The sequence below is a fragment of the Type-D symbiont of Plautia stali genome (assembly GCF_001485335.1).
GTDB lineage: Bacteria > Pseudomonadota > Gammaproteobacteria > Enterobacterales > Enterobacteriaceae > Pantoea > Pantoea vagans_C.
On record NZ_BBOC01000034.1, the window covers coordinates 1 to 53,261 of the forward strand.

At 53.0% G+C, this 53,261-nt stretch carries 48 protein-coding genes and 2 pseudogenes; 30 read left to right on the forward strand and 20 right to left on the reverse strand.

The window, feature by feature from the left end; all coding sequences use genetic code 11:
- Positions 1–21: 21 nt before the first annotated feature.
- From rpmG to radC, 3 genes are all read right to left on the reverse strand, one after another.
- Complete coding sequence (gene rpmG / locus PSSD_RS12475) at positions 22–189, reverse strand: 50S ribosomal protein L33 (RefSeq protein ID WP_001051798.1); 168 nt, start codon at positions 187–189, stop codon at positions 22–24.
- A gap of 11 nt (positions 190–200) precedes the next feature.
- Positions 201–437, reverse strand: a complete 237-nt coding sequence (gene rpmB / locus PSSD_RS12480) for a 50S ribosomal protein L28 (RefSeq protein ID WP_007885297.1) — start codon at positions 435–437, stop codon at positions 201–203.
- Between the two features lie 242 nt (positions 438–679).
- Positions 680–1,336, reverse strand: coding sequence for a RadC family protein (gene radC / locus PSSD_RS12485; protein ID WP_058972453.1), 657 nt, complete (start codon positions 1,334–1,336; stop codon positions 680–682).
- A 190-nt stretch (positions 1,337–1,526) separates the two neighbouring features.
- Here radC and coaBC point away from each other — a divergent pair, with 190 nt between their 5' ends.
- The 3 genes from coaBC to slmA all read left to right on the forward strand — a co-directional run bounded on the left by coaBC (position 1,527) and on the right by slmA (position 3,895).
- Positions 1,527–2,747: a bifunctional phosphopantothenoylcysteine decarboxylase/phosphopantothenate--cysteine ligase CoaBC gene (gene coaBC, locus PSSD_RS12490; RefSeq protein ID WP_058972454.1), complete on the forward strand. Its 1,221-nt coding sequence runs from the start codon at positions 1,527–1,529 to the stop codon at positions 2,745–2,747.
- Complete coding sequence (dut, locus tag PSSD_RS12495; RefSeq protein WP_039328147.1) at positions 2,725–3,183, forward strand: dUTP diphosphatase; 459 nt, start codon at positions 2,725–2,727, stop codon at positions 3,181–3,183. Before coaBC ends, dut begins: the two co-directional genes overlap by 23 nt.
- A 91-nt stretch (positions 3,184–3,274) precedes the next feature.
- The gene (gene slmA, locus PSSD_RS12500; protein ID WP_235589230.1) at positions 3,275–3,895 is read left to right on the forward strand and encodes a nucleoid occlusion factor SlmA; all 621 of its coding nucleotides are present in this window, start codon (positions 3,275–3,277) and stop codon (positions 3,893–3,895) included.
- A gap of 85 nt (positions 3,896–3,980) precedes the next feature.
- Here the strand turns inward: slmA and pyrE are convergent, their stop codons facing one another.
- Positions 3,981–4,622, reverse strand: coding sequence for an orotate phosphoribosyltransferase (gene pyrE, locus PSSD_RS12505; protein WP_034823839.1), 642 nt, complete (start codon positions 4,620–4,622; stop codon positions 3,981–3,983).
- A gap of 49 nt (positions 4,623–4,671) precedes the next feature.
- Positions 4,672–5,388 (reverse strand): ribonuclease PH, encoded by a 717-nt coding sequence (gene rph, locus PSSD_RS12510; protein WP_058972456.1) that lies wholly within the window; start codon positions 5,386–5,388, stop codon positions 4,672–4,674.
- A gap of 146 nt (positions 5,389–5,534) precedes the next feature.
- On the opposite strand from rph, the gene PSSD_RS12515 reads away from it, so the two are divergent.
- Positions 5,535–6,719, forward strand: a complete 1,185-nt coding sequence (locus tag PSSD_RS12515) for a NupC/NupG family nucleoside CNT transporter (protein WP_039328314.1) — start codon at positions 5,535–5,537, stop codon at positions 6,717–6,719.
- Between the two features lie 42 nt (positions 6,720–6,761).
- Here PSSD_RS12515 and PSSD_RS12520 read toward each other — a convergent pair whose 3' ends face one another.
- Positions 6,762–7,205 carry a DUF3574 domain-containing protein gene (locus tag PSSD_RS12520; RefSeq protein WP_039328138.1) on the reverse strand — a complete coding sequence of 148 codons (444 nt, stop codon included), beginning with the start codon at positions 7,203–7,205 and terminating at the stop codon, positions 6,762–6,764.
- Positions 7,206–7,378: 173 nt separating this feature from the next.
- Here PSSD_RS12520 and PSSD_RS12525 point away from each other — a divergent pair, with 173 nt between their 5' ends.
- The 12 genes from PSSD_RS12525 (at position 7,379) to PSSD_RS12580 (ending at position 21,061) form a co-directional block, all read left to right on the forward strand.
- A complete protein-coding gene (locus PSSD_RS12525; RefSeq protein ID WP_039328135.1) occupies positions 7,379–8,242 on the forward strand; it encodes a YicC/YloC family endoribonuclease in 864 nt (287 codons plus the stop codon).
- A gap of 123 nt (positions 8,243–8,365) precedes the next feature.
- A complete protein-coding gene (treR, locus tag PSSD_RS12530) occupies positions 8,366–9,322 on the forward strand; it encodes a trehalose operon repressor TreR (protein ID WP_058972457.1) in 957 nt (318 codons plus the stop codon).
- Between the two features lie 196 nt (positions 9,323–9,518).
- Complete coding sequence (gene treB / locus PSSD_RS12535; RefSeq protein ID WP_082672310.1) at positions 9,519–10,970, forward strand: PTS trehalose transporter subunit IIBC; 1,452 nt, start codon at positions 9,519–9,521, stop codon at positions 10,968–10,970.
- A complete protein-coding gene (gene treC / locus PSSD_RS12540; protein ID WP_058972469.1) occupies positions 10,954–12,603 on the forward strand; it encodes an alpha,alpha-phosphotrehalase in 1,650 nt (549 codons plus the stop codon). The genes treB and treC overlap by 17 nt, the downstream gene beginning before the upstream one ends.
- Before the next feature lie 25 nt (positions 12,604–12,628).
- Positions 12,629–13,918, forward strand: a complete 1,290-nt coding sequence (locus tag PSSD_RS12545) for a maltoporin (RefSeq protein ID WP_058972458.1) — start codon at positions 12,629–12,631, stop codon at positions 13,916–13,918.
- A 404-nt stretch (positions 13,919–14,322) separates the two neighbouring features.
- The gene (gene lpxP, locus PSSD_RS12550; RefSeq protein WP_039328123.1) at positions 14,323–15,246 is read left to right on the forward strand and encodes a kdo(2)-lipid IV(A) palmitoleoyltransferase; all 924 of its coding nucleotides are present in this window, start codon (positions 14,323–14,325) and stop codon (positions 15,244–15,246) included.
- 138 nt (positions 15,247–15,384) lie between these two features.
- A complete protein-coding gene (locus PSSD_RS12555; protein WP_039328120.1) occupies positions 15,385–16,830 on the forward strand; it encodes an efflux transporter outer membrane subunit in 1,446 nt (481 codons plus the stop codon).
- 67 nt (positions 16,831–16,897) lie between these two features.
- Positions 16,898–18,043 carry an alanine racemase gene (locus PSSD_RS12560; RefSeq protein ID WP_058972459.1) on the forward strand — a complete coding sequence of 382 codons (1,146 nt, stop codon included), beginning with the start codon at positions 16,898–16,900 and terminating at the stop codon, positions 18,041–18,043.
- Positions 18,044–18,211: 168 nt separating this feature from the next.
- Positions 18,212–18,607: a hypothetical protein gene (locus PSSD_RS12565; protein ID WP_039328114.1), complete on the forward strand. Its 396-nt coding sequence runs from the start codon at positions 18,212–18,214 to the stop codon at positions 18,605–18,607.
- A gap of 438 nt (positions 18,608–19,045) precedes the next feature.
- Positions 19,046–19,312, forward strand: coding sequence for a hypothetical protein (locus tag PSSD_RS12570; protein ID WP_039328111.1), 267 nt, complete (start codon positions 19,046–19,048; stop codon positions 19,310–19,312).
- Positions 19,313–19,502: 190 nt separating this feature from the next.
- Entirely contained in the window at positions 19,503–20,147 is a 645-nt protein-coding gene (locus tag PSSD_RS12575; protein WP_039328108.1) for an oligosaccharide flippase family protein, read from the forward strand.
- Between the two features lie 296 nt (positions 20,148–20,443).
- Positions 20,444–21,061, forward strand: coding sequence for a trimeric intracellular cation channel family protein (locus PSSD_RS12580; RefSeq protein WP_058972460.1), 618 nt, complete (start codon positions 20,444–20,446; stop codon positions 21,059–21,061).
- On the opposite strand, the pseudogene ligB reads toward PSSD_RS12580, so the two are convergent.
- Positions 21,002–22,743, reverse strand: a pseudogene (ligB, locus tag PSSD_RS12585) (NAD-dependent DNA ligase LigB); the annotation flags it as partial. The gene PSSD_RS12580 and the pseudogene ligB overlap by 60 nt on opposite strands.
- A 239-nt stretch (positions 22,744–22,982) precedes the next feature.
- Between ligB and gmk the strand changes: the two are divergent.
- The 5 genes and pseudogenes from gmk to recG all read left to right on the forward strand — a co-directional run bounded on the left by gmk (position 22,983) and on the right by recG (position 28,842).
- A pseudogene (gene gmk, locus PSSD_RS12590) lies at positions 22,983–23,607 on the forward strand (guanylate kinase).
- A gap of 57 nt (positions 23,608–23,664) precedes the next feature.
- Complete coding sequence (rpoZ, locus tag PSSD_RS12595) at positions 23,665–23,940, forward strand: DNA-directed RNA polymerase subunit omega (protein WP_034823855.1); 276 nt, start codon at positions 23,665–23,667, stop codon at positions 23,938–23,940.
- A 20-nt stretch (positions 23,941–23,960) separates the two neighbouring features.
- A complete protein-coding gene (gene spoT, locus PSSD_RS12600) occupies positions 23,961–26,069 on the forward strand; it encodes a bifunctional GTP diphosphokinase/guanosine-3',5'-bis pyrophosphate 3'-pyrophosphohydrolase (RefSeq protein ID WP_039328100.1) in 2,109 nt (702 codons plus the stop codon).
- A 2-nt stretch (positions 26,070–26,071) separates the two neighbouring features.
- The gene (trmH, locus tag PSSD_RS12605; protein WP_058972461.1) at positions 26,072–26,767 is read left to right on the forward strand and encodes a tRNA (guanosine(18)-2'-O)-methyltransferase TrmH; all 696 of its coding nucleotides are present in this window, start codon (positions 26,072–26,074) and stop codon (positions 26,765–26,767) included.
- On the forward strand, positions 26,764–28,842 hold the full coding sequence (gene recG, locus PSSD_RS12610; protein WP_058972462.1) for an ATP-dependent DNA helicase RecG: 2,079 nt from the start codon (positions 26,764–26,766) through the stop codon (positions 28,840–28,842). Before trmH ends, recG begins: the two co-directional genes overlap by 4 nt.
- A 14-nt stretch (positions 28,843–28,856) precedes the next feature.
- Here the strand turns inward: recG and PSSD_RS12615 are convergent, their stop codons facing one another.
- A complete protein-coding gene (locus PSSD_RS12615; protein WP_039328088.1) occupies positions 28,857–29,333 on the reverse strand; it encodes a MarR family winged helix-turn-helix transcriptional regulator in 477 nt (158 codons plus the stop codon).
- A gap of 62 nt (positions 29,334–29,395) precedes the next feature.
- Between PSSD_RS12615 and PSSD_RS12620 the strand changes: the two genes are divergently transcribed.
- From PSSD_RS12620 to PSSD_RS12630, 3 genes are all read left to right on the forward strand, one after another.
- Entirely contained in the window at positions 29,396–30,331 is a 936-nt protein-coding gene (locus PSSD_RS12620) for a quinone oxidoreductase family protein (RefSeq protein ID WP_039328085.1), read from the forward strand.
- 92 nt (positions 30,332–30,423) lie between these two features.
- Positions 30,424–31,800, forward strand: coding sequence for a nucleobase:cation symporter-2 family protein (locus tag PSSD_RS12625; RefSeq protein WP_058972463.1), 1,377 nt, complete (start codon positions 30,424–30,426; stop codon positions 31,798–31,800).
- Positions 31,801–31,918: 118 nt separating this feature from the next.
- Positions 31,919–33,598 carry an AsmA family protein gene (locus tag PSSD_RS12630; protein WP_058972470.1) on the forward strand — a complete coding sequence of 560 codons (1,680 nt, stop codon included), beginning with the start codon at positions 31,919–31,921 and terminating at the stop codon, positions 33,596–33,598.
- A gap of 103 nt (positions 33,599–33,701) precedes the next feature.
- Here the strand turns inward: PSSD_RS12630 and fabY are convergent, their stop codons facing one another.
- From fabY to typA, 5 genes are all read right to left on the reverse strand, one after another.
- Positions 33,702–34,649: a fatty acid biosynthesis protein FabY gene (fabY, locus tag PSSD_RS12635; protein WP_039328080.1), complete on the reverse strand. Its 948-nt coding sequence runs from the start codon at positions 34,647–34,649 to the stop codon at positions 33,702–33,704.
- Positions 34,650–34,708: 59 nt separating this feature from the next.
- Complete coding sequence (gene dtd, locus PSSD_RS12640; RefSeq protein ID WP_058972464.1) at positions 34,709–35,146, reverse strand: D-aminoacyl-tRNA deacylase; 438 nt, start codon at positions 35,144–35,146, stop codon at positions 34,709–34,711.
- The gene (locus PSSD_RS12645) at positions 35,143–36,012 is read right to left on the reverse strand and encodes a virulence factor BrkB family protein (RefSeq protein ID WP_418903624.1); all 870 of its coding nucleotides are present in this window, start codon (positions 36,010–36,012) and stop codon (positions 35,143–35,145) included. The genes dtd and PSSD_RS12645 overlap by 4 nt, the downstream gene beginning before the upstream one ends.
- 3 nt (positions 36,013–36,015) lie before the next feature.
- On the reverse strand, positions 36,016–36,612 hold the full coding sequence (gene yihX / locus PSSD_RS12650; protein WP_039328071.1) for a glucose-1-phosphatase: 597 nt from the start codon (positions 36,610–36,612) through the stop codon (positions 36,016–36,018).
- A 184-nt stretch (positions 36,613–36,796) separates the two neighbouring features.
- Positions 36,797–38,617 (reverse strand): ribosome-dependent GTPase TypA, encoded by a 1,821-nt coding sequence (gene typA / locus PSSD_RS12655; protein ID WP_039328069.1) that lies wholly within the window; start codon positions 38,615–38,617, stop codon positions 36,797–36,799.
- Positions 38,618–39,056: 439 nt separating this feature from the next.
- Between typA and glnA the strand changes: the two genes are divergently transcribed.
- From glnA to glnG, 3 genes are all read left to right on the forward strand, one after another.
- Positions 39,057–40,466: a glutamate--ammonia ligase gene (glnA, locus tag PSSD_RS12660; RefSeq protein ID WP_007885243.1), complete on the forward strand. Its 1,410-nt coding sequence runs from the start codon at positions 39,057–39,059 to the stop codon at positions 40,464–40,466.
- 185 nt (positions 40,467–40,651) lie between these two features.
- The gene (glnL, locus tag PSSD_RS12665; protein WP_039328063.1) at positions 40,652–41,701 is read left to right on the forward strand and encodes a nitrogen regulation protein NR(II); all 1,050 of its coding nucleotides are present in this window, start codon (positions 40,652–40,654) and stop codon (positions 41,699–41,701) included.
- A gap of 7 nt (positions 41,702–41,708) precedes the next feature.
- Complete coding sequence (gene glnG, locus PSSD_RS12670; RefSeq protein WP_039328060.1) at positions 41,709–43,118, forward strand: nitrogen regulation protein NR(I); 1,410 nt, start codon at positions 41,709–41,711, stop codon at positions 43,116–43,118.
- 49 nt (positions 43,119–43,167) lie between these two features.
- Here glnG and hemN read toward each other — a convergent pair whose 3' ends face one another.
- Both hemN and yihI read right to left on the reverse strand, forming a co-directional pair.
- Positions 43,168–44,541 carry an oxygen-independent coproporphyrinogen III oxidase gene (hemN, locus tag PSSD_RS12675; RefSeq protein WP_058972465.1) on the reverse strand — a complete coding sequence of 458 codons (1,374 nt, stop codon included), beginning with the start codon at positions 44,539–44,541 and terminating at the stop codon, positions 43,168–43,170.
- 236 nt (positions 44,542–44,777) lie between these two features.
- Positions 44,778–45,299, reverse strand: coding sequence for a Der GTPase-activating protein YihI (yihI, locus tag PSSD_RS12680; RefSeq protein ID WP_058972466.1), 522 nt, complete (start codon positions 45,297–45,299; stop codon positions 44,778–44,780).
- Between the two features lie 554 nt (positions 45,300–45,853).
- On the opposite strand from yihI, the gene yihA reads away from it, so the two are divergent.
- The gene (yihA, locus tag PSSD_RS12685) at positions 45,854–46,495 is read left to right on the forward strand and encodes a ribosome biogenesis GTP-binding protein YihA/YsxC (RefSeq protein ID WP_039328050.1); all 642 of its coding nucleotides are present in this window, start codon (positions 45,854–45,856) and stop codon (positions 46,493–46,495) included.
- 86 nt (positions 46,496–46,581) lie between these two features.
- On the opposite strand, the gene spfP is transcribed toward yihA, so the two are convergent.
- From spfP to PSSD_RS12705, 5 genes are all read right to left on the reverse strand, one after another.
- Positions 46,582–46,629, reverse strand: a complete 48-nt coding sequence (gene spfP, locus PSSD_RS28520; protein ID WP_071892919.1) for a small protein SpfP — start codon at positions 46,627–46,629, stop codon at positions 46,582–46,584.
- Between the two features lie 275 nt (positions 46,630–46,904).
- Positions 46,905–49,694, reverse strand: a complete 2,790-nt coding sequence (gene polA, locus PSSD_RS12690) for a DNA polymerase I (RefSeq protein WP_058972467.1) — start codon at positions 49,692–49,694, stop codon at positions 46,905–46,907.
- Between the two features lie 366 nt (positions 49,695–50,060).
- Entirely contained in the window at positions 50,061–50,690 is a 630-nt protein-coding gene (gene dsbA / locus PSSD_RS12695) for a thiol:disulfide interchange protein DsbA (RefSeq protein ID WP_038644001.1), read from the reverse strand.
- 26 nt (positions 50,691–50,716) lie between these two features.
- Positions 50,717–51,703, reverse strand: a complete 987-nt coding sequence (locus tag PSSD_RS12700) for a serine/threonine protein kinase (RefSeq protein WP_039328041.1) — start codon at positions 51,701–51,703, stop codon at positions 50,717–50,719.
- Between the two features lie 46 nt (positions 51,704–51,749).
- Positions 51,750–52,025: a YihD family protein gene (locus PSSD_RS12705; protein WP_039328039.1), complete on the reverse strand. Its 276-nt coding sequence runs from the start codon at positions 52,023–52,025 to the stop codon at positions 51,750–51,752.
- A gap of 71 nt (positions 52,026–52,096) precedes the next feature.
- Between PSSD_RS12705 and mobA the strand changes: the two genes are divergently transcribed.
- Positions 52,097–52,672 carry a molybdenum cofactor guanylyltransferase MobA gene (mobA, locus tag PSSD_RS12710; RefSeq protein WP_039328036.1) on the forward strand — a complete coding sequence of 192 codons (576 nt, stop codon included), beginning with the start codon at positions 52,097–52,099 and terminating at the stop codon, positions 52,670–52,672.
- Positions 52,669–53,175 (forward strand): molybdopterin-guanine dinucleotide biosynthesis protein MobB, encoded by a 507-nt coding sequence (gene mobB, locus PSSD_RS12715; protein ID WP_058972468.1) that lies wholly within the window; start codon positions 52,669–52,671, stop codon positions 53,173–53,175. The genes mobA and mobB overlap by 4 nt, the downstream gene beginning before the upstream one ends.
- Positions 53,176–53,261: the final 86 nt, after the last annotated feature.

Sequence of the window (53,261 nt, forward strand, 5' to 3'; positions counted from 1 at the left end):
TTTTTAGCAAGAACACCAAAATTACTTAATTTTGGCTTCTTTGTAGATCACGTGCTGACGTACAACCGGATCGAACTTTTTCAGTTCTAATTTCTCTGGTTTAGTACGCTTGTTCTTCGTGGTGGTATAGAAGTGACCTGTACCAGCAGAGGAAACCAGCTTGATCTTCTCACGAATACCTTTAGCCATGATTCAGTTCCTTAGTACTTCTCACCACGGGCGCGGATTTCGGTCAGAACCGTATCAATGCCCTTTTTATCAATAACACGCATACCTTTAGCAGATACACGCAGAGTAACGAAGCGCTTTTCGCTCTCAACCCAGAAACGGTGAGAGTGCAGGTTCGGCAGGAAACGGCGTTTCGTCGCGTTCATTGCGTGGGAACGGTTGTTACCCGTCACCGGACGCTTTCCAGTTACCTGGCAGACTCGTGACATTTCTATTCTCCAAAAATCAAATAAGCTCGAGCTTTAAAAACTAGGTTTTGGCCGCCTCGTCAGGCCTTAGCCCGCCAGGCGAGTTCCATGTGAACCCGCTAAGCTGACCCAAACGCCAAACCCGAGATTCTCAAAGGTGGCGTAGTATACGCCGCTCAGGCGGTGTGCTCAAGTCCCGAACAGATAAAGATCCCTATGGATCGCGCGAAAATGCATCATTTCTGCCCAACCAGACGCATGTTTTACAGCCAGCCGCGCTCAGCGAAAGAAGTGTACTCGCCGCGACCGATCACCAAATGGTCAAGCAAACGAATATTCAGTAAGGCACAAGCCTGCCCGATTTTACCGGTGATATCGCGATCGGCGCGACTCGGTTCAGCGATGCCAGAAGGGTGATTATGCGCCAGAATCACGGCAGCGGCGTTGAGTTTCAGCGCTTCACGCACAATTTCACGTGGATGTACCTCAACGCTGGCAATGGTACCGGAAAACATCTTCTGTGCCTGCAAGACGCGATGTTGGTTATCCAGAAACAGCGCCATAAACACTTCTCGTTCCTGATGCGCCAACACGCTTTGCAGGTAATGACGCGTCACCTGCGGATTTTCCATCACATTTTCCCGTGCAAGCTGGCTGGCAAAAAAGCGCCGTCCCAGCTCAGCTACCGCGTGCAACTGCGTAATCTTCGCCAAGCCCAACCCTTTAATCTTCCCCAGCGCTTCATGGTTCGCCGTCATGATGCGATAAAGCGAACCAAACTCATTGAGCATCAGCTGTGCCAGCAGCATCACGTTGGTGCCTTGACTGCCCGTGCGCAAAAATATTGCCAGCAGTTCTGCATCGCTCAGTGATTCCGCGCCCTTTAACGCCAGCTTTTCCCGTGGTGCCAGTTCTGTCATTGCCTTGCCCTCCCTGCGAAGTGGCGATTGTGCGCGCCAGCCAGGTTTCACACCAGCAAGCAGATTCCGATTTCAGAGACGGCTCGCAAAGGCCGCAGGCAGTGAAAAGGCGAGTGGCGGATTTTGTGATAAAGTTCCCTCCATCTGCCGCGTGTGACGCGGCAATCCGTTTTGAGTTGAGGCCAGAAACATGACGGGATTAGCCGGTAAAAAAATTCTGCTCGGTGTCAGCGGCGGCATTGCTGCTTATAAAGCTCCTGAGTTGGTGCGTCGGCTGCGCGATCGCGGCGCTGACGTGCGTGTGATGATGACCGAAGCCGCGAAAGCGTTTATTACGCCGTTGAGCTTACAAGCCGTTTCTGGCTATCCGGTATTTGATGATCTGCTCGACCCCGCCGCCGAAGCGGCAATGGGCCATATTGAGCTGGCCAAATGGGCTGACCTGATCCTGCTGGCTCCCGCCACGGCTGACCTGATCGCGCGCCTCGCCGCAGGTATGGCGAACGATCTGGTCACAACAGCCTGCCTCGCCAGTGCAGCGCCCTTGGCCATTGTGCCCGCCATGAATCAACAAATGTATCGCGCGGCCATTACGCAAGAGAACTTGCAGCGTTTGCATCAACGTGGCGTCTTGATTTGGGGCCCGGATAGCGGCAGCCAGGCCTGCGGTGATATCGGCCCTGGGCGTATGCTTGATCCACTGGCCATTGTGGCTTACGCGCTTGAATGGGCGGCGCCCGTCAACGATCTGCAACATCTCAACATTATGATCACCGCCGGTCCAACCCGTGAAGCGCTTGATCCGGTGCGCTATATCAGTAATCACAGCTCGGGAAAAATGGGTTACGCCATTGCCGCGGCGGCAGCCAAACGCGGTGCCAACGTGACACTGGTGTCCGGCCCGGTCTCGCTGTCAACACCGGCGGGCGTAAAGCGTGTTGATGTGGGCAGTGCACTGGAAATGGAAGCCGCCGTGATGGCGCAAATCAGCCAACAACATATTTTCATTGCCAGTGCTGCCGTGGCAGACTACCGGGCGGCAACCATTGCCGCAGAGAAAATCAAAAAACAGGGTGGCGATGATAACGTCACGCTGCAGTTGGTGAAGAACCCAGACATTGTCGCCGGTGTTGCCGCATTGCAGAAAAATCGCCCTTATGTGGTGGGATTTGCTGCCGAAACCCAGAATGTGGAAGAATACGCGCGGCAAAAACGGGTGCGGAAAAACCTGGACCTGATTTGCGCCAACGATGTGGCGCAGGCCGGACAGGGATTCAATAGCGACACCAATGCTCTTCACCTTTTTTGGCAGGAAGGAGAGAAAGTCTTATCGCTCAGTGATAAGACGCTCCTTGGCCAACAATTAATAGACGAGATTGTCAGCCGTTATGATGAAAAAAATCGACGTTAAAATTCTTGATGCGCGTGTGGGTAATGAATTCCCGCTGCCAACTTATGCAACCCCAGGTTCTGCAGGCCTCGATCTTCGTGCCTGCCTGGATGGCGCTCTGGAGATCACCCCAGGCATGACCACGTTGGTGCCTACCGGTTTGGCGATTCACATTGCCGATCCTTCACTGGCAGCAGTGATTCTGCCGCGTTCGGGCCTGGGTCATAAGCACGGCATCGTGCTGGGTAACCTGGTCGGCTTAATTGACTCCGATTATCAGGGTCAGTTAATGGTGTCGGTCTGGAACCGTGGTCAGGACAGCTTCACTCTGCAACCTGGTGACCGCCTGGCGCAACTGGTGTTCGTACCCGTTGTGCAAGCCGAATTCAATCTGGTAGAAGAATTCGACACCAGCGATCGCGGTGCAGGCGGCTTTGGTCACTCTGGCCGCCAGTAACACGCGACACTTTTCGCTAAGCCATCTTTTTATTTCTCATCGCCACGGGCCATTGCGCTTGTGGTAGATGAGGCAGTATTGCCTGTTTTTGGTGAATCTCAGGGGTCTTGAAGGTCATGGCAGAAAAAAAGTCGCGAAACGGAATCGTCGCGAAGAGATTTTGCAGGCGCTGGCGCAAATGCTGGAGTCGAGCGATGGCAGTCAGCGCATCACCACCGCCAAGCTGGCAGCCAATGTAGGCGTTTCGGAAGCGGCGCTGTATCGTCATTTCCCCAGCAAAACGCGCATGTTCGACAGCCTGATCGAATTTATCGAAGACAGTCTGATTACTCGCATCAATCTGATCCTGAAAGATGAAAAAGAAACCGTTGCCCGCTTGCGTCTCATCGTGCAATTGATTCTGGGATTTGGTGAGCGTAATCCGGGGCTGACGCGCATTCTGACTGGGCACGCGCTGATGTTTGAACAGGATCGCCTGCAAGGGCGCATTAACCAGCTGTTTGAACGCATTGAGGTGCAGCTACGTCAGGTGATGCGTGAGAAAAAAATGCGTGAAGGTGATGGTTTCCAAACCGATGAAACGCTGCTGGCGAGCCAACTGCTGGCGTTTTGTGAAGGGTTACTGTCGCGTTATGTGCGCTCTGAATTCCGCTTCCGTCCCACCGCGGATTTCGACACCCGCTGGCCATTGATGGCCGCGCAGTTAGTGTAATCATGAGTGGGTGCGCATCAAGGCGCACCCTACGAAACGTCGCAGTAGGGTCGCCATTCATGGCGACCGTCATCATACAGCGAGATTAAATCCCGTACTCTTTCCGATAGGCTCGCACTTTCGCCAGATGGTCCGCCATCTCCGGCTTCTCTTCCAGGTAATCAATCAGCTCCGCCAGCGTAATGATAGCGGTTACTTTGCACTGGTAGTCGCGCTCGACTTCCTGAATGGCAGAGATATCACCCCGTCCACGCTCCTGACGATCCAGAGAAATCATCACGCCTGCCAACGTCGCGTTATGCGCACTGATAATATCCATGGATTCACGAATTGCCGTGCCTGCGGTGATCACATCATCCACCAGCATCACTTTACCCTGCAGCGGGCTGCCCACCAGCAAGCCACCTTCGCCGTGGTCTTTGGCTTCTTTGCGGTTAAAGCAATAAGGCACATCACGGTCATGGTGGTCGGCCAGCGCCACCGCGGTGGTGGTCGCAATCGGAATGCCTTTGTAGGCTGGGCCAAACAGCAGATCGAAGTCCACACCGCCGTCTACCAGTGCCTGCGCATAAAAACGTCCCAGCAGCGCTAAATCACGTCCTGTATTGAACAAACCGGCGTTAAAGAAATACGGGCTTTTACGACCCGATTTCAGTGTGAACTCACCAAACTTCAGAACCCCTTTGTTCAGGGCGAATTCAATAAACTGACGCTGCCAGGCTTTCATTTCTCACTCCTCAAATAAAGAAAAGGCGACTCTGTGGTCGCCTGTTAAATCAATTTGTTAACGCTGCTTTTTGCGCCTGAATCAACTGCTCAATGCCGCCTCGCGCCAGCGCCAGCAACTGCAGTAATTCCTCATGGCTGAACGGCTCACCTTCAGCAGTGCCCTGCACTTCAATCATGCGGCCATCTTCTGTCATCACCACGTTCATGTCGGTTTCAGCCGCGGAATCTTCCACATATTCCAGATCGCACAGCGCTTCACCGCCCACAATCCCAACAGAAATGGCAGCAACCATGCCTTTCATCGGGTTGGCTTTCAGTTTACCGGCCGCCACCAGCGCATTCAGCGCATCGGCCAAGGCCACGCAAGCGCCGGTAATGGATGCAGTGCGAGTGCCGCCATCAGCCTGAATCACATCGCAATCCAGCGTGATAGTAAATTCACCCAAAGCCTCTAAATCCACAGCTGCACGCAGCGAGCGGGCGATCAGACGCTGAATCTCCAGCGTGCGCCCACCTTGTTTGCCTTTCGCCGCTTCACGCGCCATACGGCTGTGGGTTGAACGCGGCAGCATGCCATATTCAGCGGTGACCCAGCCCTGACCTTTCCCTTTGAGGAAGCGCGGCACACCTTCTTCAACAGTGGCGGTACACAGCACTTTGGTTTCACCGAACTCGACAAGGACAGAGCCTTCAGCGTGTTTGGTGTAGTGACGAGTAAGGGTGACGGGACGCACTTCAGATGCGTTACGGCCTGCTGGACGCATGGTTTCTCTCCGGCTTGCTTAGGTTTGGCTGCGCATTATACGGACTTCCCACCCGGCTGTCCTGCCCGCGTGAGCGACAATCCCGGATGAAATTTAGCCGCAGCTGTGGCTAAATGCGCCCTTTCCTTCAAATAAAAAGACAAATGATGACAGCGATACTCCATTTCCTGCTGGCGCTGGGGGTGATTTTTGCCCTTGCGCTGCTGGTCAGCCATGACCGTAAACAGATTCGTCCGCGCTTTATTATTCAATTATTGATTGTTGAGGCCGCGCTTGGCTGGTTCTTCCTGCATTCGGCCGGTGGCCAGTCAGTGGTGACCGCCGTCGGCGGCTTTTTCGAGACCTTACTGACCTTTGCTGCACAAGGCACCGATTTTGTGTTCGGCAACATGGCAAAACAGGGCCTGGCATTCATTTTCCTCGGCGTACTCTGCCCGATTGTGTTTATCTCCGCGCTGATTGGTATTCTGCAACACTGGCGCATTCTGCCGTTGCTGATCCGCGTGGTCGGTACTCTGTTATCTAAAGTCAACGGTATGGGCAAGCTGGAGTCTTTCAACGCCGTCAGCACCTTGATTCTGGGTCAGTCGGAGAACTTCATCGCCTATAAAGGTATCTTGGGCGATATCTCGGCACGTCGCATGTACACCATGGCAGCGACGGCGATGTCGACGGTTTCACTGTCGATTGTTGGCGCCTACATGTCGATGATTGATGCCAAATATGTAGTTGCCGCCCTGCTGCTCAATATGTTCAGCACCTTTGTTATCTTGTCGATCATCAACCCTACTCGCCCGGAAAATGAAGAACACATCGCGTTGGATAAGCTGCATGAAGACCAGAGTTTCTTCGAAATGCTGGGGGAATACATTCTGGCTGGCTTTAAAGTGGCGATGATCATTTTAGCCATGCTGATTGGCTTTATCGCGCTGATTGCCGCCATCAATGCGCTGTTCTCTGCCGTGTTTGGCTACAGCTTCCAGCAGTTACTTGGCTACGTGTTCTATCCCTTTGCGTGGCTGATCGGTATTCCGACCGCCGATGCACTGCAGGCCGCCAGCATCATGGCGACTAAGCTGGTCGCCAATGAATTTGTTGCCATGATTGAGCTGAAAAAAGTGGCAGCAGAGATGACACCACGCGGGCTGGGTATTTTGTCGGTATTCCTGGTGTCGTTCGCCAACTTTGCGTCGATCGGGATTGTGGCCGGTGCGATTAAAGGGCTCAACGAGAAACAAGGTAACGTTGTGTCGCGCTTTGGCTGGAAGCTGGTTTATGGCTCAACGTTGGTGAGCTTGCTGTCCGCCGCGTTTGCTGGCCTGTTCATTTAAGGTTTTCAGGGCGCGCTTAAACGGTGCGCCCTGCTCATTTCGCTAAAACGCCACGCACACCAGCGCATCGACGCGCATCACGGATTCCTGATCAAATCGCTTTTTATAGATGTCACGTAATGTGTTGATGCTTTCTGAGCTTGAGCGGTCAGGCTGATGAATCAGCATCAAAGCCTTACTGTTTTCACGCGCCAGTTTGCCCCCTTCGCCCAGCCATTGCCCTTTACCGTCATACACGGAAAGCCCGTCTTTAAAGCGCGGCGTCACGTCGTTATCAACAAACTGTTGCCATTCACTGCTGCTCACCGTGCCACCTTTAGGCTTGTTCATACCGAACCACAAGGTGGTTTGCATCATGATGTCGCCCGAGCCACACACGGCGACCGGCGCGGTATTTGGTGGGATCTGTTCATGGGAGGTAGAGGGTGCCTGGCATCCTGCCAGAGAGAGGACAAGTACCAATGGTATCGCCAATTTATTCAACATCATAGCCTCAGAATTTTAGGTATCACACAGAACATCATAGGGTGAGAAGGGTTGATCCGTCATCCTTTTCACCGAAAGTCGCCCACGAGGTACGCTCATTACGCATACGCCTATCATGGTTTGGCTACCGTCACTATAATGCGGGGAACATTCCTGAAAATGAGTACAAGCTTATGATCCGCAGCATGACCGCTTACGCCCGCCGCGAAGCCAAAGGCAACTGGGGCAGCGCCGCCTGGGAACTCCGTTCGGTGAACCAGCGTTACCTGGAAACGTACATCCGTCTGCCCGAGCAATTTCGCGGCCTGGAGCCGGTAATCCGCGAACGTATCCGCAACCGTCTGACGCGCGGCAAAATCGAGTGCAACCTGCGCTTTGATGCCGACCCTTCTGCGCAGGGCGAACTGCAGCTCAACGAAGCGCTGGCGAAACAGCTGGTGCGTGCTGCCAACTGGGTGAAGCTGCAAACCGATGAAGGCGCAATTAATCCGTTGGATATCCTGCGCTGGCCGGGTGTGATGTCAGCACAAGAGCAGGATCTCGATGCCATCAATACCGAGCTGTTGGCGGCACTGGATGGTGCACTCGATGACTTTATCGTGGCACGCGAAAGCGAAGGCAACGCGCTGAAAACGTTGATCGAACAGCGTCTGGAGGGTGTCTCTCAGGAAGTGAGTAAAGTGCGTGCGCAAATGCCGGATGTATTGAAATGGCAGCGCGAGCGTTTGATCACAAAGCTGGAAGAAGCTGAAGTACAGCTGGAAAACAATCGCCTTGAACAAGAGCTGGTGATGATGGCGCAGCGCGTTGATGTGGCAGAAGAGTTGGATCGCCTCGATGCGCACGTGAAAGAAACCTATAACATTCTGAAGAAGAAAGAAGCCGTGGGACGTCGCCTCGACTTTATGATGCAAGAGTTCAACCGCGAGTCGAACACGCTGGCTTCCAAGTCAATCAATGCGGATATCACTGCTTCAGCGATCGAGCTGAAAGTACTGATTGAGCAGATGCGCGAGCAGATCCAGAATATCGAGTAACATCCTTTGACGAGGTTAAGTCCCGCACCTGGGGGCTTGACCTACTCTTTGCGCTGAAGCCTTTACGTGAAAAGGGTACACTTGCACTCCCCAACCCCTTAATTGACACCGCTACGCGAAACTATGCATAACCGTCTTACCATAAAAGATATCGCCCGTTTGAGTGGCGTCGGTAAATCGACCGTCTCGCGCGTGATCAATAATGAAGGGGGCGTCAGCGAAGCGACTCGTCTCAAAGTCCTTCAAGTGGTGCAGGATCAGAATTTCAGCCCGTCAAAATCAGCGCGATCGATGCGAGGCGGCAGTGACAAAATCGTCGCGATTATTGTTTCCAGACTGGACTCTCCGGCAGAAACACAGTCCGTCCGCGCTATGCTGCCGTTGTTATATGAACAGGGTTATGACCCAATCATTCTTGAAAGCCAATTCAGCACGGAGCGGGTCGCTGAACATTTACAACTGCTGGAAAAGCGCAACATCGATGGTCTGATTCTTTTTGGTTTCTCGACGTTAAGCCCAACTGTGCTTGAACAATGGCAACGCAAAACGGTGCTGGTCTCACAGGGTATGCCCGGGATCTCATCGGTCGAATATGATAATGCCGGGGCGATCCAGCTCCTCATGCTTCAGCTTATTGAAAAAAATGTCAGGCATATTAGCTATATTGGCGTGGAAGCCAGCGACACCACCACAGGCCAGCAGCGTTCAGAGGCTTACCTCACGCAATGCCAGCAACATCATATTGAAGTGACAATGGCGCTGGGTGATCTTAGCTATCAGAGCGGTTTTGATCTCACCGCTCAGGTGTTGAAACCCCATACCCAAGCGGTCATCTGTGCTTCTGATACGATTGCGTTAGGTGTTCAGAAATACCTGCAGCAGCATGCCATCAGCCATGTACAGGTTGGCTGTGTGGGCAGTAATGCCTTATTAGAGTTCATCTTCCCCCTCACCCTCTCTGTACAACCCGGTTATAAAAACAGCGGGGAAGTGGCTGTCAGACAGCTAATTTCTCAGCTCGCGGGCAACTTAAACCCTCAACAACATCTGCTCTCCCCCACGCTGCATCCGCAGGATTAACCGCACCCGTCACCCATGACCAATGTGATCTCTGGCTCAGATTTGGGAACGTTCCCATTTTTTATGTGAAGAAACACACACTATCGGGAACGTTCCCAATTATTGCAGCGACGCTTTGTGTAATGTCTGCGCCAGATGCGTAGAAAGTAAATAAGGCTTTCTGCGGTGTTAATTCTGCAGCTTAAGGCATAGAAAAATGAGCACAAACCCGCAACAGGATGTTGAACGCTTAATTGAGTATGTGGGAGGTAAAGACAATATCGCGAGTGTGAGTCACTGCATTACTCGATTGCGGTTTGTTTTGCATGATCCCTCACTGGCTTCCCCGGCAAATATTGAAATTCTGGAGATGGTGAAAGGTTGTTTCACCAATGCTGGCCAGTTTCAGGTCGTTATTGGCACCCAGGTTGGCGATTACTACAGCGCGCTGTTACGCCTGACCGGCGGCGATAAACAGAACAAAGAAGCTGTGAAGATTGCCGCACGCAACAACATGAGTGTGTTCGAGCGTGCCATCTCCCACTTTGCTGAGATTTTCTTTCCGCTGTTGCCCGCTTTGATAAGCGGTGGCTTAATTCTCGGCTTTCGCAATGTCATCGGTGATATCCCATTTAGCGATGGCAAAACCCTGGCGCAAATCTCCCCGGTCTGGCAAACGTTGTATGACCTGCTCTGGTTGCCCGGCGAAGCCATCTTTATGTTCCTGCCGGTTGCGGTGTGCTGGTCCACGGTCAAAAAAATGGGCGGCACAGAGATACTGGGCATCGTGCTCGGCATCACCCTTGTCTCACCGCAATTGATGAACGCCTATGGTCTGGGGCAGCAGCTCCCTGATACCTGGTCACTCGGTTGGTTCACCATTGAAAAAGTCGGTTATCAGGCTCAGGTCATTCCCTCGATGTTGGCGGGTCTTGCCCTTGCACTCATTGAAAACCGTTTCAAAAAGGCCATCCCTGATTTTCTGCATTTAGTCATCGTACCGATCTCCACACTGCTCATCGCGGTTTTCCTTGCCCACGCGCTTATCGGTCCTTTCGGTCGTATGTTAGGTGATGCTGTGGCGTGGGGCGTGAAAAGCGTTATGTCAGGGGCGTTCGCGCCAATCGGTGCGACCTTGTTCGGTTTTCTTTATGCACCGCTGGTGATCACCGGTGTGCATCAGACCACACTGGCGATTGATATGCAGATGCTGCAAAGCACTGGCGGGACTCCGCTCTGGCCGCTGATCGCCCTGTCGAATATTGCGCAGGGATCCGCGGTATTGGGGATCATTCTCATCAGCAAGAAGCAGAAAGAGCGCGAAATTTCGGTGCCGGCGGCGATCTCCGCTTTCCTCGGCGTGACAGAACCCGCGATGTACGGGATTAACCTGAAATACCGTTTTCCCATGCTCTGCGCGATGATCGGATCGGCTTGTGCTGCACTGGTATGCGGGCTGTATGGTGTAAATGCCAACGGTATTGGCGTGGGAGGCTTGCCTGGCATCCTTTCTATCAAACCGCAGTTCTGGGGCATTTTTGCACTGGCGATGCTCATTGCCATCCTGGTGCCTGTTGCGCTCACTTCTCTCATCTACCGACACAAATTCCACTCGTCAAAATCTGCTGCGGCACGTCATCAGGAAACAGGTTATGGCACAGCTGAATGAGATCCCTTGGTGGAAAAATGGGGTGATTTATCAAATCTACCCAAAAAGTTTTCAGGACAGCACGGGCAGTGGCACTGGCGATATCAATGGCATCATTCAGCGACTTGGGTATCTGAAAACCCTGGGCGTGGATGCCATCTGGATCACTCCTGTTTATGTTTCACCGCAGGTCGACAACGGTTATGACGTTGCCGACTACTGCAACATTGATCCGCTCTACGGCACGTTAGAAGACTTTAAACGCCTGATCCACGCCGCGCATCAATTGGGGATTCGCGTGGTAATGGATATGGTGTTTAACCACACCTCCACACAACACCCTTGGTTTAAGCAGGCAGAAAATCCAGACAGTGATTATCGGGATTTTTATCTCTGGCACAGCGGATCTCAAGGGGTTGCGCCTAATGACTGGCAATCAAAATTTGGTGGAAGCGCCTGGCAATGGCATGAGGAGAGTCAGCACTATTATTTGCATCTGTTTAGCCCCCAGCAGGCTGACTTAAACTGGCAGCATCCTCCTGTACGTGAAGCCTTAAAAGATATCTGTCGGTTTTGGGCTGACCTCGGCGTAGATGGTCTGCGGCTTGATGTCGTCAACTTAGTCTCTAAACACGCTGATTTCCCTGATGACTCCCACGGTGACGGGCGACGTTTCTATACCGATGGCCCACACATCCACCACTATTTACGCGAATTTAGCCGTGACGTTTTCCAGCCCCAGCAACTGATGACGGTGGGTGAAATGTCCTCTACGTCGCTTGAACACTGCCGTCAGTACGCTGCACTGGATGGCAGCGAATTATCCATGACCTTCAATTTTCACCACTTGAAAGTGGATTACCTCAATGGTGAAAAATGGAGTCTCACTCCACCTGATTTTATCGCGCTGAAAGCGATTTTTAACCAATGGCAGCAGGGAATGCATGGCCATGCCTGGAATGCCCTGTTTTGGTGTAATCACGATCAGCCACGCATCGTTTCTCGCTACGGTCATGACGGTGAGTGGCGTACCTGCTCCGCCAAAATGCTGGCCATGATTCTGCACGGCATGCAAGGCACGCCCTTCATCTACCAGGGTGAAGAGATCGGTATGACCAATCCAGGGTTTAGCGACATCTCACAGTACCGTGATGTTGAGACGCTCAATCTTTTCGCTGCACAGCAATCTCAGGGTGGGGATGAGCACAAGCTGATGCCGATCCTCGCCAGTAAGTCGCGAGACAATGGCCGCACGCCTATGCAGTGGGATGCGTCACTTCATGGCGGATTTTCCCGCGCCACGCCCTGGATTTCATTTTGCGATAACGTAGAGCAAGTCAACGTGGAGCAGGCGTTGGCCGACCCTGACTCCGTTTTTTACCTCTATCAACGGCTAATCCAGTTACGCAAAACTCAACCCGTGATCACCGCCGGGGATTACCGTGATTTACGGCCCACCGATCCCTCCTTGTGGTGCTACACCCGCAACGCATTCGGCCATCCGACACTCAAGGTGATCGCCAATCTCAGTCCCGCCCATCTGGAGGTCGATAGCGAACTGTTATCTGGCGATGTATTGCTCGGTAACTACCCGCCGTCTGCGTGTAAAAACACGCTGCGCCCCTACGAATGCCTTTACCTCAACCCTAAATAAAACAATGAAATAAAAGGATATAACAATGAAAAAACCAGGAAAATCCCTACGCCTCATTCCCCTTCTGGGATGCATTATTGCGGATCCCGTACTGGCGGTAGACTTCGGCGGTTACGCGCGGTCCGGCATCGGCTGGAGTAGCAAAGGCGGTGAGCAGAAGTGCGCCCGCACCACCGGCGCCAACGGGGTCTACCGGCTGGGTAATGAATGCGAAACCTATGCGGAACTCAAGCTAGGCCAGTCTTTATGGGAAGCGAACGATCAGCGCTTTTATCTCGATACCAATCTGGCCTATGCCGTCTCTCAACAGAATGATGTCGAGAGCGTCACACCCAATTTTCGTGAAGCCAATGTTCAGGGAAAAAACATTATCGATGCCTTACCAGGGTCAACATTATGGGCAGGTAAACGCCTCTATCAGCGCCATGATGTGCATATGATTGATTTTTACTATTGGGATATCTCTGGTCCAGGTGTCGGGTTAGAACATATCGACACCCCTTTGGGCAAACTCTCGTTAGCGGTGACACGCAATACCGAAGCAGGGGGATCATGGGGATTTATTGAAAACCAGATGAAGTGGCAGCCCACCATTAATGACACCGTTGATGTACGCCTTGCGGAGATCGATACCAACCGCAACGGCCAGCTGGAGTTCGGCGTCGACTACGGACGTGCGCAAGTGCAAAAAGGGTTCTCACTCGCCGAGGGAGCTTCATCACGGGGATGGATGGCCACGGCACAGCATACGCAAACATTAGCAGGCGGATTTAACAAATTTGCGGTGCAGTATGCGACCGATGCGATGACATCAATCACCACCGGACGCCCAGAGGGGGCCAGCGTGGACAATAACGGTCATATGCTTCGACTCATCAACCATGGCGCTATCGATTTCAATGATAAATGGAGCCTGATGTATGTCGGGCTTTACCAGAATATCGATCGGGAAAACCATAACGGCACCACCTGGTACAGTGCTGGTATCCGCCCAATGTATAAGTGGACACCGATCATGAGCACCCTGGTTGAGTTGGGCTATGACCAGGTCAAATCACAGCAAGTCAGCGAAAAGAATCAGCAGTACAAACTCACGCTGGCACAGCAGTGGCAGGCGGGAGAGAGTATCTGGTCACGCCCTGCACTTCGGCTATACACCACTTATGCCAAATGGAATGAGAAATGGGGCTATGCAGACGCCAGCGAGAGTGCCTGGCGCAAAAATATCGCCCTGCGCGATTCACCAGCCAAAACCTTCAGCAGAGGAGCAGGTAGTGAAGTGGCGTTTGGCGCACAGATAGAAGCCTGGTGGTAACACTGTCCCTGCGCAGGCACTCAGCTTGCGCAGGATTTCTGTCGCTCACGACCTGATTTCGCAACGCTAGCCGATTTTTTAAATTACGCAATGTAAGGCATTTGAAAGGATGCGTATTTTTGTATGATATTTTTTGACCAAATCCACGATTGTGGAGAGAGTCACTGACGACACAACATGAAAACAACCTCATGTTATTAATGATAAAAAAAGATCACTTAGCTTAATTTTTGCCGCATAGTTCCCTCCTCAATCAAACCCCTCAATCCTGAAGATTGCAGAGATTACGTTTCTTTGAAGGCACTATTTGCTAATCTACTGGTCGTAATTAGCACAGTCGTACCGCCAGGAATTCATGGACACCCTTCTTTGCGCGATACATTCACTCTTTCCCTGAAGGCGCTATGAAGAAAAACGGGCAGTTCTGTTCCAAACTTTTGCATCCCCGCTACTGGTTTACCTGGTTTGGTCTGGGTGTACTCTGGCTGCTGGTGCAACTCCCTTATCCCATTTTGATACGGCTTGGCGCCTCTGCCGGCAAGCTGTCACGCCACTTTCTGAAGCGTCGTGAGCGCATTACGCGTCGCAACATTGAACTTTGCTTCCCACATATTAATGAGGAAGACAAAGAGGTGTTGATCGCAGGCAATTTTGAGTCGCTGGGCATGGCATTGGCGGAAACCGGTATCGCCTGGTTCTGGTCCGATGCGCGCGTGCGCCGCTATTTTCACGTTGAAGGTCTGCACAACCTGCAGAATGCACAACAAAATCATCGCGGTGTGATGGCGATAGGCGTGCATTTTATGTCGCTGGAATTAGGTGGACGTATTACGGGCTTGTGCCAGCCGATGATGGCGATGTATCGCCCGCACAATAATCAGGCGATGGAGTGGGCGCAAACCAAAGGCCGTATGCGATCGAACAAGGCGATGATCGATCGTCGCGATCTACGTGGCATGGTGCAGGCGCTGAAACAGGGCGAAGCGGTTTGGTTCGCACCGGATCAGGATTACGGCCCGAAAGGCAGCGTATTCGCTCCGTTGTTTGCCGTTGAGAAAGCGGCTACCACCAACGGCACTTTCGTGTTGTCGCGTTTGGCGAAACCGGCCATGCTGACCATTGTGCTGATCCGTAATAGCGACAAGAGCGGCTATCAGCTGATTATTCAGCCAGAGCTGCAAAACTATCCTTATGAAGATGAAGCGGCTGCGGCGGCTTATATGAATAAAGTGATTGAGAAAGAGATCCTGCGTGCGCCAGAGCAGTATTTGTGGCTGCACCGTCGCTTTAAAACTCGCCCACCGGGTGAGGCATCGCTTTACATCTAATCTCTTGTTGCAGCAGGTTCCCACCTGCTGCGCCTTCCTGCCGCTCACATTTGCCAACCATTCTTAACGAAAAACAAGTTTGTCAAAATTTGCACAGACTCATGTAATGGTCTGCTCTCTCCTATTCTGACCAAACACATGACTCTGCAATTTAGATCCAAACTGCTCGCGCTTGCCATTGCCAGCGCCTTGCTGGCCGGTTGTGCCAACCCGCATGGCTTACACACGTATAACACGCTGCTTGATGCCAACTCACTGCAGGCCAACCAATCATTGAAAGATGCACATTTCAGTGCGGCAAACTGGCCAAAAACAGCGTGGTGGCAAAACTTTAACGATGCGCAGCTCAATCGATTGATCGCTGATGCCATGACCTCCAGCCCTGATTTACAGGTCGTCAACGCGCAGGCTGATAAAGCCAATGCACAGGTGATTGCTGCTGATGCTGAACGTTATCCTGACGTTGACCTGAATGCCGGTATTACCCGTTCTCGCGTGGCGAAAGTGGATGACCCGCTGCTACAGGGCAAGAGCTACAGCACACTGCGCACCGCCAATATTGGCATGAGCTACACCTTCGATTTGTGGGGCGGTAAGAAAGATGCCGCTGAAGCCGCACTGGGACAGGCGCGCGCCAGCGAGCTTGATCGCCAGGCCAGCCAGCTCACGCTCGCCGCCAACGTGACGCGCGCCTGGAACAACCTCAATCTGGCCTGGTCAAACGCTGAACTGGCAAAGCAGAACGCCGATCGCTCTAAGGGGATTGCTAAAATCCAGCAGCAGTATGTCAGCGCGGGTTTAACCTCTGACTATCAATATAAGCAGGCACTTTCACAGCAGAAAACCGCAGAAGCCAGCCTGACCGAAGCCCAGCAGAACGTAACCGATGCCGGAATTCAGCTCTCAACATTGATTGGTAAAGGGCCAGACTACTGGCACCAGCTGAAACCCGCCAGGATGGCGGTTCCGATCGCGGCAACACTGCCGAACAACATTCCCGCCGAGTTGCTGGGACGCCGTCCGGATGTCGTCGCGGCACGCTGGCGTGTGGAAGCGGCCTCGAAGCAGATCGCCGCAACCAAAACAGAGTTTTATCCCAACATCAACCTGGTGGCAGAGGCGGGTACGCGTTCACTGCTTGGCGATGCGTTCTTTGGAGCGCCGAGTCGCTTCTTCAATGTGGGGCCCAGCCTCTCCCTGCCCATCTTTGACGCTGGCAAGCGCCGCGCCGATCTGGCGGAGAGTGATGCCAACTGGGACCTTGCGGTCGCGCAGTACAATAAATTATTGATCGGTTCACTCGGCAACATCAGCGATACCATCACACAATTGCAATCGATTCAGGAGCAGTTGGCTCAGCAGCAGAGCGCCAATCAGTTGATTCACAGCGCATGGGATGATTTGAATCGTGAATACACGGCAGGTCTGCGACCTTATCTGGATGTGCTTACCATCCAAAACCAGCTGATTGAATCCGACCAGAAACTGGTGGCGTTACAGGCACAGCAGATCAATCTGGCAGTGGTGCTAATTGAAGATCTGGGGGGTGGCTTCCAGAATGGCACCCCTGCTGCGCAGGGATAAGCGCGGCTGGCATTCGGCCACGCATTGATGAATGATAGTCCGCATCTGGAATAACCCGCGGACTATCATGATGGAACTGAATGCTAACGCTGGCTGGTTACGGCCGCTTATCGCTGACCGACTCACTCCTTACCTCGAAATTGATGCAGCACGCCTGCAACGCAATCTGCAACTTATGCAGCAAAAAGCGGATGCCGCTGGTGTGGCACTGCGTCCGCACATCAAAACGCATAAAAGTGTCTGGATTGCTGAGCAACAACGCAAGTTGGGCGCGCGCGGCATTACCGTGTCAAAACCAAGTGAAGGTATCGCTTTTATCCTCGGCGGCGAGCGTGATCTGTTGCTGGCGTATCCCGTGGTCCATGCCGACACATTGACCGAGATGCTGGCCGTTGCGCGCCAGCATCAGGCACGTATTACCTTTATCGCAGACTGCACAGCGGGTGTGGCGGCCATAGTGGATGCCTGCCAGCGCAAGCCAACTGGCGATGTCGCTATCGCGATTAAAGTCGATGTCGGTTTGCATCGTGTGGGGATCGATCCGCACAGTGACGCAGCCGCCACACTGGCTCAACAGATCCAGAATGCGGGTATCTTTTTTGCCGGCCTGGTGTCTCATGCGGGCCATGCATACGGCGCGGGCAATGCTGCAGCCATCGCCAATGTGGCACTGCAGGAAATGGCATTGATGCGCGACGTACAGCAGCGGCTTAACACGGCGGGCATAACGCCTTGCCCGATTTCAGTGGGCTCCACGCCAACGGCTTTAGCTGCACCGGTCACCGAAGGCAGTGACGAAATTCGCCCGGGGAACTATGCGTTGTTGGATCTCACCGCCCTCCGCCTGGGTTTATGTGAACCCGATGCCTTGGCACTCAGCGTGGTCACGCGGGTGGTGGCGGTCAATCCGCACTACGCGATTATCGATGCCGGTTCGAAAATGCTCAGCTCGGACAAAGGCCCACACGGCACCAATGCCAGCGGCTTCGGTATTGCCGTTGATGAGCAGGGTAACCAGTATGAAGTGCTGAAGCTGTCGGAAGAACACGGCTTTTTACAGTACGACGATCGGGCACCCGCATTAGGTTCTCTTCTGCGCATCTTCCCTAATCACAGCTGCGCAGTCGTGGCACAGTCCGATGATTTTGTCCTGCGCCAACCAGATGGCAGTGCAGAGACCCTCGATATTCAAGGGCGCGGCAAGTTTATCTGACCATCGCATTTCCCCCTGAAACCTCTGTGACGCCACACTTCCATGAGCGGGCCATTTCCAGCCCGCTTACCTTCAGTTAAGGTACAAAATGTTGCAGGGCCTTGTTGAACGCAGCCTTGCACGTTGTTGCCGCGTCAAACCGGCGTTATCTGCTCAACAGGAGGTTCCATGCTGCCATCTCAGACAGTCACGCTAACCATTCCTCGTCACTGGTTAGATTTATATGAAACCATCTGGAAGCCGGAATGCTTTGCCAAATGGGCTAGCGGGCTCAGCGCCAGCACCCTGACCCAGGAAGGAAGCTACTGGCGAGCGAAAGGTCCCGAAGGGACGGTAAAAATCCGCTTCACGCCCCACAACCCTTTTGGGGTTATGGATCACTGGATTGATACCGGTACCGGCAAAGAGATTTACATGCCCATGCGGGTGATAGCCAACGAGCAAGGGGCGGAAATTGTGATGGTGGTTTATCGTCAACCGCTGATGTCTGATGAGAAATTCGCGCAGGATGTTGCCTGGGTAAAGCGCGATCTGGATCAACTTCTTCATCTTTTAACCCATTAGAATCAATATATTATTAATTTTTGCCATGGCTTTAACTTGCGTTGGAATCAACCAATAAGAAAATTTCTTTTTTTTACGCAGCAGTATTTAACAGTTGTACGATTTTTTAAGCGGATTTTTTCACTATTCACAAGTCTGGCTAAAGTCTCCTTACCAGGAAAATTCCTGGTGAGGTAGCCCATATGTCCGCTGACGCACTCTGATTTATCGATGTTTTTATATTTTCGTCCATTCCACTGACTTGTCATTGTCGCAAACTGTCGACAAAGACTAATAAATAGTAAATCGATCGCCTTATCTATTCAGATGCAAAATCTGAAACCATTTATTTATGAAGTTTATTTATAGGAGTTTTCTTATGGTGTTAATTTAATTAAAACACGGTATAACTCATTCACACACAGCAATACACGATAATAACAACAGCAGGGAAACAATATGGATCGCTCAACCTATCCTTTGTTATCAGAAAAAGAATTTGTTGAGATTGCCAGGAGGATGCTGGCCGGGGAATATAATAACGTAAAGGGATTTTATAACGATCTTGCGGATTTCCTCCTGACTGGGGGAGATACCGCTGAGACAATTAAAAAATTACACACCAGGGTTATATTTTTAAATTCAGAGCATCATTTAATTGAATGCATCTTAACATGGCAATCCCTGAAAGGTATCTCAGGGCTACGCCAGGAAACGCTGCATTGATGTATATCCGTCATACTTCGAACCGCAGTTGCGTTGGCTGCGTGTGCGCACCCCAGTCACTTACTGATGTAAGCTCCTGGGGATTCACCCACTTGCCGCAATTCGAATTATTTTGGGTATAATCTGTACTCTGGGCTCAGCCCGGGTGAACCCTCAATTGCACTGGTACATGTACCATAACGAGCAGAGTATGACGATAAGAGAAAAGAATTTGGCCAGCGCCAAATGGTCAATTTTGTCATCCATTAAAATCGTCGGCATTGGTGTTTTACAGCTTTCACTTCTGGCACAAATACTTCAGGCAAACGAGTTAGACCTGCTCGCTATTGCTATTGTGATGTTATTGGTCATTGATACACTGGCCGATCGCGGATTTGGCAACGCAGTGATTAGAAATAAAAACCTGAATAATAGCGAACTTTCCATTCTGTATTGGGGGAATGTATTGAGCGGAATGGTGATATTTGCCGTCCTGTTTATTGGCAGCGACCTGTACAGCCGCATAATGAATCAGCCGGAAATGGCCATTATGCTGGAAATGATTTCGGTTATATTTATTATTATTCCGCAAGGTCAACATTATCGCGCTATATTACAGCGGGAAAAACAATTTTCGCGCATCGCTTTCACCGAAACTTCCTCGGTGCTGGTTGGGTTAGGTGTCACGTTGTTTACCGTGTGGTTAACACCTTCAGTGCTGTGCGCTATCTGGGGCTACCTCGCGATGGTATCCATCAGAATGCTGGTCTACTGCTACTACGGCCGCTCCTGGTTCCAGCCGGAATACCGTTTTAGCCTGAAAAGTTTCGCCAATGTGCGTGCAAGAAACGGATAATAACAACAAGTCTGTATGGTGGGCTCTGGGCATCTGAGAAGATGCATTCGCGTGCTGGTCGCCAGCACGCTTTTTTCTTTTTCAGACCCGCAAGGCGTTCAGCCGTATCCTCCCCCATACTTCACATCACTTTTTTTTATGCGAACTGACATCGCATCGCCAATTTATCCCGCCGGTTAAGCCTGTTAGCATGTTCGCCATCAAAGTGGCTAATCCGATAACCTCTTTTTAGAAAAACTCAGTGGTCTGTACGCTGGGAAATCTTTAGGCTGGCCGCCAATCATCTGGGGTGCTCTATGTTATTAATCGTTCTCTATATTATTGGGATTACCGCCGAAGCCATGACCGGCGCGCTGGCCGCAGGGCGTCGTAAAATGGATTTGTTTGGCGTCATTATCATTGCCTCCGTTACCGCCATTGGCGGAGGATCGGTGCGTGATATCCTGCTAGGCCACTATCCACTTAGCTGGGTGAAAAACCCGGAATACATCATGATCGTGGCAGCGGCTGCAGTGGTGACCACCTTTGTTGCACCGCTGATGAATCATTTGCGTAAAGTGTTCCTGGTTTTGGATGCACTGGGCCTGGTGGTGTTTTCTATCATTGGCGCACAGGTGGCGCTGGATTCGGGGCATGCCCCGATCATTGCGGCGATTGCTGCCGTGATCACCGGCGTATTTGGCGGTGTGCTGCGTGATATGTTCTGCAACCGCATCCCTTTGGTGTTCCAGAAAGAGTTGTATGCCGGTATCGCTTTCGCCTCAGGTTGGCTCTACATCCTGTTGCTGAAAACCCCTCTGCCGAATGAGGCGGTGGTCATCATCACCCTGTTGTTCGGATTCATCGCCCGTTTGCTGGCGCTGCGTTTCCGCCTGGGCTTGCCGATCTTCAACTATCCTCATCCCGAGCACTGAGTGCGCAGCAGGAATATCCTGCTGCTGCAAAAAATCAATCAACTGTCGGACATCGTCATGCTGCAACAGGGAGACGATGCGATGCGCCAACACACTGCCAACGCCAGGCAACTGCTGCCACTCCTCGACCGATCGCGCCATCACTTGTGACCACTGTGAATCAGGCAACGCCTGTAAAGCCGCACGCGGTAAAGGTATGCCTAGCGCATTGACCCAGCGCCGTAGGGGTTGCTGACGGGTGAGATGGAAGCGCTGCCAGAACTGCTGCGCACGCTCAGTGGAGAGGCCGCTGGCCTGGGCGATTTGCTCAGGGGTGAGTGTCAGCCAGGAGAAAAGATGCGTTATCGCGCCGCTAGTGAGTAAACGTTGCCAGTTGCTGCGCTGGACCCGGGGATATTCAACACAGATTTCTCGCTGAGCCAACTCAGGCGAGATAAAAATTGCAGCCGACATGGGGGGCTAAAATGCATGCATGTCTGCGCATCGAAGTCATCCGGCAACGGCGCTGTGGGGTAATCACGTTGCGTCACGCGCCAGATAACGCGCTCCAGACGCGGAATGCCTTGGCCAGCCAGCGCCAGTGCCACCTGATCGCCGGCAATCACATCCCGTTCGCGCCAGCGACGCACAGAACCGATATTGACCCGGCGCACCGTTTTGTCATCAAGTTGAACCGGGATCACGTTGAGTATCACCGCAATTTTGCCTGTACGTCCGACGTTAAAATCCACGGATAGCACTTCACTACTCACCTCTGCTGGCTGATATTTCCATGCAGCCGACCAGCTACTTTGGCCGGGCTGCCAGTCACGTCCGGCACTCGACGGTGACAGATGCATCACCACGCCATCGGTCACAAACGGCAATGGCTCACGAAACCAGCGTTCACGCCACGCGGCGGCCTCTTCCTCATTATTAATTTGCCGACTCCAGCGTTGCGATAAACCGAATCCCCAACGGGAGAGTTGCGCCAACCGCTCACTCATTTGCACAGGTCCATCAGGCCATGCCCAGACAAACAGACCGAGCCGACTCAGTAGCGTAGAAGCGTCCCGCCGCATCATGGCGCCCGCGACTTGAGCACGCGCATTTTTGCCGCCATCCCGCGCCTGATGATGATCGGTCATCTGCAGGAACAGCTCGCCTTGCAGTACCACTTCTTCTCGATCGGTATCGATATGCTGCGGGATGGCCGGAATCTGTGTGGCTTTCTCTAACCACTGTTCGCCACGCAGACCATCTCCACGACTGATGAATGAAACCAGTTGCCCACGCCGATATACCAACGTCACCGCGACACCATCGACTTTGGGTTGTATCCACAGCGGCGCTTTATCCTGCATCCAGTACGTCACGGCCAGCTTATCGCGCAGTTTGCGCACTCCGGTGTGGGCAACCGGGTGAAGTGTACTCCCGTTCGTGGTCAGCAGAGCTTCGTAACCCGAGCGGTCAGCCGTGAAGCAGCGCTGCCACTGCTGTAAACGCTGTTGCAGACTGTCGTAATCCTCATCGCGCACCAGGCTTTTGCCCTGTCGATGGTAGGCATCGTCCCAGTGGCGCAACTGGCTTTGCAACTGAACGATCTCCTGATCGGCGCGAACCGGCGACCAGTTGGGGCAAAGCGCGTCAGCCCAGCCATCGGCACTGAGTAACACGCAGCATAGAAACAACCAACCTTTCATGAATGCACTCCTTTTTGCTTATTGGAGTGCGCATCAGGGTCGATCACCAATGTAAAACTCAACATCAGGAAGCCAACTTGCACGCTTTATAACGCCGTTACAGCGCGCAACTTCCGCAGCGGGAACGGGCTCACGGAAAAAGAATTGCCTTAGCCCAACGGCAAACGCTGCGTGGCGAGCCTAAGCCGTGTATACTGTGCAGGAAATCGACTCCGCTCTTTACTCAATTCAAGATAACCATGGCTCAAGGCACGCTTTATATTGTTTCCGCCCCTAGCGGCGCGGGTAAATCCAGCCTGATTCAGGCGCTGTTAAAGACACAGCCGCTGTACGATACGCAGGTGTCTATTTCTCACACCACCCGCGGCGTGCGTCCCGGTGAAGCACATGGTGAACACTACTTCTTCATCTCAAAGCCCGAATTCGAGGCCATGATTGCCGCCGATGACTTCCTCGAACACGCGGAAGTGTTCGGCAATTACTACGGCACCTCGCGCGCGGCAATTGAACGCGTGCTGGCAACCGGTGTTGATGTATTTCTGGATATCGACTGGCAAGGCGCGCAGCAAATTCGTCAAAAAAATGCCGGCTGCACGCAGCATTTTTGTCTTGCCGCCGTCGACCGAAGAGCTGGACCGTCGCCTGCGTGGCCGTGGTCAGGACAGCGAAGAGGTGATCGCCCGCCGCATGGCGCAAGCTGTGGCGGAGATGAGTCACTATGCCGAATACGATTATCTGATCGTGAATGATGATTTCGACTTGGCTCTGACCGATCTGAAACACATTATTCGCGCAGAACGTCTGCGTATGAGTCGCCAAAAATCGCGACATGATGCTTTAATCAGCAAACTATTGGCAGTCTGAAGTCACTTTCAGTATTATGCCCAGTCATTTCTTCATCATCTGTGGAGTAGCACACCTATGGCACGCGTAACCGTTCAGGACGCAGTAGAGAAAATTGGTAACCGTTTTGACCTGGTGTTGGTCGCTGCACGTCGTGCACGTCAGATGCAGGTAGGCGGCAAAGATCCGCTGGTTCCAGAAGAGAACGATAAAGCCACCGTTATCGCCCTGCGCGAAATCGAAGAAGGCTTGATCACCACCCAGATTCTGGATGTACGTGATCGTCAGGAACAGCAAGAGCAGGAAGCCGCTGAGTTACAAGCCGTTACCGCTATCGCTGAAGGTCGTCGTTAACAGCACTCTGCAGGTCAACCTTGTATCTGTTTGAAAGCCTCAATCAACTGATTGAAAAATACTTGCCTGAGGAGCAAATAAAGCGCCTCAAGCAAGCTTATCTTGTTGCGCGTGATGCCCACGAGGGTCAAACACGCTCCAGCGGTGAACCTTACATCACCCATCCTGTTGCCGTTGCCTGCATTCTTGCCGAGATGAAACTCGACCATGAAACGCTGATGGCGGCGCTGCTGCATGACGTGATCGAAGATACACCCGCCACCTACCAGGATATGGAACAGCTGTTTGGCAAAAGCGTTGCTGAACTGGTGGAAGGCGTATCGAAACTCGATAAGCTGAAGTTCCGCGACAAGAAAGAAGCCCAGGCTGAAAACTTCCGCAAAATGATCATGGCGATGGTGCAAGACATCCGCGTCATTCTGATCAAACTGGCTGACCGCACGCACAACATGCGCACCTTAGGTGCATTGCGACCTGATAAGAAGCGTCGTATTGCACTGGAAACGCTGGAGATTTACAGCCCTCTGGCGCACCGCCTCGGTATTCATCACCTGAAAACAGAACTGGAAGAGCTGGGCTTTGAAGCCCTCTATCCCAATCGTTTCCGGGTGATTAAAGAGGTGGTGAAAGCGGCGCGCGGTAACCGTAAAGAGATGATTCAGAAGATTCTTTCTGAAATCGATGGCCGCTTACAGGAAGCCGGTATTCCCTGCCGCGTCAGTGGCCGCGAGAAGCATCTCTATTCGATCTACCGCAAAATGCATCTGAAAGAGCAGCGATTCCACTCCATCATGGATATCTATGCTTTCCGCGTGATCGTGAAAGATTTAGATACCTGTTATCGCGTGCTCGGCCAGATGCACAGTCTGTACAAACCGCGTCCAGGACGCGTGAAAGATTACATCGCTATTCCCAAGGCCAACGGCTATCAATCCCTGCATACCTCAATGATTGGCCCGCATGGCGTGCCGGTCGAAGTGCAGATCCGTACCGAAGATATGGATCAGATGGCAGAGATGGGGGTAGCGGCACACTGGGCTTATAAAGAAGCCGGTGAAAACGGCACGACCGCGCAGATCCGCGCTCAGCGCTGGCTGCAAAGCCTGCTGGAGCTGCAACAGAGCGCCGGTAGTTCGTTTGAATTTATCGAAAGCGTGAAGTCCGATCTCTTCCCGGATGAAATCTACGTCTTCACGCCAGAAGGCCGCATTGTCGAGCTGCCTGCGGGCGCCACCCCGGTGGATTTCGCCTATGCCGTGCATACCGATATTGGTCACGCCTGCGTTGGCGCACGCGTCGATCGCCAGCCTTATCCGCTGTCACAATCGCTGACCAGCGGCCAAACCATAGAAATTATCACCGCGCCGGGCGCCCGTCCGAATGCGGCATGGCTCAACTTTGTTGTCAGTTCCAGAGCGCGTTCGAAGATTCGTCAGCTGTTGAAGAACCTTAAACGTGAAGACTCCGTCAACCTGGGTCGACGCCTGTTAAGTCACGCCTTAGGTGGCAGTAAGAAGCTGGCCGAGATTCCGGCAGAAAATATTCAGCACGAACTGGAACGTATGAAGCTGGCGGGTATTGAAGATCTGCTGGCGGAAATCGGGCTGGGCAATGCCATGAGCGTGGTGGTGGCGAAAAACCTGCTGCAATCCGGCAGTGAAGAAGCGCCAAGAGACAGCAAACGTAAAAAGCTGCCGATTAAAGGCGCAGATGGTGTACTGATCACCTTTGCTAAATGCTGCCGCCCGATTCCAGGCGATCCGATTGTGGCTCACGTCAGTCCCGGCAAAGGTCTGGTGGTGCACCACGAATCCTGCCGCAACATTCGTGGCTATCAGAAAGAGCCAGAGAAGTTCATGCCGGTTGAGTGGGACAAGGATATCGATCAGGAATTTGTCGCGGAAATCAAAGTCGACATGTTTAACCATCAGGGCGCGCTGGCTAACCTGACGGCAGCGATCAATACCGCAAGTTCCAACATTCAAAGTCTGAGCACTGAAGAACGTGATGGCCGTGTTTACAGCGCCTTTATCCGCCTCACTGCCAACGATCGCGTCCATCTGGCCAACATTATGCGCAAGATTCGCGTGATGCCGGATGTGATTAAAGTTCACCGAAACCGTAATTAGGCATGAACGCTCAACGCTTTGCTCGTATCCAGGAGATGCTGGCCATGCGCCAGCACGATCTCACGGTCTGCATGGAACAGGTCCATAAGCCACATAACGTCTCAGCGGTGATTCGTACCGCCGATGCTGTTGGCATCCATGAAGTTCACGCCGTATGGCCCAGCGTACGTATGCGCACTATGGTGTCAGCCTCTGCGGGCAGCAATAGCTGGGTAAAAGTCCAGACTCATCGCCACATCGCTGAAGCGGTTCGTCATCTGAAAGGTCAGGGCATGCAAGTGCTGGCGACCAATCTGTCGGCAAATGCCGTGGATTTTCGCGAAGTCGATTACACCAAGCCGACCTGCATTCTGATGGGCCAGGAAAAAACCGGGATTACCGCTGAAGCGCTGGCGCTTGCCGACCAAGACATCATTGTTCCTATGGTTGGCATGGTGCAATCACTGAATGTGTCCGTCGCCTCTGCGCTCATCCTGTATGAAGCCCAACGCCAGCGACAAAATGCCGGTATGTACCAGCGTCAATACAGCCTGCTGGATGAAGACGAACAGCAGCGTTTGCTGTTTGAAGGCGGCTATCCGGTGCTGGCACGCGTTGCGAAGCAGAAAGGCCTGCCGTATCCGCACATTAACGCCCAGGGCGAGGTGGAAGCCGATGCCAGTTGGTGGGCCACCATGCAAGCGACGGGTAAAAAATGAAAGGCCGTCTGCTGGATGCCATCCCGCTCAGTACCCTGACCGGCGTCGGCGCCAGTCAGGCGGGTAAACTGGCTAAACTCAGTCTGTTTACCATTCAGGATTTGCTGCTGCATCTGCCGCTGCGCTACGAAGATCGCACCCAACTCTACAAAATTAATGACCTGCTACCGGGCGTTTGGGCCACGGTGGAAGGCGAAGTGCTGCACAGCGACATCACCTTTGGCCGTCGCCGTATGCTGGTGTGCCAGATCAGCGATGGCAGCGGCGTGCTGACCATGCGCTTCTTCAACTTCAATGCCGGAATGAAAAACAGCCTCGCTCCTGGCCGTCGCGTCACCGCGTATGGTGAAATCAAACGCGGCCAACGCGGCGCAGAGATCATTCATCCCGAGTATCGCGTGCAGGGCGAACAAGGCGGTGTAGAGCTGCAAGAGACGCTGACGCCGGTCTATCCCACTACTGAAGGGATTCGCCAGGCAACACTGCGCAATCTGACCGATCAGGCACTGACGTTGCTGGAAACCTGCCCGATTGCCGAACTGTTGCCGTCGGAACTGAGTGGCGGCTTGATGAGTTTGCCAGATGCGCTGCGCACACTGCATCGCCCCCCACCTGATTTACCGCTCAGCGAGCTGGAAACCGGCCGCCATCCGGCCCAGAAACGCTTAATTCTCGAAGAGCTACTGGCGCACAATCTCAGCATGCTGGCCGTACGCGCCGGTGCGCAGCGCCATCACGCATTGCCAATGCCCGCCAGACATCATCTGGTTGATCAATTGCTGGCTGCGCTGCCCTTCTCACCGACGGGCGCACAGAAGCGGGTGGTTGAGGAGATAGAGCGCGATTTGGCCAATGACTTCCCGATGATGCGCCTGGTACAGGGCGATGTTGGCTCCGGGAAAACCCTGGTCGCCGCACTGGCGGCGCTGAATGTGATCGCGCATGGCAAGCAAGTGGCGCTCATGGCGCCCACCGAACTGCTGGCCGAGCAGCATGCCAACAACTTCCGCCAGTGGTTTGCACCGCTGGGCATTGAAGTAGGCTGGCTGGCCGGTAAACAGAAAGGCAAAGCGCGTGAAGCTCAGCAGGAAGCCATTGCCAGTGGTCAGGTGGCGATGGTGGTTGGCACCCATGCTCTATTCCAGGAGCAGGTGAAATTTAACGGCATGGCGCTGGTGATCATTGATGAACAGCACCGCTTTGGCGTCCACCAGCGTCTGGCACTGTGGGAAAAAGGCGAAGAGCAAGGTTTCCATCCGCATCAGCTGATCATGACCGCAACCCCGATTCCCCGCACGCTAGCGATGACCGCTTATGCCGATCTGGATACCTCAACCATCGACGAATTGCCCCCTGGTCGTACGCCGGTCACAACGGTGGCGATTCCCGATAGCCGCCGTGGCGATATTATTGAGCGTGTCAAAAATGCGTGTCACGAAGGTCGTCAGGCTTACTGGGTCTGTACATTAATCGAAGAGTCAGACGTCCTGGAAGCGCAAGCGGCCGAAGCGACGTGGGAAGAGCTAAAAGCCGCCCTGCCTGGTTTGCAGGTTGGGCTGGTGCACGGGCGCATGAAACCCGCTGAGAAGCAGGCCGTGATGGCCGCTTTCAAAGCCAACGACATCCAACTGCTGGTGGCCACCACGGTGATCGAAGTCGGTGTAGATGTTCCCAACGCCAGCCTGATGATCATCGAAAACCCAGAGCGACTGGGCCTGGCGCAGCTGCATCAGCTACGCGGACGTGTCGGACGTGGTGCGGTGGCCTCGCATTGCGTGCTGCTGTATAAAGCGCCGCTGAGCAAAACGGCACAAAAGCGTTTGCAGGTGCTGCGCGACAGCAATGATGGCTTCGTGATTGCGCAACATGACCTTGAGATTCGCGGCCCGGGTGAACTGCTGGGCACGCGTCAGACCGGGAACGCAGAGTTTAAAGTCGCTGATCTGTTGCGCGATCAGGGCATGATCCCCGAAGTTCAGCGTGTGGCTCGCCATATCCACCAGCATTACCCCGAGCAGGCTCAAGCACTCATTGAGCGCTGGTTGCCGGAGACCGAGCGTTACAGCAACGCATAAATGCTGACGCGGTCTTACGGGTTGCGATCGATCGCCATAAAATCACCGACAAACTTCTGCAACAGACGCGCCAGTTCGGCGCGTTCATCATGCGGCCAACTGGCAAACAAATTCTGATAAATCTGCGCGCGTGCAGTATCGATTTTATCGGTCATTGCCTTGCCTGCCGGGGTAATGACCGCTTCATTCACCCGTTTGTCTTTGGCATTTTTTTGCCGTTGCGCCAGTCCTAGCTCCTCTAGCTTCGCCACCTGACGGCTTACGGTGGTGTAATCACGCCCTGCGCGCTCCGCCAGTTCGACCACACCAATAGGACCGAAACGGCCAATCTGTATCAGCAGTGGAAACAGCGCGCGGTCGAGTTGAATATTGGACTCTTTAATCAGCAACTCATCACGCTGAGGTCGGTTGAACGTACCCACAATCATCAGCAGCGCGTTATGCAGATCATCAAACTCCGCACTATTATGTGTATTTTGCACACTTTTCATTGACGTTATCCCGAGGCAGAACTAATGTGTGCATATTACACATATTAATTTAAGGTGAAAACATGAAAGCAGCGATCGTTTCTGCGGCGGGTATCCTGCCGATATACGGTGATTTTCCGGAGCCACAGGCTGACGCAGAACAGGTTGTCGTGTCAGTTAAAGCCTCGGCCATCAGCCAGCTAGCAAAAGCACGTGCGGCGGGTAAGCACTACAGCGCAGGTTCACACTATCCCTTTATTGCCGGCATTGATGGCACGGGCACATTGAGTAACGGCGACCCGGTCTACTTCCTCGCCTTTAATGCGCCCTGGGGCAGCATGGCGGAAAGAACTTTAGTGCCTGCTGCCGCCATCGTTCCATTGCCCGCCACGCTGGATCCGGTACTGGCAGCGGCCATCGCCAATCCCGGCATGTCATCATGGGCTGCGCTGACGCGACGTGCTCAGTTACAGCCAGGGGAAACGGTGTTGATTAATGGCGCCACCGGCACTTCGGGTGGATTGGCTGTACGCATCGCCCGCCATCTCGGCGCTGGAAAAATTATCGCCACCGGGCGCAACCGTGAAGTGCTTGACCAGTTGCGTACGCAGGGTGCCGATATCACACTGACGCTGGATGAGCTGCCTGGCTCACTTCCTGCCCTGATGAAGGAAGGCATTGATGTGGTGCTGGATTATCTGTGGGGCCCGAGTGCACTCGACATCATGCAAGCCGCGGTGGCAGGGGGTGAAAAAGTGGTGCGCTTCGTCCAGATTGGTTCGCTGAGCGGTCAGGAAATCTCGCTTCACAGCAAATTATTACGCTCTTCTGGCCTGACTCTGATGGGTAGCGGTTTGGGTAGCGTCTCTGATGCTGAACTCATCGCCTGTATCAGTGAAATGCTCAACGCAGCGGCAGAAAGCGATTTTTCCATTGCCTTTAACATGCGCCCGCTAAGTGAAGTGGCGCAGGCATGGCAGGAAGATGATAGCCGCAGCCGCACGGTGTTTACGCTTTAAATCAATACAACGGCAAAGGGGCATTGCAAACGATTGCTTTCACAACGCAACCGTTTAAAATCGCCCCTTTGTTGTTATTGAGAACGTCCACCATGTCCGTCAATACCGCTGAATCTCACCAGCCAGCCACGCCTAAAAGTGAACTGATTTACCGCCTCGAAGACCGTCCGCCCTTGCCTCAAACACTGTTTGCGGCCTGCCAGCATCTGTTGGCGATGTTTGTCGCGGTGATTACGCCCGCACTGCTGATCTGCCAGGCGCTGGGTTTACCGGCGCAGGATACCCAGCACATTATCAGCATGTCACTCTTTGCTTCCGGCGTGGCATCGATTCTGCAAATCAAAACCTGGGGACCGGTGGGTTCCGGCCTGCTGTCGATTCAGGGCACCAGCTTTAACTTTGTCACCCCGTTGATTATGGGCGGGATGGCGCTGAAGAATGGCGGTGCGGATGTGCCCACCATGATGGCAGCACTGTTTGGCACTTTGATGGTGGCATCCTGTACCGAGATGGTGCTGTCACGCGTGTTGCACCTGGCGCGCCGTATTATTACACCACTGGTGTCGGGCATCGTGGTGATGATTATCGGCCTGTCACTGATTCAGGTTGGCCTGACCTCGATTGGCGGTGGCTTCGCGGCCATGAGCGATCATACTTTTGGCGCGCCAAAAAACCTGCTGCTGGCCGGTGCCGTCTTGGTGGTGATTATTTTGCTTAACCGCCAGCGCAATCCCTATCTGCGCGTTGCATCTCTGGTGATTGCTATGGCGGTGGGTTATGCACTGGCCTGGGCGCTGGATATGTTGCCCACCATCACCGCCCCCACCAACCAAGCGCTGGTCGCCGTACCCACCCCGCTCTATTACGGTCTGGGTTTTGACTGGAATCTGCTGATTCCTCTGATGTTGGTGTTTATGGTGACCTCGCTGGAAACCATTGGCGATATCACCGCCACCTCCGATGTTTCAGAGCAACCGGTGAGTGGTCCGGTATACATGAAGCGCCTGAAAGGCGGCGTGCTGGCCAACGGCCTGAACTCTTTTGTTTCCGCATTGTTCAATACGTTTCCGAACTCCTGCTTTGGTCAGAACAACGGGGTGATCCAGTTGACCGGTGTTGCCAGCCGCTACGTGGGTTTTGTGGTGGCGTTGATGCTGATTGTGCTTGGCTTGTTCCCGGCAGTCAGCGGCTTTGTTCAGCATATTCCAGAACCGGTACTCGGCGGTGCCACCATTGTGATGTTTGGCACTATCGCGGCTTCCGGTGTGCGTATTGTTTCGCGTGAGCCACTGAACCGCCGCGCCATCATGATCATCGCGCTTTCACTGGCTGTGGGCCTGGGGGTTTCCCAGCAACCGCTGATTCTGCAATTTGCGCCAGACTGGCTGAAAACCCTGCTGTCATCGGGTATCGCTGCGGGTGGTATCACCGCAATCGTACTTAACCTCGTCTTTCCACAAGAAAAGTAACCCGTACGGCAGGCTACGGCCTGCCTGTTATTTATCCGCTTTTACATCCAGGCTGTTGAGCTGTAACGGTAATTCAGGCATAACAACTTCTTACCGGATAAATATCGGGATGGATGCGATGAAATTTTTAGGCAAGTTTTTCCTTACCTTACTGCTGCTGATTCTGCTTGGGCTGGTGGTCCTGTATGTCATGCTGCAGACCCAGTGGGGCGCAGGCTGGTTTAGCCGTTGGGTAAGCGATAAAACCGCCTGGCACCTGTCGCTGAGCAAAATTGAGCACAACTTCTCTTCGCCTTCACACATCATCCTCGATGACTTCAGCTTCGGCCATGATGGCCAACCGGCGGTGCTGGTTGCCAAGCGCGTCGATCTGGGTCTGGCGCTGGTGCAATTCAGCGACTGGCTGCATTTTGACAGCATTGAAGTACGCGATGGCGAAATCAACCTTGCCAATCAAACACCGGATACCACGCTGCCGATCCAGGCTAACCGCCTGCAGCTGAATAATGTACGCATTGATAGCCCACACAGCACGCTGCCGATGATGGCCCAGCGTGTAAACGGTGGGATTGTGCCGTGGAAACCGACGCCGACAGACATGCTGGGCAGTGATGCTCAGTTTCAGATGAGCGCTGGCGTCATGACGTTGAATGGCGTGCCCGGCAACAATGTGCTGCTGCAAGGCAGCGTTAATCAGCGGCGTTTAGTACTCACCAACATTGGCGCGGACCTCGCGCGCGGTTCGATGACCGGCAACGCTGAGCGCGATGCCCAGGGCAACTGGCAGATTGATCAGCTACGCCTCAACGATATCCGTTTGCAGACCCATCAAAACCTGAGCGATTTCCTCAATCCGTTACGTGATGTGCCTTCCGTTAGCATTAATCGGCTGGATATGACGGATGCACGACTGCAAGGCCCGGATTGGGCGGTGACCGATCTCGATTTGACCCTGAAGAACATCACGCTACGCGGTGATGACTGGCAGAGCGATGGCGGCTCACTGTCGATGAACGCCGGTAACTTTATCAACGGCGGCTTTGAGCTGAACGATCCGATTGTGAATGCCAATTTCTCGGCGCAAGGCATTGAGTTGGCACAGTTCAGTTCACGCTGGGCAAACGGGGTGATCCGCGCTAACGGCACCTGGACGCGCAGCGATAAGCGTTTAACGCTCGATGACTTAGCGATTGCCGGGCTGGAATATACCTTGCCACAGAACTGGCGCGATCGCTGGCAGCAGGCGTTACCCTCCTGGCTGGACAGCGTGTTGTTGAAACACGCGACGGCAAACCGCAATCTGGTGATCGATATTAATCCCGCCTTCCCGTTCCAGATGACAGCGCTGGATGGCAGTGCCGATAACGTTCTACTGGCGCGCCAACATCAGTGGGGCGTCTGGAGCGGCAAAGCGAGTTTCAATGCGGCGGAAGCCACCTTTAACCGCACCGATCTGCGCCATCCATCCATCACTTTCAATGCTGACGATCAACAGGTTCAGATCACTGAAATGAGTGCCTTTAACGGCAGCGGTTTGCTGGAAGGCACCGCGAACGTCGGGCAGGATGCACAGCGAGCATTAACGCTGAATCTGAAGGGCCAGGCGGTGCCCGCCAATGTGTTACAAAACTGGGGCTGGCCAGCCTTGCCGCTCAGTGGTAACAGCAATCTGCTGTTGCAACTGAAGGGATCGCTGAGCGCTAATGCGCCGCTGCGTCCGAGCGTGGAAGGGAATTTGTCCGTGACTACTGATACACAATCGGTGCAGCAGACGATGCGAGGCGGGCAGGTTCAGTAAATTTGCAGAGAATCGTAGCGGCGCGATTTATCGCGCGTACCTGGAGCAACGATGTTGCTGCCAGATGCGCAATAAATTGCGCCGCAACAGAACACACAACGTATTAATTGATCCGTGCGCCGGAACCGCCCTCTTCTAACGCACCATCCGCATCGGCGGGGAGCACGATATACACCCCTTCAAACACCGCACCTAACTCATCATCACCAAACAGTTCCACTTCCATCTGCACACGCGCTTTACGGCCACGCGCCAGACGATCGAGATCGCCGCTCAATGAGCCGAGATCGGCAATCGCGCCCGGACGACCGCTGATGGGCTTGCTGTAACGAATATGCGCATCCGCCAGGATGATGGTGCCGCCAAGGTGACGCTCGCGCAGCAGCAGCCAGATAAGCCCCCACCCTGTGAGTGTGGCCAGCGAGAACAGGCTACCGGCGAACAGCGTGTGGTGAGGGTTTTGGTTGCCCGTTTCGGGCATGGTGGTGACAAACTTCTGCCCGGTATATTGCAGAATGCGCACCCCCATTTTTTCACTCAATGGGATGTGTTCATACCAGGCCTGCTGTAATTGCCCACACCAATCGGCGCGATGCAGTATGTCATCCAGCGTGACCACCGGTTTAATCATCAGGAAGTGACGCACCGGTGTGGTTTGAGGCGCGGTGATTTCACCCTGGTTGACGAAGCCCAGCTTCGCAAAGAACTCGACGGCATCTTCACGTGCGCTACAGGTGACGCGTTTCGCCCCTTCCTGACGCGCAACGGATTCCAGCGTCATCGCCACCAGCGTGCCTAAACCTTTCCCTTGCACCGAGGGATGCACGGCTAAAAAGCGGATCGCCGCTTCGTTTTCGGCGTTGATATAAAGACGTCCGACGGCAACCGGATTGCCCTGTTCGTCCACCACCATCTGATGGTGGGCCAGCGCATCCCAGGCATCACGTTCGGAGCCCTGCGGCTGACGCAGCGGTTTACGTAACATTTCCCAGCGGAACTGATAATAAACATCCAGCTCTTCCGCTGTTTGCGGCACACGAAGATGATACATAAAGTGATTCTCTCGTTCGGAGCTTGCGTGGCTGATCCCTGGCCGCTCGGCTGAAAACCTCACACCTGCAACCAGAAGGTGACTGGACCATCGTTAACCAGTGAAACCTGCATGTTGGCAGCAAAACGACCGTTCGCCGTGGACACACCCTGTTCCCGGCAACAGTCGCTGAAATAGTGATAGAGGCGCTCGGCTTCCGCCGGTTCAGCGCCACCTGAAAAAGAGGGGCGCATGCCTTTGTTGGTATCGGCGGCAAGGGTGAATTGGGAAACCACCAGCACGCTGCCACCGGCCTGCTGTACGTTAAGGTTCATTTTGTCGTTCTCATCACCAAAGATGCGATAACCCAGCACACGCTCAGATAAACGCTGTGCCTTTTGTTCGTCGTCGCCCTTCTCAACACCTAATAACACCAGCAAACCCGCACCAATTTCGCCCACCGTCGCGCCCTCGACGCTGACGCTCGCGCGAGTGACGCGCTGAATCAAAGCAATCATGTATCCTCTCGTTCTTTTTCGCGTTCCTGCTTTTTCAGCTGGCGATAGTCGTCCAATGTGACGGTTATTTCCGCACCTAACAACACAATACACCAGGTCCAGTAAACCCACAGAAAGAGTATTGGGATGACGGCCAGTACGCCGTAAATTAATTGATACGAAGGGAACATCGTAACATAGAGCGCAAAGCCTTTTTTACCCAACTCAAACAGCAGCCCCGCAACAATCGCCCCGATCAATGCATCACGGGCAGGCACGCGCCGGGTGGGAACAATGCTGTACAGCAGCCAAAAAGCGAGGATGGCCAGCAATAAAGGAAACACACGCAAGATCTGATCAATCAGGCTGTTCACGCCGGTCACATCAATCCAGCGCAGGGACAACAAATAAGAGCTGATGGCCAGACTCGCTCCTGCCAGTAACGGGCCTAGCGTCAGGATCATCCAGTACACCGCAAAGGAATAGACCAAGGGGCGCTGTTTATCACTGCGCCAAATGGTATTGAGTGCGCTGTCTACGGAATGCATCAGCAGCAGGGCCGTGACGATCAACCCCACGGTACCCACTGCCGTCATCTTATTCACATTTGCGACAAACTGATCGAGATAACGCTGGATGACGTCACCCGCTGCCGGCATGAAATTGCTGAAAACGAAGTGTTTAAGTTGGACGCTGATGTCTCTGAACATCGGAAAGGCGGCAAACAGGGCAAACACCACGGCGATAAGCGGCACTAAAGCCAGTAATGAGACGTAGGCCAGATTTCCGGCCTGCGTCGTCATGTTGTCTTCATCTACGCGTCGCCACAGCAGTTTGACCCAGAGAAAAAACGCGTGCGCCGAATGGCGCAGATGGTTACGCGTCACCACTCAGAGACGGCTCGCAAACCAGGCTGGTACGGTTTTGTCATCTTCTACCAGCACGCTCTCAATACCCAGCGCACGCGCGGCATCAATATTTGCCTGGTTATCATCGAAGAACACCGCCTGGTCGGCCGTGTAACCTTCATGTTCCAGCACAGTTTGATAGATACGTGCCTCAGGCTTACGCATCCCCATGTCCTGCGACATATAGACGTGGTCGGCAGCCTGTTGCACTTCCGGATATTGCGTTGGCCAGAATTCAAAGTGCAGCTGATTGGTATTCGACAGGATCACCACGCGCTCGCCGTTGGCGCGCAGTCTGTTCATGATCGCCAGTGTTTCCGGGCGAACACCGACAAACACTGCCTGCCAGCCTGCAGTGAATTGCGGATAGCTCAGTGCAATGTCCAGTTGGTCACAGATGCGTGCCGCAAATTCAGGATCGCTGATTTCACCCCGTTCGTGTTTTTCAAACGCTTCATCCATACGGAAGCGACTTTGCAGCGTCGCCAGCGGCACACGTCCCAGGTCACTCCAGACGCCGAGCACACGGTTAAAATCGATATCAACAATCACATTGCCTAAATCAAAAATGTACAGCATGACGCCTCTCCTCTATGTTCCCTGGATCATTCACTCTAGCGGTAAAACGAGAAGCTGAACAGGTACGATGAGGAGGAAATCCGCGATTTGGAAGCCGGTGCAAAGTTCAGAAAGCGAGCGTTTCAGCGGGTTGCAGACATAAAAAAGCCCCGCAATGCGGGGCTTAAATATCAGACTGTTTCGCTTAGTCTTTACCGCCGCGAGACGCACGCTTACGGTCGTTCTCGGTCAGGTGACGTTTACGAATACGGACTGACTGCGGAGTTACTTCTACCAGTTCGTCATCATCGATGAACTCGATAGCCTGCTCCAGCGTCATTTTCTGCGGTGGAACCAGAGTGGTGGCTTCATCAGTACCTGATGCACGCATGTTGGTCAGTTTCTTACCGGTCAGGCAGTTAACTGTCAGGTCGTTTGAACGGCTGTGAATACCGATGATCTGGCCTTCATACACTTCCGCACCGTGACCCAGGAACAGCTTACCGCGATCCTGCAGGCTGAACAGGGCGAACGCTACCGCTTTACCCTGGCCGTTAGAGATCAGCACGCCGTTCTGACGCTGGCCCACTTCACCCGGACGCACATCGTCGTAGTGGCTGAAGGTGGAGTACAGCAGACCGGTACCTGAAGTCATGGTCATGAATTCGTTACGGAAGCCAATCAGACCACGGCTTGGGATCATGTAGTCAAGACGTACACGGCCCTTACCATCTGGATCCATGTTTTTCAGGTCGCCTTTACGCTCACCCATCGCTTGCATCACAGAACCCTGGTGGGTTTCTTCGATGTCGAGGGTCACGTTTTCGAATGGCTCTTGCTTACGGCCTTCGAATTCACGGAAGATAACTTTCGGACGGGATACCGCCAGCTCGAAACCTTCACGACGCATGTTCTCGATCAGAACAGACAAGTGCAGCTCACCACGACCAGAAACGCGGAACGCATCTGAATCTTCGGTTTCTTCAACGCGCAGTGCCACGTTGTGCACCAGCTCTTTGTTCAGACGCTCCAGGATCTGGCGCGAAGTCACGTACTTACCTTCTTTACCGCAGAAAGGTGAGGTGTTGACGTTAAAGAACATGGTTACGGTTGGTTCATCGACGCTCAGTGCTGGCAACGCTTCAACCTTCTGCGTATCACAGATGGTGTCAGAGATGTTCAGCTCGCCCAGACCGGTTACCGCGATGATATCGCCAGCTTCAGCTTCGGCGCTTTCGATACGTTCCAGACCCAGGTGGCCCAGTACTTTACCGACTTTACCGTTACGGGTTTTGCCTTCGCTATCAATGATAGTGACTTGCTGGTTCGGCTTGATTTTACCGCGCTTGATGCGGCCAATGCCGATAACACCCAGGTAGTTGTTGTAGTCCAGCTGCGAGATCTGCATCTGCAGTGGTGCTTCAACTTCAACCTGTGGCGGAGAAACACGATCCACAATCGCCTGGTACAGCGGGGTCATGTCGTCAGCCATGTCGTTGTGGTCCAGACCTGCAATACCATTCAGCGCTGAAGCATAAATGATAGGGAAGTCCAGCTGCTCGTCGGTCGCATCGAGGTTAACGAACAGGTCGAAGACCTGATCAACAACCCAATCTGGACGCGCGCCAGGACGGTCAACTTTGTTGATGACTACGATCGGCTTCAAACCATGAGCAAAGGCTTTTTTGGTTACGAAGCGGGTTTGCGGCATAGGGCCATCCATCGCATCTACAACCAGCAGCACCGAATCCACCATGGACATAACGCGCTCCACTTCACCACCGAAGTCGGCGTGTCCTGGGGTATCAACGATGTTGATACGGTAGTCGTTCCATTTGATGGCGGTGTTTTTTGCGAGGATGGTAATCCCACGCTCTTTCTCCAAATCGTTGGAGTCCATTACGCGCTCAGTCGCTTCGGTACGGGCATCAAAAGTACCGGACTGTTGTAAGAGTTTGTCAACCAGGGTGGTCTTACCATGGTCAACGTGCGCGATAATGGCGATGTTACGCAAATTTTCGATCACAGCTTTGCCTCAGGCATTATAGAAATAACGCGGTATTGTACACGGATTAAGCGAAAGACTGAACATGATCACAGTATTCACTTAAAGTTTCTCATAGTGCTGTTTTTTAGCACCAATAACGGTGCATTAATCTGCACTGTGATGGTGTTTTGCACCTTTTTGGGGCGCAATTTCATCCATGGAGCACCAAATTAGTGCGTATCATCCATACTGGTGCAGTGGTCGACTCACCAAAGAGCGCGCCACAGCGCCATTTTCACCATTGTAATAAAGTTGGCACAGAATTCGCTTTATATCTTTTAAGCGAAAACGACAGTTATAAAACGGTTGAAAGAGCTTGCCGAGATCTTGGTTAGGTAATGGTCAGAAGTCGTGACACATTCCAGGCAACGAAGTTCTCTCACCATGACGATAATGACCATTTCCAGGAGAGTTGAGTATGTCCGCTGAACACGTTCTCTCGATGATGAACGAACACGAAGTTAAGTTTGTTGACCTGCGTTTTACCGATACCAAAGGTAAAGAACAGCACGTTACTATCCCTGCGCACCAGGTTAACGCTGACTTCTTCGAAGAAGGCAAAATGTTCGATGGCTCATCCATCGGCGGCTGGAAAGGCATTAACGAATCAGACATGGTGCTGATGCCGGATGCGACCACTGCGGTGATGGATCCGTTCTTCGAAGACTCTACCCTGATCATTCGTTGCGACATCCTCGAGCCAGGCACACTGCAGGGCTACGACCGTGACCCACGCTCCATTGCTAAGCGTGCAGAAGAGTTCCTGCGTTCTTCAGGCATCGCGGATACCGTGCTGTTTGGACCAGAGCCAGAGTTCTTCCTGTTCGATGACATTCGTTTCGGTTCATCTACCTCAGGTTCACACGTTGCTATCGACGATATCGAAGCAGCATGGAACACCGGTAAAGAATACGAAGGCGGTAACAAAGGTCACCGTCCAGGTCTGAAAGGCGGTTACTTCCCAGTTCCACCAGTCGACTCAGCTCAGGACATCCGTTCTGCTATGTGTCTGACCATGGAGCAGATGGGTCTGGTGGTTGAAGCTCACCACCACGAAGTGGCAACTGCTGGTCAGAACGAAGTGGCAACCCGCTTCAACACCATGACCAAAAAAGCTGACGAAATTCAGATCTACAAATACGTGGTGCACAACGTTGCTCACGCGTACGGCAAAACTGCAACCTTCATGCCTAAGCCAATGTTCGGCGATAACGGTTCTGGTATGCACTGCCACATGTCCCTGTCAAAAGGCGGCGTGAACCTGTTCTCTGGCGACAAGTACGGCGGCCTGTCTGAAACTGCTCTGTTCTACATCGGCGGTATCATCAAGCACGCTAAAGCGATCAACGCCCTGGCGAACCCAACCACTAACTCATACAAGCGTCTGGTCCCAGGCTACGAAGCACCTGTTATGCTGGCTTACTCTGCCCGTAACCGTTCTGCTTCTATCCGTATTCCAGTGGTTGCAAGCCCGAAAGCTCGTCGTATCGAAGCGCGCTTCCCGGATCCAGCGGCTAACCCATACTTGGCGTTCACTGCACTGCTGATGGCGGGTCTTGATGGTGTTATCAACAAGATCCACCCTGGCGATGCCATGGACAAAAACCTGTATGACCTGCCTCCGGAAGAAGAAGCTGAGATTCCAAAAGTTGCAGGTTCTCTGGAAGAAGCACTGAACGCACTGAACGAAGACCGCGAGTTCCTGACCCGTGGCGGCGTGTTCACTGATGACGCTATCGATGCGTACATTGAACTGCGTAAGCCAGAAGTTGACCGTGTGCGCATGACTCCGCACCCAGTTGAGTTCGAACTGTACTACAGCGTTTAATTTAAAAAATTCGGCTTCATGCGCCGCTTTTTTGGCGGCGCACAGAGTCTGAAAACTTTTTATATTGCCGTGGAAACTTTGGCCCATCTCCGGATGGGCTTTTTTCTCCGCGCAAATACCGTTTCAAAGACAGATTTCCGTCCTAAAAGGCTATAATGCACTAACTTAGTGCAGAGGAACGCTGTATGGCTACTGGCACGCTGCCCGACGCGGGGCAGATACTCAACTCTCTAATCAACAGTATTTTGCTGGTCGATAACGATCTGGTTATCCATTATGCCAACCCGGCAGCTCAGCAATTACTGGCGCAAAGCTCACGCAAATTGTTCGGCACGCCATTACCGGAATTAACCGGCTATTTTTCGCTGAATATTGAGGTGATGAGCGAGAGTCTTGGAGCAGGCCAGGGCTTTACCGACAGCGAAGTCACTTTGGTGGTTGATGGCCGGGCGCACATTATGTCGCTGACGGCGCAACGACTGCCCGATGGTCTTATTTTGCTGGAAATGGCGCCGATGGATAATCAACGTCGCCTGAGCCAGGAACAGTTGCAACATGCACAGCAGGTCGCAGCCCGCGATTTAGTGCGCGGACTGGCACATGAAATTAAAAACCCGCTGGGTGGATTACGCGGCGCGGCACAATTATTAACCCGTGCCCTGCCCGATCCGTCGCTGCATGAATATACCCGGATCATCATTGAACAGGCGGACCGCCTGCGCAATCTGGTCGATCGCTTACTCGGGCCACAACAGCCGGGTATGCACGTTACACAAAGCATTCATCAGGTGGCCGAGCGCGTGGTCAACCTGGTCTCAATGGAGTTACCGGACAATGTCTCGCTGGTGCGTGATTACGACCCCAGCCTGCCAGAACTGCCGCATGACCCTGACCAGATTGAGCAGGTGCTGCTTAATGTAGTGCGTAATGCCCTGCAAGCGCTGGGTGAGGAAGGCGGCACTATCGTCATCCGCACGCGCACTGCTTTCCAACTGACGCTGCACGGCACACGTTATCGCTTAGTGGCACGCATTGATATTGAAGATGATGGCCCAGGCATACCTGCCCAGCTACAAGATACGCTGTTCTATCCGATGGTCAGCGGACGCGAAGGGGGCACGGGTTTAGGTCTCTCCATCGCCCGCAGTCTGATCGATCAGCATTCAGGAAAAATAGAATTTAACAGTTGGCCAGGACACACCGAATTCTCGGTCTACCTGCCTATTCGCCAGTGAGGTTTCTATGCAACGAGGGATAGTCTGGATCGTCGATGACGATAGCTCCATCCGCTGGGTGCTTGAACGTGCGCTCACTGGAGCCGGTTTGAGCTGCGCAACATTTGACAGCGCCAATGAGGTGCTGGATGCACTCTCAAGTAAAACCCCAGATGTATTGTTATCAGATATTCGCATGCCGGGCATGGATGGGCTGGCGTTGCTGAAACAAATTAAACAGCGTCATCCTATGCTGCCGGTGATCATCATGACCGCGCATTCGGATTTGGATGCCGCAGTGAGCGCCTATCAGCAGGGTGCGTTTGATTACCTGCCAAAACCGTTTGATATCGATGAGGCGGTGGCACTGGTTGAACGTGCGATTAGCCATTATCAGGAGCAGCAGCAGCCGCGCAATCAGCCGGTGAGCGGCCCCACTACCGATATCATTGGCGAAGCGCCAGCGATGCAGGATGTGTTCCGTATAATTGGCCGCTTGTCGCGCTCGTCGATCAGTGTGCTGATTAACGGCGAATCAGGTACCGGTAAAGAGTTGGTGGCGCATGCGCTGCATCGCCATAGCCCGCGGGCTAAATCACCGTTTATCGCGCTGAATATGGCTGCCATTCCTAAAGACCTGATCGAATCCGAGCTGTTCGGACACGAGAAAGGTGCCTTTACCGGGGCAAACCAGATTCGTCAGGGTCGCTTTGAGCAAGCTGACGGCGGTACGCTGTTCCTCGATGAAATCGGTGATATGCCGCTCGATGTGCAGACCCGCTTGTTACGCGTTTTGGCTGATGGCCAGTTTTATCGCGTGGGCGGCTATGCGCCGGTGAAAGTGGACGTACGCATCATCGCGGCAACCCACCAAAACCTTGAATTGCGCGTGCAGGAAGGCAAGTTCCGTGAAGACTTGTTCCACCGTCTCAACGTGATTCGTGTCCATCTGCCGCCACTGCGCGAGCGTCGTGAAGACATCCCTCGTCTGGCGCGCTACTTCCTGCAGGTGGCTGCGCGTGAGTTGGGTGTGGAAGCGAAAATTCTGCACCAGGAGACGGAAACCGCACTGACGCGTCTGCATTGGTCCGGTAACGTGCGCCAGCTGGAGAACACCTGCCGTTGGTTAACCGTAATGGCTGCGGGCCAGGAAGTGTTGATTCAGGACCTGCCGCCGGAACTGTTTGAGTCGAGCACGCCAGATAGCCCTGTGCAGTCACTGCCGGATAGCTGGGCAACACTGCTGGCACAATGGGCGGACCGCGCGCTGCGTTCCGGTCATCAAAACCTGCTCTCTGAAGCTCAGCCGGAAATGGAGCGTACGCTGCTCACCACCGCACTGCGCCACACTCAGGGGCACAAGCAGGAAGCCGCACGGTTACTCGGTTGGGGTCGAAATACGCTGACGCGTAAATTGAAAGAACTGGGTATGGAGTAAGATTGCAGCTTAGTGCAACCGCAGGCGGCCTTCAGGCCGCCTTTTGTTTTTATATCACACGTGAAAATTGCTGCAGGCGGGCTTTCTGGCGCAGGTAACGATCAAAGCACATGCAGATATTGCGAATCAGCAAACGTCCAATCCCCGTTACCTGCAGGCTGCGCCCCTGCTGTTCCAGCAAGCCATCGGCGATTAACGGCGCAAGCAGCGCTAAATCCTCTGCGAAATAGTCGTCAAAATCGATTGGCCATTGCGCCTCAATGGCAGAAAAATCCAGAGAGAAATTACAGATCAGCGCTTTGATCACATCGCGGCGCAGGCAATCATCATCGCTTAACGTCAGGCCGCGCCACAAGGCATTGCCACGCTGCTCAACGTCGCGATAATACGCCTTCAAATCTTTCTGGTTCTGCGCATAGCCGTCACCCAGCATACTGATCGCCGACACCCCGAAACCGAGCAGATCGCTCTCTCCCTGGGTGGTGTAACCCTGGAAGTTGCGATGAAGCACACCGGCACGCTGTGCCACAGCCAGCTCATCATCTGGCTTGGCAAAGTGATCCATCCCAATGAATTGGTAGCCCGCGCGGGTTAAGGTTGCGATAGTTTGCTGCAGAATCAGCAACTTCTGGGCGGCGCTGGGCAGTTCATCATCTTTGATCTTACGTTGCGCCGCGAACAGGGTGGGCATATGCGCATAGTTAAACACGCTAAGGCGGTCGGGATTGAGTGCGATTACCCGCTGCAAGGTAAAAGCAAAGCTCTCTGGCGTTTGCAACGGCAGGCCGTAGATCAAATCGAGACTCACGGAACGGAACCCCTGCGCCCGAGCACGCTCGACCAGGGCAAAGATGGTCTCTTCATCCTGAACGCGGTTAACACGCTCCTGCACGGCTTTGTTGAAGTCCTGCACGCCCATGCTCAGTCGGTTAAACCCCTCGGCACGCAGATGATCGATCATCTCCAGTTCAATTTCACGTGGATCGACCTCGATCGACATTTCAACATCATCCGCAATGTCAAAATGGCTGCGTAATAGCGCCACCAGCCGGCTCACCTGTGCCGGGTTAAGAAAGGTTGGCGTGCCGCCGCCCCAGTGTAGTTGGGTTACGCGACGACCAGCAAACAGCGGGGCTCGCTGACGGATTTCCTGTTCAAGCACATCAAGATAGCGGTCTGCCTTGTGCAACTGGCGCGTGACAATCTTATTGCAACCGCAGAAATAGCACAGACGATGGCAGAATGGGATGTGTACATACAGTGACAGAGAGCGCTCAAGATAGCGTTCGACGGCATGCTGAAATGCCGCCTCGCCGAAGTTTTCATTAAACTCCAACGCGGTGGGATAAGAGGTGTAGCGCGGGCCTGCGTAATTGTATTTTTCAATCAGGCGCTGATCCCATTCAATCTGCTGCGATGACATGCTCACTCCTTACGGTGACGTCGTCTGAGAGAGGGTCGCGTAGCAGAAGAGTGGATGAAGCGGTGAGCCGAACGCCGGCGTATACGCGACTTCAGACGCGACAGGCGGCGTAGTTTAAACAATAACCACAGCAGATAACATGTCAGTAGCAGCGCTAAAATTGATCCAGGCCAAAGCATAAGCGAATACCTGTTTAGCGCGGCATGCGGTAACACGCATGCCGATCAAAAAGTGCCTTAGTTGCCCTTTAACAGGCGCATCATATCTACTTCCGCCTGTTCATCTTCCGCTTCGTCATCCAAGGCAATGCCCAGGGTTTCCATCAGCTCGTCGATGCGGTCTAAGGTTTGGTCCAGCCAGGCCTGATCTTCGCCGCTCAGCATCTCGCCATTTTCCAGACGATCCAGCAGCGTATCCAGACGCTCATCATTTTCCAGCTTGGCCAGCTCTTCCTGCGGCGTTAAACGCACTTTTTCCGCTTTCGGCTTGGGTTGCGCGGCGGGTTTCTTCTCTGGCTGAGTTTTACCATCGGCCACCAGCGCAATCGGCTTTTTGCTGCCTACGCGTGGGTCCTGGCTTTTTTTACCCTGGCCTTTATTTGCGGCTTGCACTTCCGGATTGGCACGGCTGCCAGATTTGTGGCCACTGTGTTTTTTATCGCGTTTGCGGTCGCGCGCTTCCTGGTTGAGTTCTTCACGCGATTTGCGCTTGGCTTTTGCAGCAGGTTTGCCACGCGGGGCTGATGCAGGTTGCTTCATGGTGTCCGGTCTCAGTGATGCTAAGTGAATTCAGTATAGAATTGCGGCGAAATCTAGCAGAAAGCGGGCAAAGAAAAAAGGCGATAGCCTATGCTATCGCCTTATTTCGCACCTTCTCATGAAGGAATTACGGTATCAATCCTTTACGGCTCACCACGTCCCGGTTGCTCCTTCGCCCCATCGCTCCTGCGAGTATTCCTTTTCCTTGTCTGACTCGTGCCTGAATCACTTCCTGCCATGCTCTTGGTCTTCCCCGACACTCCTGAGCGCATCATCCTGATGGGTGCTGCCGTGCACTGACACTCAATGTAGACCAATCAGTAAAATGAACAAGTGAGACTTGTCTCTTATTTAGAGCGGTCTTTTTCATCATTCCATTAACACCATGATTATTAACAACAAGTCTTAATGTGAACATTTCATTAAGCGGTAATGACTGGCAGTAACAATCGTTGATCTCTTACAAAATAGCGCGTTAAGACGCCATCGGGCACTTTTGCGCCATAACAGGTATAATCAGCCCAATTGCCGAATCACTCTGCTGGAGTTTTACTTTGTCTGCTTTGAACTATCACATGACCCATTTTATGCTCAGCGCCCCGGATATTCGCCATTTGCCGGCGGATGCGGGCATTGAAGTCGCCTTTGCCGGGCGCTCTAATGCGGGCAAATCCAGCGCACTGAACACCCTGACCAATCAGAAAGGTCTGGCACGTACCAGTAAAACGCCTGGTCGTACCCAGCTCATCAACCTGTTTGAAGTGGTTGATGGTAAGCGCTTAGTGGACTTGCCAGGTTACGGTTACGCGGAAGTACCGGAAGAAATGAAGCGCAAGTGGCAGCGCGCACTGTCTGAATATTTGCAGAAACGTCAGGCACTGAAAGGCTTGGTGGTGCTGATGGATATCCGCCATCCATTGAAAGACCTTGATCAGAACATGATTGAGTGGGCCGTTCAGAGTGGCATTCCGGTGCTGGTACTGTTAACTAAAGCGGATAAGCTGGCCTCAGGCGCGCGTAAAGCACAGCTCAAGATGGTGCGTGAAGCTGCATTGGGCTTTATGGGTGATGTGCAGGTCGAGATGTTCTCATCGTTGAAAAAGCTGGGTGTGGATATCGTTCGTCAAAAGCTGGACAGCTGGTTCGCTGAACTGGAACCGGCGCAGGAAGGCGATAGCGAAGCACCATCCGCCTAATCTCTCCGGCGGGTTTATCAGCCCGCTTTTCAGAAAAAGCCCAATAAAAAACGCCCCAGTCATAAATGACTGGGGCGGCTAAATATTCAGCCAAATCCGATTACGTGAAGTAAAAGGTCTGAAAGATAGAACATCTTACCTCTGTACCCTACGCGATGAACTTTACCTGATTTTTCCTGACCGACAAAGGTTTTTTTGTTGTTAAGTTTCAGGATTCGACATCTTTTTTACCAGGTTCGTCACACTTTGGCTTAAGGCATGTAGTTTAATTACTAAAAAAATGCTTAGGGGATAAGCAGTTACCCAACGTGCATTTTACAAGCGACTTTGCGGGTTTGCTGAACCGATTAATCAAACTTTTTTCTTATGATGATGTCAGCGGCACCGAGATGCCGCCAACATTCACCTGTTAGTGTGCCTGATCCCAGTTATCACCCGTTCCGACTTCAACCTGCAGCGGTACATCCAACTTCATGCTGCTCTCCATCAGTTGACGGATCGTCGCACTGGCACTCTCAACCGCATCATTGCGGATCTCGAACACCAATTCATCGTGTACCTGCATGATCATCTGCACTGCATCATCATTCTGCTGTTGTAACCATCCATCCACTGCAATCATCGCGCGTTTAATGATATCTGCTGCCGTGCCTTGCATCGGGGCATTAATCGCCGCACGCTCCGCCGCTTTACGACGAATGGCGTTGCTAGAATTGATGTCCGGCAGCCACAGACGGCGGCCCTCAAGCGTTTCAACGTAGCCCTTCTCCGCAGCTTGCGCACGCGTCTCTTCCATATAGCGCAGCACGCCCGGATAACGTTCGAAATAGAGATCCATATACTTCTTCGCTTCGCCGGCACCGATATTCAGCTGACGCGATAAACCAAATGCGCTCATGCCATAGATCAAACCAAAGTTAATCGCTTTGGCACTGCGACGCTGCTCCCCTGACACCTTACTCAGCGCCACACCAAACACTTCTGACGCCGTGGCACGGTGAATGTCTTCTCCCTGCGCAAAGGCATCCAGCAAGCCTTTATCCTGTGACAGGTGCGCCATAATACGCAGTTCAATTTGCGAGTAGTCAGCCGCCACAATGCGCTTATCCGCACCCGCTATAAACGCCTGGCGAATACGACGACCTTCATCATTACGCACCGGGATATTTTGCAGGTTCGGATCGGTGGAAGAGAGACGCCCGGTTGCGGTAACTGCCTGATGATAAGAGGTATGGACGCGACCGGTTTTCGGATTGATCATCAGTGGCAATTTGTCGGTATAGGTCGATTTCAGCTTCGACAGACCACGGTGCTCCAAAATCACTTTTGGCAGCGGATAGTCGAGAGCCAGCTCCGCCAGCACTTCTTCACTGGTTGATGGGGCACCGCCCGGCGTTTTCTTGGTGGGTTTAATGCCCTGCTTTTCAAACAGAATGGTTTGCAACTGTTTGGTAGAAGAGAGATTAAACGGCTCACCGGCTAATTCGTGTGCCTTCAGCTCAAGCTCAGCCAAACGGGTGGTCAGCTCCTGCGAATGTTTCGCCAGAATGTTTTGATCGATCAACACGCCGTTACGCTCAACACGAGAAATCACCGTAACCAGCGGCATTTCGATGTCGGTAAATACCTGCTTCGGCCCCGCTTCCTGCTCCAGCTTTGGCCACATTTGCATGTGCAGCTGCAGCGTGACATCGGCGTCTTCTGCGGCGTAGTGAGCGGCCTGCTCAATCGCAATCTGGTTGAAGGTCAGCTGATTTTTGCCTTTTCCGGCAATCTCTTCAAAGGTCACGGTTTTGTGGTTCAACCAGCGCGCCGCCAGGCTGTCCATATCATGTTTACCGCCAACGCTGTTCAGACAGTAAGACTCCAGCATGGTGTCGAATTTAATGCCTTTCAGCTCAATGTCGTAATTCTTGAGCACGCCGCGGTCGTACTTGAGGTTTTGCCCCACTTTCGCGGCTTTGGCATCTTCAAGCAGCGGTTTCAGCTGTTTCAGGACGTCGGTGCGGTCCAGCTGGTCTGGTGCATCAAGATAGTCATGGCCCACCGGAAGATAAGCCGCTTCACCCGGCGCGATCGCAAAGGAGAGACCAATAATGTTGGCGCTCCAGTTATCCAGCGAATCGGTTTCCAAATCGAAGGCAAACAGCTCCGCATTTTTCAGCTTTTGCAGCCACTCGTCGAAGGTCGCCTGATCAAGAATGGTGACGTAGCCATCCGATGACAGCACGCTGGCTGTTTCCGCGGCTGCGGCCACAGGTTCACTTGCCAGTGATTTCTGAGCCTGGGTATTGCTCTTCTTACCCTGAAGCCAGGTGCCATCCTGTAAATCGGTGATCCAGCGTTTGAACTCGTAACGGCCAAACAAAGTTTGCAGCGCTTCGACGTCAGGCTCGTTAACCGTGAGCTGCTCACAGCCCAGCTCCAGCTCAACGTCGGTCTTAATCGTCGCCAGCTGATAAGAGAGGAAAGCCACCTCACGGTTTTGCTCCAGCTTCGCCGCCATGGTTTTCGCGCCACGGAACGAAAGATCGGCCACTTTATCGAGATTGTCGTAAATCGACTGCATGCCGCCTAACCCTTGCAGCAGTGCTTGTGCCGTCTTCTCTCCCACGCCCGGCACACCGGGAATATTGTCCGAGCTATCGCCCATCATGGCCAGGAAATCGATAATCAGTGACGGCGGAACACCATATTTCTGCTCAACCTCTTCCGGACCCAGCACCGTATTGGTCATGGTGTTAATCAGCGTGATGCCCGGCGTGACCAGCTGCGCCATGTCTTTATCACCGGTACTGATCAACACTGCACGGCCTTGCTTCTCGGCTTCCAGCGCCAGTGTACCGATAACATCATCGGCCTCAACGCCAGTTACAGCCAATAATGGCAGACCCATCGCTTTAACCATCTCATGCAGCGGTTCAATCTGTGCACGCAGATCGTCAGGCATCGGCGGACGGTGAGATTTGTAGTGCTCGAATAACTCATCACGGAAGGTTTTGCCTTTCGCATCGAAGACAACAGCCACGTGGCTCGGCTGATACTGCATCAACAGGCTTTTCAGCATGTTGAGCACACCATACATGGCGCCTGTTGGCTCGCCAGCACTGTTGGTTAACGGCGGAAAGGCATGATATGCCCGATAGAGATAAGAGGAGCCGTCTACCAGAATCAGAGGGTTTTCTGCAATTTGCGCCATAGGTTCGTATTTTCTTCGTTGCGATAATGAGGGCTATAAGGATGCCACAACCAGAGAAGAATGTTGAATCTGTGCGGGGAAGTCAGGATCTTTTTCGCGGTTACGCGGAGCGGATCGCAAGGATCGGGTTGTGGATAACTTTGTGCGTAAAAATCATAACGTATTGTTATTTACGTTAATTGCAATCATTTTACTGATAAAAAAACTTTATATTCAGATAGTTATCAACTTACCGTGATGCACAACACCTTTTTAAAAAGGTGATCGTCCATGTGGATATTAAGCGGAGGGTTAACAGGAGTATGAGTGTTGCGCAGTGATAATGGCGATAAAACGCCGACATTGTCGGCGTTTTATCAAGCTTGATTACTTCTTCTCAACCAGGAACTTCACTACGTTGGCATAATCAGCAACGAAATTGTCCATAGAGCTGGTATCAAGGCCGCCATTGTTGACCATGTATTTGCCGTTAACGAAGATCGCAGGCACACCTTGCAAGTTCAGGTCAGAGGCTGCTTTCTGCTGCTGCGCCACCAACGCTTTTACCGCAAAGCTGTTCCATGCGGCATCATAATCTTCAGAAGAGATGCCCGCCGCCTGGATGAAGGTCGCTTTCAGGCTTGCTGCATCGGTGATGGTTTGGGTTTTCTGGATGCCATCGAAAATCGGTGCAGTGACTTTGCTTTCCACGCCCAACGCCATCGCTACAGCCCACGCCTGAGTAACGACTGGGCCGAAATCGCCGCCCAGGAAATCAACGTGATATTTCGTCACTTTGGTGTCAGCTGGCAGGTTCTTTTTCACTGCATCACTCACGTGATAAACACGTTCGAACTGGTAGCAGTGTGGGCAGAAGAAGGAGAAGAACTCCAGCACCTGCGGTTCACCCGCAACCGGCTTTGGCAGCGTAACAAACTGTTTGCCGTCGTTAAACTGTGCGGCTGAAGCGCCAAATGCCAGCATTAATCCTACCAGCGCAAACATAATCTTTTTCATCGTGAAAAAATCTCCTGAGTACTTCATTAAAATTGCGGGCTAAGCTGCAACGGGGGTTGATGTAACAGCCTCTCCTGCTCGATAAATAGTGCAATCTGTCGGCGCCAGAAATCCTCATCGGTCATCCAGGGAAAAGCGCGCGGAAAAGCGGGATCCTGCCAACGGCGTACCACCCAGGCCAAATAATAAACCATGCGCATAGCGCGTAAAGGCTCAATCAGTGACAATTCATGTAAATCGAAGTCACTGAATTCATTATAAGCTTCCAGCAGAATGTCCCATTGGATCAGTTGCTCCTGACGATCGCCATTCACCAACATCCATAAATCCTGCACGGCCGGGCCGTTACGCGCGTCATCCAGATCGACAAACATCGGGCCATCGCGCCATAGAATATTACCCGGATGGCAGTCACCGTGCAGCCGAAGAGGTTGCCATTGGCTATGCCAACACTGCTGCAGCGTGCTGCTGAGTTTATCTACGGCGTTCAGCAGTGCGTCTTTCAGCGCACCAGGCACCAGTGTGCTTTGCTCCAGTTCCCGACGAGGCTGGAACACATACTCTTCCAGACCCATTGTTGGGCGCTGCTGAAACAGACTCTGACGACCGGTTTGATGGATGCGGCCCAGAAAACGCCCCACCCACTCCATCTGTTCTTCGTTATCTGTTTCATATTGTCGTCCTCCCAGACTGGGGAAAACGGCAAACATAAATCCGGCATGCTGGTTCAGCGTGCTGCCTTGCAGCGTCAATGGCGCTGCCACCGGAACTTCATCTGCCAGCAGATCCCGTGTGAACTGATGCTCTTCATGAATCTGCTGCGCACTCCAGCGTTGTGGACGATAAAACTTGGCCACATAGCGACGCTTTTCATCATCGCTGAACTGATAAACACGGTTCTCGTAGCTATTGAGGGCGGTTAGGCCTGATTCGACACGCAGACCCGCATCCCAAAGTGCATCGAGGATGACATCAGGGTCCAGCGTCTGGAAAGTAAAGGCAGCTTCGCTCATCATTTTGTCTGTAGGTTACCGTTGCAAGTCATGCGCAAGGATAACACTACTCATCATCCTTAATCACACCGCGCGCACGTAATAGCGCAGTTTTGAAGTCCACTTCGTGATCCTTTTTCAGTCCGGGAATTTCAGCATGGCTGTCAGCATCACGCATCTTGAGATGGTAAATCAATACATCATCGGTTAATTCACTTAATGGGCCACTGAAACCGGATTCCTGCGCCAATTTTTGTAAAAATGCCAGCAGGTTAAGATCCGACTCCTTTTGCCATGCCGGTTGCAGGAGTTCGAGAAGTTCATTAAGGCGGTGATATTTCATCGTTGATTCCTTTACGCAGGTGGTACGCTGCCGTGATGCAAGTATCGTCCAGAATGACTAAGGAGACGAAAATGACAGCATTGACTGGCGTGATCCTCGCCGGTGGGCAAGGCAGCCGTATGGGAGGTCAAGATAAAGGGCTGCTGGAACTGCAGGGCAAACCGCTTTATCAGCACGTTCTGCAGCGATTCATGCCGCAGGTCAATATTGTGTTGATAAGCGCGAACCGTAACATTGATCGTTATCAGCATAGCGGCTGTCAGGTGATTACTGATTCTATGTCTGATTTCCCAGGGCCTCTGGCTGGCATGCTGAGTGGTTTGCAGCACAGCAAAACCGAATGGGTCGCCTTTTGCGCCTGTGATACGCCCTGGCTTCCAGAGGATTTCGTCGCACGTTTATGGCAGCAGCGCGGCAATGCCCCCGCTGTCTGGGTACGTTCGACGCAGCGCGATCATCCCGCATTAGCGCTGGTTCATCGATCATTAGCCGATGATCTGGAAGCCTGGCTGTTACGCGGTGAGCGACGTTTAATGCAGTTCCTACGGGAGCACGGCGGCCATGCGGTGACATTTACCGATCCTGAGTCGGCGTTTCGCAACATCAATACCCCGGACGATTTGATGAATGAGGAGAACCTGTCATGAGCGTGCCGTTGCTGGCAGTTGTGGCATGGAGCGGTACAGGAAAAACCACCTTGTTACAGCAGGTTATCCCTTTGCTAAAGGAACGAGGCATCCGTACAGGGTTAATCAAGCACACTCACCATCAAATGGATATAGATACACCGGGAAAGGACAGCTATTTGCTGCGAAAAGCGGGTGCCGACCAAGTGATCGTCGCCAGTAACCAACGCTGGGCTTTGATGTGTGAAACCCCGGATCAGCCGTTAGATTTGACGGCGTTAGCGGCCAAAATGGACAGTTCAATCTTGGATTTGGTGCTGGTTGAAGGCTTTAAGGGCGAACCGGTGCCCAAAATTGCCCTCTGGCGGCACGGTGTTAAAGGTGGGGTGACCGATTTATTGGATGAATACGTGATTGCTGTGGCAAGCGATGAGAAATTGGCAATCAACCTTCCTCTCCTTGATATTAATCAAACAGTTAAGGTGGCTGATTTTATTGAAGAGTGGCTGAAAAGAGGCCAATAAACAGAGATTTTTTGGAAGAGGTGGCTGAATTTTAGACGTAAAAAAGCCCTCGACTTACGTTCTAGGCGTTTTACTTTGTTTGTATG

What these genes read in the sequence shown, in the direction of transcription:
- rpmG (WP_001051798.1), bottom strand. Translation starts at nt 189, where the DNA reads ATGGCTAAAGGTATTCGTGAGAAGATCAAGCTGGTTTCCTCTGCTGGT.
- rpmB (WP_007885297.1), bottom strand. Translation starts at nt 437, where the DNA reads ATGTCACGAGTCTGCCAGGTAACTGGAAAGCGTCCGGTGACGGGTAAC.
- radC (WP_058972453.1), bottom strand. Translation starts at nt 1,336, where the DNA reads ATGACAGAACTGGCACCACGGGAAAAGCTGGCGTTAAAGGGCGCGGAA.
- coaBC (WP_058972454.1), top strand. Translation starts at nt 1,527, where the DNA reads ATGACGGGATTAGCCGGTAAAAAAATTCTGCTCGGTGTCAGCGGCGGC.
- dut (WP_039328147.1), top strand. Translation starts at nt 2,725, where the DNA reads ATGATGAAAAAAATCGACGTTAAAATTCTTGATGCGCGTGTGGGTAAT.
- pyrE (WP_034823839.1), bottom strand. Translation starts at nt 4,622, where the DNA reads ATGAAAGCCTGGCAGCGTCAGTTTATTGAATTCGCCCTGAACAAAGGG.
- rph (WP_058972456.1), bottom strand. Translation starts at nt 5,388, where the DNA reads ATGCGTCCAGCAGGCCGTAACGCATCTGAAGTGCGTCCCGTCACCCTT.
- PSSD_RS12515 (WP_039328314.1), top strand. Translation starts at nt 5,535, where the DNA reads ATGACAGCGATACTCCATTTCCTGCTGGCGCTGGGGGTGATTTTTGCC.
- PSSD_RS12520 (WP_039328138.1), bottom strand. Translation starts at nt 7,205, where the DNA reads ATGTTGAATAAATTGGCGATACCATTGGTACTTGTCCTCTCTCTGGCA.
- PSSD_RS12525 (WP_039328135.1), top strand. Translation starts at nt 7,379, where the DNA reads ATGATCCGCAGCATGACCGCTTACGCCCGCCGCGAAGCCAAAGGCAAC.
- treR (WP_058972457.1), top strand. Translation starts at nt 8,366, where the DNA reads ATGCATAACCGTCTTACCATAAAAGATATCGCCCGTTTGAGTGGCGTC.
- treB (WP_082672310.1), top strand. Translation starts at nt 9,519, where the DNA reads ATGAGCACAAACCCGCAACAGGATGTTGAACGCTTAATTGAGTATGTG.
- treC (WP_058972469.1), top strand. Translation starts at nt 10,954, where the DNA reads ATGGCACAGCTGAATGAGATCCCTTGGTGGAAAAATGGGGTGATTTAT.
- PSSD_RS12545 (WP_058972458.1), top strand. Translation starts at nt 12,629, where the DNA reads ATGAAAAAACCAGGAAAATCCCTACGCCTCATTCCCCTTCTGGGATGC.
- lpxP (WP_039328123.1), top strand. Translation starts at nt 14,323, where the DNA reads ATGAAGAAAAACGGGCAGTTCTGTTCCAAACTTTTGCATCCCCGCTAC.
- PSSD_RS12555 (WP_039328120.1), top strand. Translation starts at nt 15,385, where the DNA reads ATGACTCTGCAATTTAGATCCAAACTGCTCGCGCTTGCCATTGCCAGC.
- PSSD_RS12560 (WP_058972459.1), top strand. Translation starts at nt 16,898, where the DNA reads ATGATGGAACTGAATGCTAACGCTGGCTGGTTACGGCCGCTTATCGCT.
- PSSD_RS12565 (WP_039328114.1), top strand. Translation starts at nt 18,212, where the DNA reads ATGCTGCCATCTCAGACAGTCACGCTAACCATTCCTCGTCACTGGTTA.
- PSSD_RS12570 (WP_039328111.1), top strand. Translation starts at nt 19,046, where the DNA reads ATGGATCGCTCAACCTATCCTTTGTTATCAGAAAAAGAATTTGTTGAG.
- PSSD_RS12575 (WP_039328108.1), top strand. Translation starts at nt 19,503, where the DNA reads ATGACGATAAGAGAAAAGAATTTGGCCAGCGCCAAATGGTCAATTTTG.
- PSSD_RS12580 (WP_058972460.1), top strand. Translation starts at nt 20,444, where the DNA reads ATGTTATTAATCGTTCTCTATATTATTGGGATTACCGCCGAAGCCATG.
- rpoZ (WP_034823855.1), top strand. Translation starts at nt 23,665, where the DNA reads ATGGCACGCGTAACCGTTCAGGACGCAGTAGAGAAAATTGGTAACCGT.
- trmH (WP_058972461.1), top strand. Translation starts at nt 26,072, where the DNA reads ATGAACGCTCAACGCTTTGCTCGTATCCAGGAGATGCTGGCCATGCGC.
- recG (WP_058972462.1), top strand. Translation starts at nt 26,764, where the DNA reads ATGAAAGGCCGTCTGCTGGATGCCATCCCGCTCAGTACCCTGACCGGC.
- PSSD_RS12615 (WP_039328088.1), bottom strand. Translation starts at nt 29,333, where the DNA reads ATGAAAAGTGTGCAAAATACACATAATAGTGCGGAGTTTGATGATCTG.
- PSSD_RS12620 (WP_039328085.1), top strand. Translation starts at nt 29,396, where the DNA reads ATGAAAGCAGCGATCGTTTCTGCGGCGGGTATCCTGCCGATATACGGT.
- PSSD_RS12625 (WP_058972463.1), top strand. Translation starts at nt 30,424, where the DNA reads ATGTCCGTCAATACCGCTGAATCTCACCAGCCAGCCACGCCTAAAAGT.
- PSSD_RS12630 (WP_058972470.1), top strand. Translation starts at nt 31,919, where the DNA reads ATGAAATTTTTAGGCAAGTTTTTCCTTACCTTACTGCTGCTGATTCTG.
- fabY (WP_039328080.1), bottom strand. Translation starts at nt 34,649, where the DNA reads ATGTATCATCTTCGTGTGCCGCAAACAGCGGAAGAGCTGGATGTTTAT.
- dtd (WP_058972464.1), bottom strand. Translation starts at nt 35,146, where the DNA reads ATGATTGCTTTGATTCAGCGCGTCACTCGCGCGAGCGTCAGCGTCGAG.
- yihX (WP_039328071.1), bottom strand. Translation starts at nt 36,612, where the DNA reads ATGCTGTACATTTTTGATTTAGGCAATGTGATTGTTGATATCGATTTT.
- glnA (WP_007885243.1), top strand. Translation starts at nt 39,057, where the DNA reads ATGTCCGCTGAACACGTTCTCTCGATGATGAACGAACACGAAGTTAAG.
- glnL (WP_039328063.1), top strand. Translation starts at nt 40,652, where the DNA reads ATGGCTACTGGCACGCTGCCCGACGCGGGGCAGATACTCAACTCTCTA.
- glnG (WP_039328060.1), top strand. Translation starts at nt 41,709, where the DNA reads ATGCAACGAGGGATAGTCTGGATCGTCGATGACGATAGCTCCATCCGC.
- hemN (WP_058972465.1), bottom strand. Translation starts at nt 44,541, where the DNA reads ATGTCATCGCAGCAGATTGAATGGGATCAGCGCCTGATTGAAAAATAC.
- yihI (WP_058972466.1), bottom strand. Translation starts at nt 45,299, where the DNA reads ATGAAGCAACCTGCATCAGCCCCGCGTGGCAAACCTGCTGCAAAAGCC.
- polA (WP_058972467.1), bottom strand. Translation starts at nt 49,694, where the DNA reads ATGGCGCAAATTGCAGAAAACCCTCTGATTCTGGTAGACGGCTCCTCT.
- dsbA (WP_038644001.1), bottom strand. Translation starts at nt 50,690, where the DNA reads ATGAAAAAGATTATGTTTGCGCTGGTAGGATTAATGCTGGCATTTGGC.
- PSSD_RS12700 (WP_039328041.1), bottom strand. Translation starts at nt 51,703, where the DNA reads ATGAGCGAAGCTGCCTTTACTTTCCAGACGCTGGACCCTGATGTCATC.
- PSSD_RS12705 (WP_039328039.1), bottom strand. Translation starts at nt 52,025, where the DNA reads ATGAAATATCACCGCCTTAATGAACTTCTCGAACTCCTGCAACCGGCA.
- mobA (WP_039328036.1), top strand. Translation starts at nt 52,097, where the DNA reads ATGACAGCATTGACTGGCGTGATCCTCGCCGGTGGGCAAGGCAGCCGT.
- mobB (WP_058972468.1), top strand. Translation starts at nt 52,669, where the DNA reads ATGAGCGTGCCGTTGCTGGCAGTTGTGGCATGGAGCGGTACAGGAAAA.